A 57,671-nucleotide genomic window follows, 5' to 3' on the forward strand; every position below is an offset into this window, starting at 1 on the left:
GGCTGACCGCATGGCGGAATCGGTTAGCGATCACACCCCCTTCCTCCCATACGCTGGACCCGTGACCCCCGCAGATCTCACCTGTACCGTTCTGGGCGCCGTGCGCCGTGCGGTCGAGGAGGGTGCCCTCGGGGGAGCCGTGGCGGTGCCGGACCGGGTCAAGGTCGAGCGGCCCCGGCCCGGTGGCAGTGGGGACTACGCGACCAACGCCGCGCTACGGCTCGCCCGCGAGGCGCGGCTGCCGGCGCGTGAGGTCGCCGAGGTGCTCTCCGCGGAGCTGACGCGGCATCCGGGGATCGCCGGGGTCGAGATCACCGGACCCGGGTTTCTGAACATCACGCTGGCACGTGGCTCGCGGGACGCGCTCGTGCGCGACACCCTCACGAACATCCTGACGAGCGGCAGCGGTTACGGGCACGGCCGCGCCCTGAGCGGCCAGGTCATCGAGCTCCGCCACCGGGCCGAGGTCCGCGCCGCGGTCACCGCCGATGCCGTGCGCAGGCTGCTGGAGGCGCAGGGCGCCCTCGTACGCATCGACGCGTACGGCGACGAGGCGGCCGGCCCCGCACCCACCCCGACCCCCGCGGCCGGTCCCACCTCCACCGTCGCGTACGAGCCGAGCCCCGTCCCCGCCGGCGCCACCGCCCACGAACTGGACCGCCGGTTCGGGACCGACGCCACCCGCTGGGCGCTTCTGCGGGCCGCCGCGCACGACCGGCCTCGGCTCGACGACGGGCTCCTCGTACAGAAGGAGAGCAACCCCTTCTTCCTCGTGCGCTACGCCCACGCACGCAGCCGGGCGCTGGTCCGTGCCGCCACACGGCTCGGCATCACCGCCGGGTACGAGGAGGACGCCGCCGCCCTCGGCGACCACCCCGCCCTCCTCGACGTCCTCGGCGACCACCCCGCCGTCCTCGCCTCCGCTGCCCGGCTGCGCGCCCCCGACCGGGTCGCCCGCCATCTGGAGACCACGGCCGACGCCTTCCTCGGCTTCCAGCACACCGTGCTGCCCGTAGGCGACGAGAAACCCTCGGCCGCCCACCGCTCCCGGCTCGCCCTCGCCGAAGCCGCCGGGACGGTGCTGGCCGGTGGCCTGTCCCTGCTCGGCATCAGCGCACCCGAATACCTGTAGGTGAGAGAGACAGCATGAGCCGTTCCGCGCATCCCGCCGGGCCCCGTCACGGAGACGTCCTGCCCGAGGGCCACTACGCCGCCCCGCCCGCCGATCTGAACGTCCTGGACCCGAAGGTCTGGGCGCGCACCGTCACTCGGAACGGGGACGGGGCCGTCACCGTCGGCGGGCTGGACGTGGCCCGGCTCGCCGAGGAGTTCGGCACCCCCGCGTACGTACTGGACGAGGACGACTTCCGCGCCCGCTGCCGGGCCTGGGCCGACGCCTTCGGCAAGGACGCCGATGTCTTCTACGCCGGGAAGGCGTTCCTCAGCCGCGCCGTCGTGCGCTGGCTGAAGGAGGAGGGGCTCAATCTGGACGTGTGCTCCGGGGGCGAGCTCACCACCGCCCTCGACGCCGGAATGCCCGCAGAGCGGATCGCCTTCCACGGGAACAACAAGAGCGCGGAGGAGATCCACCGGGCGGTCGAGGCGGGTGTCGGGCGGATCGTCCTCGACTCCTTCCAGGAGATCGTCCGCGTCGCGCACATCGCCCAGTCGCTCGGCATGCGCCAGCGGGTGCAGATCCGGGTCACCGTCGGGGTCGAGGCGCACACCCACGAGTTCATCGCCACCGCGCACGAGGACCAGAAGTTCGGGCTCGCGCTGGCCGGCGGGCAGGCGGCCGAGGCCGTCCGCCGCGCCCTCCAGCTCGACGGCCTGGAGCTCATCGGTATCCACTCGCACATCGGCTCGCAGATCTTCGACACCTCCGGCTTCGAGGTGGCCGCCCACCGGGTCGTCGGTCTGCTCAAGGCGATCCGGGACGAGCACGGCGTCGAGCTGCCCGAGATCGACCTCGGCGGCGGCCTCGGTATCGCGTACACCTCCGACGACGACCCGCGCGAGCCGCACGAGATCGCCAAGGCGCTCAGCGAGATCGTCACCCGGGAGTGCGAGGCGGCCGGCCTGCGCACGCCGCGTATCTCCGTCGAGCCCGGGCGTGCGGTCGTCGGGCCCACCGCCTTCACCCTCTACGAGGTCGGCACGATCAAGCAGCTCGAAGGGCTGCGTACGTACGTCAGCGTCGACGGCGGCATGTCCGACAACATCCGCACCGCGCTGTACGACGCCGAGTACAGCGTCGCGCTCGTCTCGCGCACGAGCGACGCCGAACCGATGCTCGTCCGTGTCGTCGGCAAGCACTGCGAGAGCGGCGACATCGTCGTACGCGACGCCTTCCTGCCCGCCGACCTGGCGCCCGGCGACCTGATCGCGGTGCCCGCGACCGGCGCGTACTGCCGCTCGATGGCGAGCAACTACAACCACGCACTCCGCCCGCCCGTCGTCGCGGTCCGCGACGGCGAGGCCCGGGTGATCGTCCGGCGCGAGACGGAGGAAGATCTCCTGCGTCTCGATGTCGGCTAATGAAATAAACGTCTCAGGATCCGGACAAAGCGCAGAAACGGCCGTCCGGTGAGTGAGACTGGTTCGCACCCTGCATGAGAACGAAACGAGGTCGGATGATGCGTACGCGTCCGCTGAAGGTGGCGCTGCTGGGCTGTGGAGTGGTCGGCTCAGAGGTGGCGCGCATCATGACGACGCACGCCGACGACCTCGCCGCGCGGATCGGCGCCCCGGTGGAGCTCGCCGGGGTCGCCGTCCGCCGTCCCTCCAAGGTCCGCGAGGGCATCGACCGCTCGCTCGTCACCACCGACGCCAAAGGGCTCGTCTCGCGCGGCGACATCGACGTCGTGGTCGAGGTGATCGGCGGTATCGAGCCCGCCCGCACCCTGATCACCACCGCGTTCGAGAACGGCGCCTCCGTCGTCTCCGCCAACAAGGCCCTGCTCGCCGAGGACGGTGCGACGCTCTACGCCGCCGCCGAGAAACACGGCCGCGACCTCTACTACGAGGCCGCCGTCGCCGGCGCGATCCCGCTGATCAGGCCGCTGCGCGAGTCGCTCGCCGGCGACAAGGTCAACCGGGTCCTGGGCATCGTCAACGGCACCACCAACTTCATCCTCGACAAGATGGACACCTCCGGGGCCGGCTACTCCGAGGCGCTCGACGAGGCCACCGCCCTCGGGTACGCGGAGGCCGACCCGACCGCCGACGTCGAGGGCTTCGACGCCGCCGCCAAGGCCGCGATCCTCGCCGGGATCGCCTTCCACACCCGCGTCCGCCTCGACGACGTGTACCGCGAGGGCATGACCGAGGTCACCGCGGCCGACTTCGCCTCCGCCAGGCAGATGGGCTGCACCATCAAGCTGCTGGCGATCTGCGAGCGCGCCGCCGACGGCAGGTCCGTCACTGCCCGCGTCCACCCGGCGATGATCCCGCTCAGCCACCCGCTGGCCTCCGTCCGCGGGGCGTACAACGCGGTCTTCGTCGAGGCCGAGGCCGCCGGGCGGCTGATGTTCTACGGTCCCGGCGCCGGCGGTGCGCCGACCGCGTCCGCCGTGCTCGGCGACCTCGTCGCCGTCTGCCGCAACAAGCTCGCCGAGGCCACGGGACCGGGCGAGTCCGCGTACACGCAGCTGCCCGTCAGCCCCATGGGCGACGTCGTGACGCGGTACCACATCAGCCTCGACGTGGCCGACAAGCCGGGTGTGCTCGCCCAGGTCGCGACGGTCTTCGCCGAGCACGGCGTATCCATCGACACGGTGCGGCAGCAGGGCCGGCCGGACGGGGACGGCGAGGCGTCGCTCGTCGTCGTCACCCATCGCGCGCACGACGCCGCCCTCTCCGGGACGGTCGAGGCGCTGCGCAATCTCGACACCGTGCGTGGTGTCGCCAGCATCATGCGGGTTGAAGGAGAGTAACCACCCATGAGCACTCGCACACACCAGTGGCGCGGAATCATCGAGGAGTACCGGGACCGGCTTCCGGTGACCGACACGACGCCGGTCGTCACGCTCGGCGAGGGCGGTACGCCGCTCGTCCGTGCCCAGACCCTCTCCGAGGCCACGGGCTGTGAGGTGTTCCTCAAGGTCGAGGGTGCCAACCCGACCGGGTCCTTCAAGGACCGCGGCATGACCATGGCGATCACCAAGGCGAAGGAGGAGGGCGCCCAGGCGGTCATCTGCGCCTCCACCGGCAACACCTCCGCCTCGGCGGCGGCGTACGGCGGCCGGGCCGGAATGGTCTCCGCCGTGCTGATCCCGCAGGGCAAGATCGCGATGGGCAAGCTGGGGCAGGCGCTGGTGCACGGCGCGAAGATCCTCCAGGTCGACGGGAACTTCGACGACTGCCTGGTGCTGGCCCGCGGCCTCTCCGAGAACTACCCGGTGGCGCTGGTCAATTCGGTCAATCCCGTGCGCATCGAGGGCCAGAAGACGGCGGCGTTCGAGATCGTCGACGCGCTCGGCGACGCCCCCGACATCCATGTGCTGCCCGTCGGCAACGCCGGCAACATCACGGCGTACTGGAAGGGTTACAAGGAGTACGCCGCCGACTCGCTGGCCACGCACACCCCGCGCATGTGGGGTTTCCAGGCGTCCGGCTCGGCGCCCATCGTGCGCGGCGAGGTCGTCAAGGACCCGTCGACGATCGCGACCGCGATCCGGATCGGCAACCCGGCCTCCTGGGAGTTCGCGCTCGCGGCCCGGGACGAATCGGGCGGCTTCATCGACGAGGTGACCGACCGTCAGATCCTGCGTGCCTACAAGCTGCTGGCCACACGCGAGGGCGTCTTCGTCGAGCCGGCATCGGCCGCCTCGGTGGCCGGCCTGCTGAAGGCCGCCGAAGAGGGCAGGGTCGACCGCGGCCAGAAGATCGTCTGCACGGTCACCGGCAACGGCCTCAAGGACCCCGACTGGGCGGTCGCCGGAGCGCCCCAGCCGGTCACGGTCCCGGTGGACGCCGCCGCCGCCGCGGAGCGGCTGGGGCTGGCATAGGGGCTCGCGCCGGCACAGGCAGAGGCACAGGCACAGCACAGGCGCAGGCACGCGGCGCCGGACGCGTACGCGACCTCGTACGCGTCCCGGCCCCGCCGCGCACGCCGTACCGGGCCGTCGTACCCACCCGCAGTACCCACCCGCCGTACACGCCGGCGGCTACGTCTCCCACGGCCGACGCCTCGGATGGCCGATGCCTCCCATGACGGTACAAAGAGGCATGGCGGGAGTGCGACACGCATCATGCGCCCTCCATGCGCCCTATGTCGCCGCAGAACCTTCCTTCGATAAGCTGTACTGACCCGCCCCGCCGCAATCGCCGCGGTGCTGCCGCCGTTGCGGCCCCCGGGTCTTCCCGTATCCCCGCATCTCGTCCCGTATCCCGCACGGATCAGAACCAAGGAGTGTCGTCGAGCGATGGCCGGTCCCGCGTTCCGCGCCGCCGCCGTCCGGGTGCGCGTCCCCGCCACCAGCGCCAATCTCGGGCCGGGCTTCGATGCCCTCGGCCTCTCGCTGGGGCTGTACGACGACGTCGTCGTCCGGGTCGCGGACTCCGGGCTGCACATCGACATCGCCGGTGAGGGCGCCGACACGCTGCCCCGCGACGAGGGTCACCTGCTCGTACGCTCGCTGCGCACCGCCTTCGACCTGCTCGGCGGGCAGCCGCGCGGCCTCGAGGTCGTCTGCGCCAACCGCATTCCGCACGGGCGCGGCCTCGGCTCGTCCTCCGCCGCCATCTGCGCAGGCATCGTCGCCGCCCGCGCGGTGACGATAGGCGGCGACGCCCGGCTCGACGACGCGGCGCTGCTGGAGCTCGCCACCGAGATCGAGGGGCACCCTGACAATGTCGCCGCCTGTCTTCTCGGCGGCTTCACTCTTGCCTGGACCGAGTCCGGTGCGGCGCGCGCGATCAGGATGGACCCGTCCGATTCCATCGTTCCGGTGGTTTTCGTCCCCTCGAAGCCGGTGCTCACCGAGACCGCCCGCGGACTGCTTCCGCGCACGGTCCCGCACGTCGACGCCGCCGTCAACGCGGGCCGCGCGGCACTGCTCGTCGAGGCGCTGACCAGGCGCCCCGAGCTGCTGCTGCCGGCCACCGAGGACCGCCTCCACCAGGACTACCGAGCCCCGGCGATGCCGGAGAGCCTGGCCCTGGTCAACCGACTGCGCGCGGACGGCGTCCCCGCGGTCATCTCCGGCGCGGGCCCCACGGTGCTCGCGCTGGTCGAGGACGGTGCGGCCGACAAGGTCGCACGGCTGGCAGGCGAGGGCTGGGCGGCGAACAGGCTGACCCTCGACGCCACGGGGGCGAGCGTTCTGCCGCTCGGCTCGTAGCGACACGGGATTGCCGGTGATGGAGAGGGGGAATGTTTGTTGGAGCCGGTAGTGTTAACCTCAAGTACGCAGCCCACATTCTTGTGGTGCGGTGCTTTGTGTCCCCATCCGGGACCACCCATTCTTCCGGGAGCCTCCCCAACTGCCTGAGCAGCCTGCCTGAGCAGTTTCGAGCCCGCTCCGGAACCGGCACGAAACCCCTCGCTTCACCAGGAGAGGGCCGAGCAGGGGGAACTCGGGCCGGACCTTGCACGTACATCTCTTCCGCCGTATCCCGGCGGGACCACCGCCCCGGCACGGTTCGCAACCAAGGACCGCCGTCGGACAGCACAACCGGTCGCCGAGCCAGAAGGCCGACGTCCGCTCCAGGGAAGGACCCTTCGTGAGCGACACCACCGATCTGATGGGCGTGACTGCCGACAACAGTGTCGACACCGCCGCGCCCGCCGAAGGTGCTGCCACTGGCACCACCTCACGGCGCCGCCGCTCCGGCACCGGCCTCGAGGGCATGGTCCTGGCCGAGCTGCAGCAGGTCGCGTCCGGCCTCGGCATCAGGGGCACCGCGCGGATGCGCAAGAGCCAGCTGATCGAGGTCATCAAGGAGGCGCAGGCCGCTGGGGGCACCTCCCGGGCCGCAGGCTCCGGAGCCGCCCCGGCGAAGAGCGCCGACGCGGGCGAGGCCGAGACCAAGCCCAAGCGCCGCGCCACGGCCAAGACGCGGACGGGCGATGACAGCGCTGCGGCCGCCGAGCCGAAGGCCGAGAAGGCCGTCGCCCAGCAGCAGATCGACATTCCCGGCCAGCCGGCCAGCGACGACGCCCCCGCGGGCGAGCGCCGCCGGCGCCGGGCCACCGCGCCCGCCGGCAGCCCCGAGGGCGAGCAGGCAGCCGCCCAGGCGGAGCCGAAGGGCGACGTCAAGACCGACGTCCGCGTCGAGAGCCGCACCGAGGGGCAGCCCGAGGCCAGGGCCGAGGCCGCCACCGAGACCGCCGAGGGCCGTCGTGGCGACAGGCGCGACCGCGGGGACCGGGGCGACCGCGGTGACCGCGGCGACCGCCGTGACCGGCAGCGCGACCGTGACCGCCGCGGCGGCAAGGGCGACGACCAGCAGAGCGGCGGCCAGCGCCAGCAGCAGGGCGGCCAGCAGCAGCGCCAGGGCAGCGGCCCGCAGGACGACTTCGACGACGAGGGCGGCCGTCGCGGCCGTCGCGGCCGCTACCGCGACCGCCGTGGCCGCCGTGGCCGCGACGAGTTCGGCGCGGAGCCGCAGGTCGCCGACGACGACGTCCTGATCCCCGTCGCGGGCATCCTGGACATCCTCGACAACTACGCGTTCATCCGGACCTCCGGCTACCTGCCCGGTCCCAACGACGTGTACGTGTCGCTGGCCCAGGTCCGCAAGAACGGTCTGCGCAAGGGCGACCACGTCACCGGCGCGGTCCGCCAGCCCAAGGAGGGCGAGCGCCGCGAGAAGTTCAACGCGCTGGTCCGCCTGGACTCCGTCAACGGCATGGCGCCCGAATCCGGCCGCGGCCGCCCGGAGTTCAACAAGCTGACCCCGCTCTACCCGCAGGACCGGCTCCGTCTGGAGACCGACCCGGGCGTGCTGACCACGCGGATCATCGACCTCGTGTCGCCGATCGGCAAGGGCCAGCGCGGTCTGATCGTGGCCCCGCCGAAGACCGGCAAGACCATGATCATGCAGGCGGTCGCCAACGCGATCACCCACAACAACCCCGAGTGCCACCTGATGGTCGTCCTGGTCGACGAGCGTCCGGAAGAGGTCACCGACATGCAGCGGTCGGTCAAGGGCGAGGTCATCTCCTCGACCTTCGACCGCCCGGCCGAGGACCACACCACCGTCGCCGAGCTGGCCATCGAGCGCGCGAAGCGCCTCGTCGAGCTGGGTCACGACGTGGTCGTCCTGCTGGACTCGATCACCCGACTGGGCCGTGCGTACAACCTGGCGGCCCCGGCCTCCGGCCGCATCCTGTCCGGTGGTGTCGACTCGACCGCGCTCTACCCGCCGAAGCGGTTCTTCGGCGCCGCGCGCAACATCGAGGACGGGGGCTCGCTGACCATCCTGGCCACCGCGCTGGTCGACACCGGCTCGCGCATGGACGAGGTGATCTTCGAGGAGTTCAAGGGCACCGGCAACATGGAGCTCAAGCTCGACCGGAAGCTCGCCGACAAGCGCATCTTCCCCGCGGTGGACGTGGACGCGTCCGGCACCCGCAAGGAAGAGATCCTGCTCGGCAGCGACGAGCTCGCCATCGTCTGGAAGCTGCGCCGGGTGCTGCACGCGCTCGACTCGCAGCAGGCGATCGAGCTGCTGCTGGACAAGATGAAGCAGACGAAGTCGAACGCCGAGTTCCTGCTCCAGATCCAGAAGACGACGCCGATGCCGAACGGCGACTGACGCCGTAGCGAAGGCACTGTGAACCGCCCCTGTCACACCGGTGACGGGGGCGGTTTCGCGTTGTACGATCAGCGAGTTGCACGTGGGGGGGAACGTATTTTCTGAATACGCCCACTGAGTTGAGCGGAGTCATGCCCGGACACGGTCCGGCGGGCTCCGCTTTCGCGATCGGTCAGGAACCGATCCCCGTCGGGACCGGTCGGGACCGGTCGGATCCGTCAGTGGAGCTCTTCTCTCCCTCGAGCGCACCTACATCGATGGGAGAACTGAGTGACAGCTCACAGAAGGGTGCGAACGGCCCTTCCCGCGGCCGCCGCCGCGCTCGCGCTGGGCGGCGCGGTGCTGACGGCCGTACCGGCTCAGGCGGCGGAATCCCCGCTGCCGCAGCGGCAGGCCGGCCAGGAACGTCCGGCACCCGCTTCGCAGGCCGAACTCCAGGCCCGCGTCGACGGCGTGAAGGCCGTGTTCCAGAACGACGCCCAGCAGAACGGCGGTTCCGCGAAGTCCGGGAAGTCTGCGGAAGGCGCCACCGGCGACACCTCCACCGCGCCCGGCCGCACGGGCTCGGCCGACCCGAAGGTCATCGGCGGTGTCGACGCGTCGATCAGCGAGGCACCGTGGATGGTGCAGCTGTACTACTTCGACGACCACGGCAACACCGACCCGGTCGATGACGAGGGCTACTTCTGCGGAGGCACGCTGGTCGCCCCCGCCAAGGTCCTCACGGCCGCGCACTGCGTCTCCGGCCTGGACTGGACGAAGCACGGCACGGTCATCGGCGGCACCGAGAAGCTCTTCACCTCGGGTGAGGGTGCGGCGGTCGGTGTCTGGCGCCAGTGGCAGAACCCGGGGTACAGCGACGCCACGCTCAAGGGCGACGTCGCCGTGCTCACGCTCACCGACACGCTGTCGGACAAGCTACCGGTCAACAAGACCCTGCTGCCGACGCCGAGCACCAACACGGCGTCGTACGCGCCCGGTACGCCCGGCACCGTCTACGGGTGGGGGCGCACCAGCTCCACCAGCGACGACATCTCGCAGACGCTCAAGAAGGCGACCATTCCGGTCCAGTCGGATTCGGCGTGCACGTCCGTCTACGGCAGCGAGTTCGTCCCCGGCCAGATGCTGTGCGCGGGCAATCCGGCCAGCGGCCAGGACTCGGGCACCATCTCGCCGTGCAACGGCGACTCGGGCGGTCCGCTCGTCGTCAACGGGCGCATCGCGGGTGTCGTGTCATGGGGCGTGCAGGACTGCGTCGCCACCGGCGCCCGCAGTGTCTTCGCGAAGACCAGCACCTTCGCCGGTCTGATCAACCCGCGCATCGACGACGCCAACGTCAACTTCGACGACAAGGCCGACCTGTTCACCAGGGCGTCGACGGGCGAGGGCTTCGCCTACATGTCCCGTGGCACCTCGCTCGGCGACCGGGTGTCGCTGGGTGACTGGCGCGGGATCAACCTGGTCCGCCAGGCCGATCTGAACCGGGACTACTACCAGGACTTCGTCTTCCGCACCGACGGTGGCGAGCTGTGGTGGTGGGGGTACGACGCTGCCCAGGACGCCTACACCGACCACCGCATCGGCTCGGGCTGGGGCAGCTTCCGGAACATCGCCGTCACCGGTGACGTCACCGGCGACGGGTTCGCCGACATCACCGCGAACGACTCGGCGGGCACGCTCTGGCTGTGGACGGGTCTCGGCAACGGCACCTTCAACAGCAAGAAGAAGATCGGCGTCGGCTGGAGCACCTACCAGGTGTACGGCAAGGGCGACTACAGCGGTGACGGATGGCCGGACCTGCTGGCCCGGGACGCACAGGCGCGCCTGTGGGTCTACAAGGGCACGGGCAACGCGGGCTCCCCGTTCTCCGCTCGGGTCCAGGTCGGCCACGGCTGGAATTTCACCGCCTACGCCACGACCGGTGACCTGACCGGTGACGGCCGTGCGGACTTCATGGTCCGCGACTCGTCCGGCTACCTGTGGGCGTACAAGGGGACGGGCTCGGCATCGGCCCCGTTCGCGCTCGCGCAGCGGGTCAAGGTCGGTACCGGCTGGAAGTCGTACGGCCTCTTCGGCTGAGCCGGAGGGTCCGTCGGGAGATCCCGGTCACAGGAACGGCCCGTGCGGGCGGCTCGGGAACCGGGACGAAACCGCAGGTGAAGCAAGGTCTGCGCCCACCGTGTCAGTCACGGTGGGCGCAGCTCTTTTCTCAGCGACTTCTCAGGACCCTGTGCAACCCTTCATGCCTCTCCGCCGTCTCACCAGTGGCGTAACAAAACTTGACAGGGTGGGCAAACCGTGCCTGAAAACGACGGCCGGGGGGCAACAGGACCTACGAGGGCTTGAGGAGATATGGCCGACCAGACCAGCAACGGCAGTCGAATACGCGCGAACGGCAGGCGCCGCAAGCCTCCCACCGCGGGGCGTCGCGCCGTGGCGGCCGCCGCGTGGGGCGCGGCCGGTCTGGTGCTCGTCGGCGGGTCGGGTCTCGGCTACGTCTACTTCAAGCTCAACGGGAACATCCAGAGCGTCGACATCAACGCCCAGCTCGGCAAGGACCGGCCCGACGACGTCGACAACGGCTCGATGGACATCCTCGTCCTCGGCTCCGACTCCCGCTCCGGCGCCAACGGCAAGTACGGCGACGACGACGGCGGCGCTCGCTCCGACACCGCGATGATCATCCACGTGTACGAGGGCCACAAGAAGGCCGCGGTCGTCTCCGTGCCCCGCGACACCCTCATAGACCGGCCCCGGTGCGCGGACGGGGACGGCGGGACGGTCGACGGCGAGAGCCGCGCCATGTTCAACACGGCCTACGAGGTCGGCGGGCCCGCCTGCGCGGTCAAGACGGTCGAGAAGATGTCCGGCATCCGCATGGACCACTACGTCGAGGTCGATTTCACCGGCTTCAAGAAGCTCGTCGACGAGCTCGGCGGCGTCGATGTCACCACCACCGAGGCGATCAACGACTCCAAGAGCCACCTCGACCTGAAGCCCGGCACCCACACCCTCAGCGGTGAGCAGGCCCTCGGGCTCGTACGGACCCGCAAGTCCGTCGGCAACGGCAGCGACCTCGGCCGGATCCAGCTCCAGCAGGCATTCATCAAGGCCCTGATCGCGCAGGTCAGGGAGGTGGGCGTGTTCACCGACCCGAAGAAGCTGTACGACCTCGCCGACACCGCCACCAAGGCGATCACGACCGATTCCGAGCTCGACTCGGTCCAGGAGCTCGTCGGCTTCGCGAACGGCCTCAAGGATCTCGGCGCCGACGACGTGCAGATGGTCACGATGCCGGTGCAGTACGACAAGCGCGACCCCAACCGCGTCGTCCCGCTGGAGAAGCAGGGCAAGCAGGTCTGGACCGCCCTCAAGAACGACCGGCCGGTCCCCGCGTCCGCGACCGAGGACACCGCGGACGGCCAGGCCGAGGGCGTCGTCCGCTGATCCGGACCGTGCCGGACCGTGAGGCCCGGACCGTGCCGGACCGCGCGGGCTCGGCATCGCGGCAGGTCGCGGCAGGAGGGCCGTATCAGGAATACCGGGGGCCCGACCCCGGTTTTGGGAGATACGGCCGGTCCTGGCAGACTGGTACGTCGGCCCCGGTTCACGTGCGTGCATCCTGCGCGTGCGACCCGGTGCCCTCCCGAAACTAGGAGACACCTTGAAGCGCGACATCCACCCCACGTACGTCGAGACCCAGGTGAGCTGCACCTGCGGCGCGTCGTTCACCACCCGCAGCACGATCGAGGCCGGCACCATCCGTGCCGAGGTCTGCTCCGAGTGCCACCCGTTCTACACGGGCAAGCAGAAGATCCTCGACACCGGTGGCCGTGTGGCCCGCTTCGAGGCCCGCTTCGGCAAGGCTGCCGGCTCCGCCAAGAAGTAGCGAGCCACTGCGCCGGTCTTCGGCTGCCCCTGCGCGGGCGGCCGGGACCGGTGTTTTTGTCGCTGGGGGTCCGGGGGCCGCGCGGCGCCAGCCGCTGGTGTCGCAGTCCTCGGAAAGGCACAGCGCCGTCCCTGCCGTAGGTACAGAAGTACAGGAACCAGGAGCCCCCGATGTTCGAGGCGGTCGAGGAACTGATCGGCGAGCACGCCGATCTCGAGAAGAAGCTCGCGGACCCCGCGGTCCACGCGGACCAGGCGAACGCGCGCAAGCTCAACAAGCGGTACGCCGAGCTGACCCCGATCGTCGCCACGTACCGCTCCTGGAAGCAGACCGGGGACGACATCGGGACCGCCCGCGAGTTCGCGGCCGACGACCCCGACTTCGCCGCCGAGGTCAAGGAGCTGGAGAAGCAGCGCGAGGAGCTCACCGACAAGCTCCGGCTGCTGCTCGTGCCCCGCGACCCCAGCGACGACAAGGACGTCATCCTGGAGATCAAGGCCGGTGCGGGCGGGGACGAGTCCGCCCTGTTCGCCGGTGACCTGCTGCGGATGTACCTGCGCTACGCCGAGCGCGTCGGCTGGAAGACCGAGATCATCGACTCCACCGAGTCCGAGCTCGGCGGCTACAAGGACGTCCAGGTCGCGGTGAAGACCAAGGGCGGCAACGGCGCCACGGAGCCCGGGCAGGGCGTCTGGGCGCGGCTGAAGTACGAGGGCGGGGTGCACCGTGTGCAGCGGGTGCCGTCGACCGAGTCCCAGGGCCGGATCCACACCTCCGCCGCCGGTGTCCTCGTGACCCCGGAGGCCGAGGAGGTCGACGTCGAGATCCACGCCAACGATCTGCGCATCGACGTCTACCGCTCCTCGGGACCGGGCGGCCAGTCCGTCAACACGACCGACTCCGCGGTGCGCATCACGCACCTGCCCACCGGAGTCGTCGCCTCCTGCCAGAACGAGAAGAGCCAGCTCCAGAACAAGGAGCAGGCGATGCGTATCCTGCGCTCCAGGCTGCTCGCCGCGGCCCAGGAGGCCGCCGAGCAGGAGGCCGCGGACGCCCGCCGCAGCCAGGTCCGCACGGTCGACCGCTCCGAGAAGATCCGTACGTACAACTTCCCGGAAAACCGCATCTCGGACCACCGCGTCGGCTTCAAGGCGTACAACTTGGACCAGGTGCTCGACGGGGAGCTGGACGCGGTGATCCAGGCCTGCGTCGACGCCGACTCCGCCGCGAAGCTCGCCGCCGCGTAGGCCGCCCGGCCGCGTACCACGAACCGCCCTGCCCAGCCCGGAGGACCAGCGTGCAGTCGCTCCCCGGGGGACGACCCCCGTACCCCCGCTCCTTGCTGCTTGCCGAGGTGGCCCAGGCCACCCAGCGGCTGGCCGACGCCGGCGTGCCCTCACCCCGCTTCGACGCGGAGGAGCTCGCCGCCTTCGTCCACGGCGTCAAGCGCGGCGAACTGCATCTGGTCAAGGACGCGGACTTCGACGCCCGCTACTGGGAGGCGATCGCCCGCCGCGAGGCCCGCGAACCGCTCCAGCACATCACCGGGCGCGCCTTCTTCCGCTATCTGGAGCTCCAGGTCGGCCCCGGCGTCTTCGTGCCCCGCCCCGAGACCGAGTCGGTCGTCGGCTGGGCCATAGACGCGGTGCGGGCCATGGACGTCGTCGAGCCGCTCGTCGTCGATCTGTGCTCCGGCTCCGGGGCCATCGCCCTGGCCATCGCGCAGGAGGTCCCGCGCTCGCGCGTGCACGCCGTGGAGCTCTCCGACGACGCCATCGGCTGGACGCGCAAGAACGCCGAGGGGTCCAGGGTCAGCGTCCACCACGGAGACGCTCTCGCCGCACTCCCCGAGCTGGACGGCCAGGTCGACCTGGTCATCTCCAACCCGCCGTACATCCCGCTCACCGAGTGGGAGTACGTCGCCCCCGAGGCCCGTGACCACGACCCGCAGATGGCCCTCTTCTCCGGCGAGGACGGGCTCGACACCATCCGCGGCATCGAGCGCACCGCCCACCGTCTGCTGCGCCCCGGCGGCCTCGTCGTCGTCGAGCACGCCGACACCCAGGGCGGGCAGGTCCCGTGGATCTTCAACGAGGAGGCCGGCTGGGCTGACGCCGCCGACCACCCCGACCTGAACAAGCGGCCGCGGTTCGCGACCGCCCGTAAGGCAATGCCATGACGCCTCCGCACCTTCCGATGTACGGCGCCCCGGCCGGAGCGAGTGAGCCGAAGGGGCGCGACGCCGTCGAAAGGGAGAACGCGCACAGACTCCGAGGAACGAGGAGTCGAGCACGATCGACCGTCGACAGTGGCTTCGGCGCTCCGGAGGCGAACGAGTGACCAAAAAAGAGGAGGCCCGCTGATGGCTCGGCGATACGACTGCAACGACGCGACGGAACGCACCACCGGCCTGCGCGAAGCGGCGTCGGCCGTCCGCCGCGGCGAGCTCGTCGTGCTGCCCACCGACACCGTGTACGGCATCGGTGCCGACGCGTTCAGCTCGGAGGCCGTCACCGACCTGCTGGCGGCGAAGGGCCGCGGCCGCAACATGCCCACCCCCGTGCTCATCGGCTCCCCGAACACCCTGCACGGCCTGGTGACCGACTTCTCCGAGCAGGCGTGGGAGCTCGTCGACGCCTTCTGGCCGGGCGCGCTCACCCTGGTCGCGCGGCACCAGCCGTCGCTCCAGTGGGACCTCGGCGACACCCGCGGCACCGTCGCGATCCGGATGCCCCTGCACCCCGTCGCGATCGAGCTGCTGACGGACGTCGGCCCGATGGCCGTCTCGTCGGCGAACCTCACCGGGCACCCCGCACCCGAGGACTGCGACGCCGCGCAGGAGATGCTCGGCGACTCCGTCTCCGTGTACCTCGACGGCGGCCCGACGCCCGGCATCGTGCCGTCGTCGATCGTCGACGTGACGGGCAAGACGCCCGTCCTGCTGCGGGAGGGGGCGCTCTCCCCGGAAGAGCTCCGGAAGGTCGTACCCGACCTCGAGGTGGCCAATTGACAGCCCCTGAGGGGCGTGGCATAGGCGGTACGGAGCACAACGCCTTCCGCATCCTCCACGTCAGCACCGGCAACGTCTGCCGCTCGCCGATCACCGAGCGGCTGACGCGGCATGCCCTGAGCCACCGTCTGGGCGACTCGATCGCCGGCGGGCTGATCGTGGAGAGTGCGGGCACCTGGGGCCACGAGGGTGCCCCCATGGAGCCCAACGCCGAGACGGTCCTCACCGACTTCGGTGCGGACCCGAGCGGCTTCGTCGGGCGCGAGCTGCTCGACGAGCACGTCATCTGCGCGGACCTGGTCCTGACGGCGACCCGCGACCACCGGGCCCAGGTCATCTCGATGGGCCACTCGGCGGGCCTGCGCACCTTCACGCTGAAGGAGTTCACCCGCCTGGTGCGCGCGATAGACCCGGCGACGCTGCCGGACCCGCTCGACGACGGTGTCGTCGAGCGCGCCCGCGCGCTGGTACGGGCCGCGGCGGCGCTGCGCGGATGGCTGCTCGCGCCGAGCGCGGAGGCGGACGAGGTGTACGACCCGTACGGGGCCCCGATCACCTTCTTCCGCTCGATCGGCGAGGAGATCCACCAGGCGCTGGACCCGGTGGTCACCGCCCTGACGGGCGTACCCGCCCGCTCCTGAGCCGCACAGCCCCCGCAGAAGGGGCGCCGCGTGCCGGGCAGGGGCCGCACCCCCGGCCTACATTGGAGGGGCCCCAGAACCACGCGAGGCCCGGAGCCCACCATGCCGGTCAGCAGCGCAGCCACCACCGCACCTTCTGCCATCTCCGCAACTTCGACCTCGACCTCGGCCTCGACTTCGATCGCGGCCGCGGCGGCCGCGGACTTCGACGCTCTGCGCCGGCAGGACCCCGAGCTCGCCGAGGTGATCCTGGGCGAGACCGCCAGGCAGTCCGACAGCCTCCAGCTCATCGCCGCCGAGAACTTCACCTCGCCCGCCGTCCTCGCCGCCCTCGGCTCCCCGCTCGCCAACAAGTACGCCGAGGGCTACCCCGGCGCCCGCCACCACGGCGGCTGCGAGCTCGTGGACGCCGCCGAGCGGATCGCCGTCGACCGGGCCACCGCGCTCTTCGGCGCCGAGCACGCCAATGTGCAGCCGCACTCGGGCTCCTCCGCCGTCCTCGCGGCCTACGCGGCGCTGCTGCGGCCGGGCGACACCGTGCTCGCGATGGGCCTTGCCTTCGGCGGGCATCTCACCCACGGCTCCCCGGCGAACTTCTCCGGCCGCTGGTTCTCGTTCGTCCCGTACGGCGTCGACGCCGAGACCGGACTCCTCGACTACGACCAGATCCGCCGACTCGCCCGCGAAAATCGACCGAAAGCCATCGTCTGCGGCTCGATCTCATACCCACGCCACCCCGACTACGCCGCGTTCCGCGAGATCGCCGACGAAGTGGGCGCGTATCTCATCGCCGACGCCGCCCATCCGATCGGCCTGGTCGCCGGGGGAGTGGCGCCGAGCCCCGTCCCGTACGCCGACGTCGTCTGCGCCACCACCCACAAGGTGCTCCGCGGCCCGCGCGGCGGCATGCTCCTGTGCGGCAGCCATCTGGCCGAGCGCATCGACCGGGCGGTCTTCCCCTTCACCCAGGGCGGCGCCCAGATGCACACCATCGCCGCCAAGGCCGTCGCCTTCGGCGAGGCGTCGACGCCGGCCTACGCCTCCTACACCCACCTGGTCGTCGCCAACGCCAAGGTCCTCGCCGACGCACTGGCCGCGGAGGGCTTCGCGATCACCACCGGCGGCACCGACACCCATCTCATCACCGCGGACCCCGCTCCGCTGGGCGTGGACGGGCGCACGGCCCGCGGCCGGCTGAGCGCCGCCGGAATGGTCCTGGACACCTGCGCGCTGCCGTACGGGGACGGCCGCGGCATCCGGCTCGGCACCGCGGCCCTCACCACCCAGGGGATGGGCCAGGGCGAGATGGCCCGGATCGCGGTCCTCTTCAGTGCCGCGCTGCGGGCGGAGGGCGAGGAGATCCGACGCGTACGTGAAGAAGTACGGGAACTGGCCGGACGCTTTCCGCCGTATTAGTACCTGTATGGGGTGCGGATCAGGGGTAGGCGCCGGCGCATGGAACCGAGCAGACCCCTCCGTATGTCTCTGAGCACATGGCCAACAAAGCTAGGGTGTGGGGCTGAGATGGCCAGCGATTCCTGTGGGGCAGCCCGTGCGTGATTACCTGCTGACGCTCTGTGTCACGGCCGCGGTGACCTATCTGCTGACCGGTCCGGTGCGGAAGTTCGCCATTGCGACCGGGGCGATGCCGGAGATCCGTGCCCGCGACGTACACCGAGAACCGACTCCGCGGCTCGGTGGCATCGCCATGTTCTTCGGTCTGTGCGCGGGGCTGCTCGTCGCGGACCACCTGTCGAACCTGAACAGCGTCTTCGAGCTCTCCAACGAGCCGCGCGCGCTGCTCTCCGGTGCCGCCCTGATCTGGCTGATCGGCGTCCTGGACGACAAGTTCGAGATCGACGCCCTGATCAAGCTGGGCGCACAGATGATCGCCGCGGGTGTGATGGTGGTGCAGGGTCTGACGATCCTGTGGCTGCCGATCCCGGGCATCGGGACGGTCGCGCTCACCCAGTGGCAGGGCACGCTCCTGACCGTCGCCCTGGTGGTCATCACCATCAACGCGGTGAACTTCGTGGACGGACTCGACGGCCTCGCCGCCGGCATGGTCTGCATCGCCACCGCGGCGTTCTTCCTGTACGCGTACCGGATCTGGTTCAGCTACGGGATCGAAGCCGCGGCCCCCGCAACCCTCTTCGCCGCGATCCTGATGGGCATGTGCCTGGGCTTCCTGCCGCACAACATGCACCCGGCGCGGATCTTCATGGGCGACTCCGGCTCGATGCTCATCGGACTGGTGCTGGCCGCGTCCGCGATCTCGGTGACCGGCCAGGTCGACCCGGACGCGCTGAAGCTCTTCGAGGGCGGTACGCGCGAGGCCACGCACGCGGCGCTGCCGGTCTTCATCCCGCTGCTGCTGCCGCTGACGATCATCGCGATCCCGGTCGCCGACCTGCTGCTGGCGATCGTCCGCCGCACCTGGAGCGGCAAGTCGCCCTTCGCGGCCGACCGCGGCCACCTCCACCACCGGCTCCTGGAGATCGGCCACTCGCACAGCCGGGCCGTGCTGATCATGTACTTCTGGTCGGCGCTGTTCGCCTTCGGCGTCGTGCTCTACTCCGTTCACAGCGCGTCCATGTGGATCGTCTTCGCGATCGTGGTACTCAGCGCGGTCGGCCTGGTCCTGCTCCTGCTGCCCCGCTTCACCCCCCGCGCCCCGCGCTGGGCGGAAGCCTTCGTCCCGCCCCGCTACCGCCGCCGCCGTCCGCAGGCGCTGCCGGCCGCGCCGCCGTGCGAGGGCATGGCCGACGCGGACGCGGCCGAGGAAGCTCCGGAGGAGCGCGTTCCGGTACCCGCCGGAATCAACGGGGCAACCGCGATCGGCGCCCGTTCGCGCTTCACGGACCGGCGGAAGGCCGGAACGCCGAGTTGACGTATGCCGGTATGTGCCGCCATTACCAGACAACTAGGACATGGCGCGCTGCACACACGGGCGGGGTCACTCTCATGTGTGAGAGTTGGCACACTCCAGGGTAAAGACCTATTCAAATAGTTTGTGATACGGTTCACGAGAGCCGGAGACAGAGCCGAAAGACCGTAGAGCGACGGTCTCCTCGGCCCCGAGACCCACCTCGGACCGGATCTACGCTCGTCCATGACGACACCACTGCCCCCACCAGTAAGCGGAGCTGCCGCCATGCCGACGTCCAACGACGCCCGGATCCTCCTTCTCGCCGCCGTACCCACTGCTGCCGCCGGCGCCATCGCCACGGTCATCAGCGGTGTCGTCGCCGGCGGCAAGGGGGCGATCGGCGCCGCCGTCGGCACCCTGGTGGTCGTCCTCTTCATGGGGATCGGCATGGTGGTGCTCCAGCGCACCGCGAAGTCCATGCCGCAGCTGTTCCAGGCGATGGGGCTCATGCTCTACACCGCCCAGCTGCTGCTGCTCTTCATCTTCGTGGCCGCGTTCAAGAACACGACGCTGTTCGACCCGAAGGCGTTCGCCTTCACCCTCCTCGCCTCGGTCATCGTGTGGGTGGCAGCACAGGCTCGCGCCCACACCAAGGCGAAGATCTTCTACGTCGACCCCGCCTCCTCGAACACCGAAAAGTCCGAGAAGACGGGGTCGACGGCATGACGGGTAGGGCCGGGATAAATGCCCGTTCGGGATCCTGCTATCGTCCGGTGCCAACTGCGGCACTGCGGGCGCGGGCATCCGAGCTGACGCCTGTCCCAGCGCGAGGCTCGACGCCGAACCGCCGCCCCCTTATCCGTAAGACCACCAGTCCAGTGCCGACCCGCGGCTGCGTGCCGCGCCGACACAACGAGGTTGCCGTACCTATGCGCCACGCTGAAGGAGCCCGCGGTGAGTGCTGACCCGACGCAGGTGCTCGCCTTCGAGACCGACTGTCACATCTTCGATGGATGCGGCTTTCCGGCTCCGGGCCTGCATTCGTTCCTCTTCGAGCCGATCTTCGGTGACGCAGACAGCACCTTCGGCTATTTCAACAAGACGATGCTGCTCGCCCTCCTGGGCACCGTCATCATCGTCGCTTTCTTCTGGGCCGCCTTCCGCAAGCCGAAGGTCGTCCCCGGCAAGCTCCAGATGGTCGCCGAAGCCGGCTACGACTTCGTCCGCCGCGGTATCGTCTACGAGACCCTGGGCAAGAAGGAGGGCGAGAAGTACGTCCCCTTCATGGTGTCGCTGTTCTTCTTCGTCTGGATGCTGAACCTCTGGTCGATCATCCCGGTGGCCCAGTTCCCGGTGACCGCGATCATCGCGTACCCGGCTGCGCTCGCCGCGATCGTCTACGTCATCTGGATGTCGGTGACCTTCAAGCGTCACGGCTTCGTCGGCGGCTTCAAGAACCTCACGGGCTACGACAAGTCCCTCGGCCCGGTTCTGCCGATGGTCATGGTCATCGAGTTCTTCTCGAACGTCCTGGTCCGCCCGTTCACCCACGCGGTCCGACTCTTCGCGAACATGTTCGCCGGTCACACCCTGCTGCTGCTGTTCACCATCGCCAGCTGGTACCTGCTGAACGGCATCGGCATCGCCTACGCGGGCGTCTCGTTCGTGATGGTGCTCGTGATGACCCTCTTCGAGCTCTTCATCCAGGCAGTCCAGGCGTATGTGTTCGTCCTCCTGGCCTGCAGCTTCATCCAGGGCGCGCTCGCCGAGCACCACTGATCGCCCACCCAAGCCCCCAACCCGTCCGGTGGCCAACCCCCACCGGTCCGTGAAAGAGAAGGAAGAACTGGCATGTCCCAGACCCTTGCCGCTGTCTCTGGCTCCCTCGGCTCCATCGGTTACGGTCTCGCGGCCATCGGCCCGGGCGTCGGCGTCGGCATCATCTTCGGTAACGGCACCCAGGCTCTCGCCCGTCAGCCCGAGGCGGCCGGCATCATCCGCGCCAACCAGATCCTGGGCTTCGCCTTCTGTGAGGCGCTCGCGCTCATCGGTCTGGTCATGCCGTTCGTCTACGGCGTCTGATCTGCGCAGTCCGATCAGCCCACTAGGACGAAAGGCAATGATGTGAACCTCACGGTTCTCGCGGCTGAGGAAATTCAGAGCCCCCTCATTCCGCCGCTCCCCGAGCTCGTCATCGGCCTGATCGCCTTCGCCATCGTCTTCGGCTTCCTCGCCAAGAAGCTCCTCCCGAACATCAACAAGGTTCTGGAAGAGCGCCGCGAGGCCATCGAGGGCGGCATCGAGAAGGCCGAATCAGCCAAGGTCGAGGCCGAGAGCGTGCTCGAGCAGTACAAGGCTCAGCTCGCCGAGGCCCGTCACGAGGCCGCGCGTCTGCGCCAGGAGGCCACCGAGCAGGGCGCCGCGATCATCGCTGAGATGCGCGCGGAAGGCCAGCGGCAGCGCGAGGAGATCGTCGCCGCCGGTCACGCCCAGATCGAGACCGACCGCAAGTCCGCGGCGTCCGCGCTGCGCCAGGACGTGGGCAAGCTCGCCACCGACCTGGCCGGCAAGCTGGTCGGCGAGTCCCTCGAGGACCACGCCCGCCAGAGCCGCACCATCGACCGCTTCCTCGACGAGCTCGAGGAGAAGGCCGAGGCAGCCCGATGAAGGCGCTGCACGGAGCGAGCCGCGAGGCACTGGCTGCCGCACGCGAGCGTCTCGACGCGCTGACCGACAACACCTCGGTCGACGCGACGAAGCTCGCCGAGGAGCTGGCCGCCGTTACCGCGCTGCTCGACCGCGAGGTGTCGCTGCGTCGGGTCCTGACCGACCCGGCGCAGGCCGGCGAGGCCAAGGCCGAGCTGGCCGCGCGACTGCTGAGCGGTCAGGTGGGCGGCGAGACCGTCGACCTGGTCTCCGGCATGGTCCGTTCCCGCTGGTCGCAGTCGCGCGACCTGGTGGACGCGATCGAGGAGCTGGCGGCCACCGCCGACCTCACCGCGGCCCAGCAGGCCGGTGCGCTCGACGACGTCGAGGACGAGCTGTTCCGGTTCGGCCGGATCGTCGCCTCCAGCACCGAGCTGCGGGCCGCGCTGACCGACCGGACCGCGACCGCCTCCGCCAAGGGCGAGCTGCTGCGCAGCCTGCTCGGCGGCAAGGTCAACGCGGTCACCGAGCGTCTGGTCATCCGTCTGGTGACCGCGCCCCGGGGTCGTAGCCTGGAAGCGGGACTCGAGTCCCTGTCCAAGCTCGCCGCGGCGCGCCGGAACCGGATGGTCGCCGTCGTCACCACGGCGGTGCCGCTGAGTGACCAGCAGAAGCGGCGCCTCGCCGCCGTGCTGTCGAAGCTGTACGGCCACGACATGCACCTGAACCTGGACGTGGACCCCGAGGTCCTCGGCGGGATCACCGTGCAGATCGGCGACGAGGTCATCAACGGCACGATCGCGGACCGGATCGCCGAGGCGAACCGCCGCATCGCCGGCTGACAGGCCAGCAACTCAACAAGCATTGCTAGAGCGGCCCGGTTGGGCCGCAGAGGATTCACCTCCTACAGGGGGGAGTCCCCATCCCCCCAAAGTGAAACTTCGGGCCCAACAAGGAGAGCAGGGAACCCAGATGGCGGAGCTCACGATCCGGCCGGAGGAGATCCGGGACGCGCTGGAGAACTTCGTCCAGTCGTACAAGCCGGACGCGGCCTCGCGCGAGGAGGTCGGTACGGTCAGCCTTGCCGGCGACGGCATCGCGAAGGTCGAGGGTCTTCCCTCGGCCATGGCCAACGAGCTGCTGAAGTTCGAGGACGGCACCCTCGGCCTCGCCCTCAACCTCGAGGAGCGCGAGATCGGTGCCATCGTCCTTGGTGAGTTCAGCGGCATCGAGGAGGGCCAGTCGGTGCAGCGCACCGGCGAGGTGCTGTCCGTCGCCGTCGGCGAGGGCTACCTCGGCCGCGTCGTCGACCCCCTCGGCAACCCGATCGACGGCCTCGGCGAGATCGAGACCTCGGGCCGCCGCGCCCTTGAGCTGCAGGCCCCCACGGTCATGCAGCGCAAGTCGGTGCACGAGCCGATGGAGACGGGCTACAAGGCCGTCGACGCGATGACCCCGATCGGCCGTGGCCAGCGTCAGCTGATCATCGGTGACCGTCAGACCGGCAAGACCGCCCTGGCCGTCGACACGATCATCAACCAGCGCGACAACTGGCGCTCCGGCGACGTGAACAAGCAGGTCCGCTGCATCTACGTCGCCATCGGCCAGAAGGGCTCCACCATCGCGTCCGTGCGTGGCGCGCTGGAGGAGGCCGGCGCCCTGGAGTACACGACCATCGTCGCCGCCCCGGCGTCCGACCCGGCCGGCTTCAAGTACCTGGCGCCGTACACCGGTTCGGCCATCGGCCAGCACTGGATGTACGAGGGCAAGCACGTCCTGATCATCTTCGACGACCTGTCGAAGCAGGCCGACGCCTACCGTGCCGTGTCCCTGCTGCTGCGCCGCCCGCCGGGCCGTGAGGCGTACCCGGGTGACGTCTTCTACCTGCACTCCCGCCTCCTGGAGCGCTGCGCCAAGCTCTCCGACGACATGGGCAAGGGCTCGATGACGGGTCTCCCGATCGTCGAGACCAAGGCCAACGACGTCTCGGCGTTCATCCCGACCAACGTCATCTCCATCACCGACGGCCAGTGCTTCCTGGAGTCCGACCTGTTCAACGCCGGTCAGCGTCCGGCCCTGAACGTCGGTATCTCGGTCTCCCGAGTCGGTGGCTCCGCCCAGCACAAGGCCATGAAGCAGGTCTCCGGCCGTCTGCGCGTGGACCTCGCCCAGTACCGCGAGCTGGAGGCGTTCGCCGCCTTCGGTTCCGACCTGGACGCCGCGTCGAAGGCGTCGCTGGAGCGCGGTAAGCGCATGGTCGAGCTGCTGAAGCAGGCGCAGTACGCCCCGTACTCCACCGAGAACCAGGTCGTCTCCATCTGGGCCGGCACCAACGGCAAGATGGACGACGTCCCGGTCGAGGACATCCGCCGCTTCGAGGCCGAGCTGCTCGAGTTCCTGCACCGTGAGCAGAAGCCCCTGATGACCTCCATCGTCGAGGGCGGCAAGATGTCGGACGACACGCTCGGCAAGATCGCGGAGCAGATCGAGGTCTTCAAGAAGCAGTTCGAGACGTCGGACGGCAAGCTGCTGGGCGAGGACGCTCCGGCCGCCGTCAACGTCTCGAAGTGACGACGGAAGGGACCTGACTCATGGGAGCCCAGCTCCGGGTCTACAAGCGCAAAATCCGGTCCGTCACCGCGACTAAGAAGATCACCAAGGCGATGGAGATGATCTCCGCCTCGCGCATCGTCAAGGCGCAGCGCAAGGTGGCGGCCTCCACGCCGTACGCGACCGAGCTGACCCGTGCGGTCACCGCGGTGGCGACGGGATCGAGCACCAAGCACCCGCTGACGACGGAGGCCGAGAGCCCGAGCCGTGCCGCGGTCCTGCTCCTCACGAGCGACCGCGGTCTGGCCGGCGGCTACTCGTCCAACGCCATCAAGACGGCCACCCGGCTCACCGAGCGGCTCCGTGGCGAGGGCAAGGACGTCGACAGCTACATCGTCGGCCGCAAGGGCGTGGCCTACTACGGCTTCCGTGACCTCAAGGTCGAGGAGTCGTGGACCGGCTTCACCGACAACCCGTCGTACGCGGACGCCAAGGCGATCGCGGCGCCCCTGATCGAGGCCATCGAGCAGGAGACGGCCGAGGGCGGCGTGGACGAGCTCCACATCGTCTTCACCGAGTTCGTCTCGATGCTGACGCAGACGCCGGTCGACGGCCGGCTGCTGCCCCTCAGCCTCGGTGAGACGCAGCAGGAGACGGACGGCACGAAGGGCGAGATCCTTCCGCTGTTCGACTTCGAGCCGTCGGCGGAGGACGTCCTCGACGCCCTGCTGCCGCGGTACGTCGAGAGCCGGATCTACAACGCCCTGCTGCAGGCCGCCGCTTCCGAGCACGCGGCCCGCCGTCGGGCGATGAAGTCCGCCACCGACAACGCGGGTGACCTGATCCACACCTATTCCCGCCTTGCCAACGCGGCCCGCCAGGCCGAAATCACCCAGGAAATCAGCGAGATCGTCGGTGGCGCCAGCGCCCTGGCCGACGCGACCGCGGGGAGTGACAAGTAATGACGACCACTGTTGAGACGGCCGCCGCCACGGGCCGCGTCGCCCGGGTCATCGGCCCGGTCGTCGACGTGGAGTTCCCCGTCGACGCGATGCCGGAGATCTACAACGCGCTGCACGTCGAGGTGCCGGACCCGGCCCAGCCGGGTACCAACCGGACCCTGACCCTCGAGGTTGCCCAGCACCTCGGTGAGGGCCTGGTCCGCACCATCTCGATGCAGCCCACCGACGGTCTGGTCCGCCAGGCCACGGTGACCGACACGGGCGCGGGCATCACCGTCCCGGTCGGCGACTTCACCAAGGGCAAGGTGTTCAACACCCTCGGTGAGGTGCTGAACGAGCCGGAGGCCAACGGCCAGGAGACCGAGCGCTGGGCGATCCACCGCAAGGCCCCGAAGTTCGAGGACCTCGAGTCGAAGACCGAGATGTTCGAGACCGGCCTGAAGGTCGTCGACCTTCTCACCCCGTACGTCAAGGGTGGAAAGATCGGTCTGTTCGGTGGCGCGGGTGTGGGCAAGACCGTCCTCATCCAGGAAATGATCATGCGTGTGGCCAAGCTGCACGAGGGTGTTTCCGTGTTCGCCGGTGTCGGTGAGCGCACCCGTGAGGGCAACGACCTCATCGCGGAGATGGAAGAGTCCGGCGTTCTGGACAAGACCGCGCTGGTCTTCGGTCAGATGGACGAGCCCCCGGGCACCCGTCTGCGCGTCGCCCTGGCCGGTCTGACCATGGCGGAGTACTTCCGCGATGTGCAGAAGCAGGACGTGCTCTTCTTCATCGACAACATCTTCCGGTTCACCCAGGCCGGCTCCGAGGTGTCCACCCTGCTCGGCCGTATGCCGTCCGCGGTGGGTTACCAGCCGAACCTGGCCGACGAGATGGGTCTGCTGCAGGAGCGCATCACCTCGACGCGTGGTCACTCGATCACCTCGATGCAGGCGATCTACGTCCCCGCGGACGACCTGACCGACCCGGCCCCGGCCACCACCTTCGCCCACCTCGACGCGACGACGGTTCTGTCCCGTCCGATCTCCGAGAAGGGCATCTACCCCGCGGTGGACCCGCTGGACTCCACGTCCCGCATCCTGGACCCGCGCTACATCTCGCAGGACCACTACAACGCCGCCATGCGCGTCAAGGGCATCCTGCAGAAGTACAAGGACCTCCAGGACATCATCGCGATCCTCGGTATCGACGAGCTGGGCGAAGAGGACAAGCTCGTCGTCCACCGCGCGCGTCGTGTCGAGCGCTTCCTGTCCCAGAACACCCACGCGGCGAAGCAGTTCACCGGTGTGGACGGTTCGGACGTTCCGCTGGACGAGTCGATCGCCGCGTTCAACGCGATCTGCGACGGCGACTTCGACCACTTCCCGGAGCAGGCGTTCTTCATGTGCGGTGGTCTTGAGGACCTCAAGAAGAACGCCAAGGAGCTCGGCGTTTCCTGAGTCCCCTGACTCGTGAACGGGGGGGCGGGGCCCGCCCCGCCCCCCTTCGCACACCCTTCCGGCCGAGTGGCCGGGGTGGGGCCGGGCGTTTCGGCGTCCGGCGCCCTATGCACCATCTCCCGGGGACAACCCCCGGACCCCCGGCCGTGAGGCCGGGCGGGCCCCGGCGTTTCGGCGCCCGGCGTCCTATTAGACTTATGACCCAACACCCGGCTGAACCGCCGGGTGGTGACCCGAGGAGCCACCCTTGGCTGCTGAGCTGCACGTCGAGCTGGTCGCCGCCGACCGCCAGGTCTGGTCCGGCGAGGCCACCCTGGTCGTCGCGCGCACCACGTCCGGCGACATCGGCGTCATGCCCGGTCACCAGCCGCTGCTCGGTGTGCTGGAGTCGGGCCCGGTGACCATCCGTACGAGCGAGGGAACGGTCGTCGCCGCAGTGCACGGCGGCTTCATCTCGTTCGCCGACAACAAGCTGTCGCTGCTCGCGGAAATCGCCGAGCTGGCGGACGAGATCGACCAGCAGCGCGCCGAGCGTGCGCTGGAGCGCGCCAAGTCCGAGGACGACGCCGCCGCCGAGCGGCGCGCCGAGGTCCGGCTGCGCGCGGTCGCGGTGCACTGAGCGCACCGCGCCGATGGACCCTCTCAGCCGCGGCCAGGGCTGGAATTCTCCAGACCGGGTCGCGGCTGAGGCAATGCAGGTGCAGGTTGTATACCGCTACGGGACGAAGCGAGGAGGTCGGTGGAGATGTTCCTCGCTCTGCTTGTGAGCGGTCTGGTCGTCGCACTGGTGGTGATCGGGCTCTTCGTCTTCGGCCTGCGCCGCAGGCTGATCCAGCGTTCGGGCGGCACCTTCGACTGCAGCCTGCGCTGGAACGTACCGGAGCAGGACGACCACTCCGGTAAGGGCTGGGTCTACGGGGTCGCCCGCTACAGCGGTGACCGGATCGAGTGGTTTCGCGTCTTCTCGTACGCGCCCCGTCCGCGCCGTGTGCTGGAGCGCGCCGCCATCGAGGTGCTGGCCCGCCGGCTGCCCGAGGGCGAGGAGGAGCTGGCGCTGCTCTCCGACTCCGTCGTCCTGGGCTGTCTCCACCGGGGGACCCGGCTGGAGCTGGCGATGAGCGAGGACGCTCTCACCGGCTTTCTCGCATGGCTGGAGGCCGCGCCTCCCGGACAGCGAGTCAATGTTGCCTAAAAAAGAGGTGCCTCGTTGGGTGGGGGCGCCCCCGGACGGAGTCTGGGGGAGAGTCAACGTTGCCTGACCCCGGCGCGGGGGACGCGGACGCCGCCGGAATCGCCCTCCTGGGGCCGGGGGAGTGCCACGTCTGGTCCGCCGAGGCCCGCTGGGCGCCCGAGCTCCTCGATGTGCTCGACGAGCGCGAGCGGGAGCGCTGCGCGCAGTTCCGCCACGACGGCGCCCGGGCGCTCTATCTCACCGCGCATGTCCTGGCCCGCCGGACCGTGGGCGTACAGCTCGGCGTCGACCCGCGTGACGTCGTCTTCGTACCCGTGTGCAAGAACTGCCGGCGGCCGCAGGACCCGCCGCACGGCAAGCCGACCCTGCCCGGTACCCCCCTGGAGCTCTCCCTGTCGCACTCGGGAACCAGGGCGATGGTCGCGCTGACCACGGTGGGTCCGGTCGGTGTGGACATCGAGGAGATCGCCGCACGTGCCGGTCTGCCCCTCGATGTGCTCTCCGCGCCCGAGCGGGCCGAGCTGGACCGGCTGCCGGAGGCGGCGAGGCCCCCGGCCTTCATCCGTTACTGGGCCCGCAAGGAGGCCGTGCTCAAGGCCACCGGAGACGGGCTGATGGTCGACCCGGCCACGCTGACCGTGACCGGGCCCGACGCGCCCGCCGGGCTCGTCGAGTGGCGGGAACGCCCCGAGCCGCACCTTCCGGTGCGGCTCGAGGATCTTGCTGTGGGTGACGGCTACCGGGCAGCGGTCGCCGTCGTGGGGGACGGCGACCGCGTCCGGATGGTGCGGCAGTCGGACGTACGGGTCTGAGCAGACCCGCGAGCGCTGTCCGGGACCGCTATCCGAGACCGCTGTTGATGGCGCTGACGAGCTCACCGTTGGTGGTGTCGCCGCTGAACTCCCAGAAGAAGGCGCCTCCCAGGCTCTGGTTCTTCGCCCAGGTCATCTTTCCGGTGATGGTGGAGGGGGTGTCGTAGCTCCACCAGTTGCTGCCGCACTTGGCGTAGGCGGTGCCGGCGATGGTGCCGGTGGTGGGGCAGGAGGTCTTGAGGACCTTGTAGTCCTCGATGCCCTGCTCGTAGGTGCCGGGGGCCGGTCCGGTGGCGGAGCCGCCGGGCGTCGCCTGGGTCACGCCGGTCCAGCCGCGGCCGTAGAAGCCGATGCCGAGCAGCAGCTTCGCGGCGGGTACGCCCTGGGCCTTGAGCTTGGCGATGGCGTCGGCGGAGTTGAAGCCCGCCTGCGGGATGCCGGTGTACGAGGTCAGCGGCGAGTGCGGGGCGGTGGGGCCGTCCGCGTCGAAGGCGCCGAAGAAGTCGTACGTCATCACGTTGTACCAGTCGGAGTACTGCGCGGCTCCGGCGTAGTCGGTCTTCTCGATCTTGCCGCCGCTGCTGGCGTCGGCCGTGATGGCGGCGGTGACCAGGTTGTTGGCACCGAACTTGGTGCGCATGGCCTGCATCATGTTCTTGAATGCGGCCGGGCCGCTGGTGTCGCAGGACAGGCCGCAGGCGTTCGGGTACTCCCAGTCCAGGTCGATGCCGTCGAAGACATCGGCCCAGCGCGGGTCCTCGACCAGGTTGTAGCAGGAGTTGGCGAAGGCGGTCGGGTTCTGGACGGCCTGGGGGAAGCCGCCGGACCAGGTCCAGCCACCGAAGGACCACAGGATCTTGATGTGCGGGAACTGCTGCTTCAGCTTGCGCAGCTGGTTGAAGTTGCCGCGCAGCGGCTGGTCCCAGGTGTCCGCGACGCCGTCGACCGACTGGTCCGCCGTGTACGCCTTGTCGTAGTCGGCGTAGGCGTCACCGATGGTGCACTGGCCGTTCTGGACGTTGCCGAAGGCGTAGTTGATGTGCGTGATCTTCGCGGCGCTGCCGGAGGTCACCAGGTTCTTCACGTGGTAGTTGCGCTGGTAGACGCCCCAGTTGGTGAAGTAGCCCAGCTTGACCTTGCCGCCGGGGCCGGGGCCCGGGTCGCCGCCGGTGGTGCGGACGGCGCGGGCGCCGCTGACCGGGCCGGTCTGGTCGGCGGTGTCACGGGCCTGGACGGTGTACGAGTAGTCCGTGCCGGCGGTCAGCCCGGTGTTGGTGTACGTGAGACCGGTGACCGTGGCGATCTTCGCGCCGTCGCGGAAGACGTCGTAGTTCTTGATGCCGTTGTCGTCGGTGGCCGCGGTCCAGCTCAGCACCACCGAGGTGTTGGTGATGCCGCTCGCGGACGGGGTGCCGGGGGCGGTCGGCGGGTTGTCACCGGGGACGGTGCCGCCGTCGCAGGAGCCGCCGTTCACCTTGCAGTTGGAGGGGGAGCCGGGGCCCGCGCCGTTGAAGCCGAAGGAGATGGAGGCGCCGGGGGCGAGGGTGCCGTTCCAGCTCTTGTTCTTGGCGGTCCAGTGAGTGCCGGAGCCGGTGACGTCGGCGTCCCAGGCAGAGGTGACGGACGTGCCGGACGGGAAGTCCCATTCGACGGTCCAGGCGGAGATCGAGGTGGTGCCGGTGTTCTTCACCGTCCACTTGCCCTCGAAGCCGGTGCCCCAGTCCTGGACCTTGGTGTAGGTGGCGGTGGCGGAGGTTGCGGCCTCGGCGGGAGTGGCGAGGCCGACCATCGCGGCCAGGGGGAGGACCAGGGCGGTCAACGCCGCTATTGCTCTGGATCTGAATCGGCCTCTGGTGCGGGGGGTACTCGTGCTCAAGGGGTACTCCTCGAGGTGCGAACGGACAAAGGGATTCGGTCCGTGCTGAACACTCCGCGTGGCTCACCGCGAAGTGCCGGGTGTGCGGTGAGAGTAGGAAGGTCTGGACCAATCGTCAATAGGTCCAGACCAAAGTAGAACGCAGGTGCGCCCGTTGCCGGCTCAGATACCCAACTCCTGGGCCAGTACCGCCGCTTGGACCCTGCTCCGCAACCCCAGCTTCCCCAGCCGCCGGCTCACATGCGTCTTCACCGTGGCCTCGGCCATCTCCAGCCGCACCGCGATCTCCGCGTTCGACAGACCCCGCCCCAGGCAGGACAGCGCCTCCCGCTCCCGCCGTGTCAGCACGTCCAGCACCGCGAGATCGGCAGCACCCCGGGAGCGTACGGGTGCGGCGGCGAACTCCGTGATGAGCCGCCGCGTCACCGCCGGGGCGATCAGCCCCTCGCCGCGCGCCACCGTCCGTACCGCTTCGATCAGGTCCTTCGCATCCGTGTTCTTCAGCAGGAAGCCGGCGGCCCCGGCGCGCTGGGGGTACCCCCAGGCGTTCAGCTCTGGGGGAGCCCCGAAGACGTACTCGTCGAGGTCGAACGTGGTCAGGACGAGGACGTCGGCAAGGTCCTCGGCGACGACCTGCCGGGTCGCCGACACCCCGTCGAGCCGTGGCATCTGCACATCCATCAGCACCAGGTCCGGCCGCAACTCCCGGGCCAGGCGCACCGCTTCCTCGCCGTCCGCGGCCTCGCCCGCCACCTCGATGTCCGGGGCGCTGTCCAGGATCAGGACCAGCCCCGCCCTTACGGCGCTCTGGTCCTCCGCGACCACGACCCTGATCACGCCATTCACGCCACTCACACCGCTCATGCCGACGGCTCCTTGTCGTCCCTCAGTGGCAGTACCGCCCGCACCCGCCATATCCGCCCCGCCCGGCGGCCCCCTTGGACGCGCCCCCGGCCGGAGCTTCGAGCGCGCCCTCGACCGGGCCCGCGTCGAAGTCGCCGCCCAGCAGCGCCACCCGCTCCCGCATCCCCACGAGCCCGGCCCCGGAACCGGGCGCCCGCGGCCCCGGCCCGGTGCCGTACGCACTGGTCACCGTCACCGTCAGCGCGCGCCCGGGCACCCCCGCGAGGCGCACCGCGACCTCACCGGGGTCCGCGTGCTTCAGCGCGTTCGTCAGCGACTCCTGGACGATGCGGTACGCCGCGAGCTCCACCGGCGCCGGCAGCGGTGTGACCTTCCCGGTCGCATCGTCCAGGGTGAAACTCAGCCCGCTCGCCTCCCCGTTCGCCCGGGCCCGGGCGAACAGCGCGTCGAGGCCGGCGAGGGTGGGCGCGGCGGCGGGCGCGGCGTCACCGCCGCTGTCCCGCAGCAGCCCGATCAGCCGGCGCATCTCCGCCAGGCCCGCCACGCTGTTCTCACGGATGACGGTCAGCGCCCGCCGGGTGGTCGCCGGCTCGTCGAGGGAGAGCGCGGCCGTGGAGTGGATGGCGATCGCCGACAGATGGTTCGCGACCATGTCGTGCAGCTCCCGCGCCATCCGGGCCCGCTCGGCGGTCACCGCCTGCGCACGGTCCATCTCGGCCAGCAGGGCGGTCTGTTCGGCGCGCAGCCGGGCGGCGTCGGCGGCGTCGCGGTGGTTGCGTACGAGCGCGCCGGTCGCCGCGGGCCCGAACGACACCAGCCCGACGAGCACCCCGGCCAGCAGCGCGACGGGCTGGCGGAACCACACCAGGAAGCCGATCGTCGAGGCGACGGTGACCATCCCGGTCGTGTAGGGGATGCGGCGGGCCGCGGCCGGGGTCCCGTACACGACGGCCGCGTACACGAGGTCCGTGAACATCATCACCGTGGCGATGTTCCCGGGTGTGAACTGGTCCGCCACGATCGCGGCCGTGCCCACGATGAGCGCCGTCCGCGGGCGCGTGCGCCTGAGCAGTTCGAGCGCGGCCATGACGACGAGCGGCACGAGCGTCGCCCACGGCCCGGAGAACGGGCGGCCGCCCTCGGTGGTGTGCACCCCGAGCGACCACAGGACCAGACCGCCGGTGAGCCCGGCGGCAGCGATCTGGACGTCGTCGCGGTGCGGGCGGGGGAGGGTCACCACCCCATCAAACACGCGGCGGAGGGCCGCGACCTCCCCGTCCGGGCCGAACCGCGGCTACATCGAAGGATGCAGTCACGGCTCGTCACTGGCGACGACGCGTCGGTGCTCGGCGGCCGGGAGCTTTGAGACGTACGAAGGGAGAGCCGACGTGATCGTCACGCTGATCGTGATCTGTGAGATCGGATTCTGGGTACTGCTGGCCGCCGGGCTCGCCGTGCGCTACCTGCTCAGGATGCCGAGAGCCGGGCTGGCCATCCTGCTCCTGGAGCCGCTGCTGGAGGTCGTGCTGCTCGTCGTCACGGCCCTCGACCTCAAGAACGGCGCGGAACCGAGCTGGAAGCACGGCCTCGCCGCGCTCTACATCGGCTACACCGTCGGCCACGGCCACCGCACGATCACCTGGCTCGACGGCCACGCCGCGCACCGCATCGGCGGCGGGCCGCCCCCGGTGAAGCCGCCCCGCCACGGCATGGCCCGCGCCCGGCACGAGGGCCGGGTGTGGCTCGGAACGGCGGTGGCGGCCCTCGTCGCCACCGCACTGCTCCAGATCGCCGTCCGGTACGTGGACGACCCGTCGCGGACCGGCTCGCTGTACGACTGGATGTACGTCTCCTGGCGGGCGGCCGGGATCCACGGCCTGATCGCGCTCAGCTACGCGGTCTTCCCCAAGCGGGAGCCGGAACGGGAGGCGCGGTCGTCAGCGCTCCCCGCCCGGGACCCACAGCACGTCCCCGACCTCCTTGTTCGCCACCCTCGCGAGGATGAAGAGCAGATCGGAGAGCCGGTTGAGGTACGTCGCCGTCAGTGAGTTCATCGTCTCGCCGTGCACCTCGAGCGCCGCCCATGTCGAGCGCTCCGCCCGGCGCACGACCGTGCACGCCTGGTGCAGCAGTGCCGCGCCGGGCGTGCCGCCCGGGAGGATGAAGGAGCGGAGCTTGTCCAGGCTCTCCAGGAAGCGGTCGCAGTCCGCCTCCAGCTTGTCGACGTACGACTGCTCCACGCGCAGCGGCGGGGCCATTTTTTCCAGAAGCGCCGGGTTCTCCACGACGGGCGTGGACAGATCGGCGCCGACGTCGAAGAGGTCGTTCTGCACTCGGACGAGGACCTTCACGACCTCCTCGGGCAGCCGGCCCAGCGCGATGGCCGTGCCGATGACCGCGTTGGCCTCGTTGGCGTCCGCGTACGCCGAGATTCGCAGATCGGTCTTGGGCGTCCGGCTCATGTCGCCGAGTGCCGTCGTGCCCTTGTCGCCGGTGCGGGTGTAGATGCGCGTCAGATTGACCATGCGGCCAGCCTAGAACCGCTTCGCCGCGCTCACGCGCCCGCCTTCCGGAAGACACGGGTGCCCGCCGTCACACCGAGCACCGCGAAGCCGAGGGCGACGAGGGAGCCGTGCAGCATCGCCGTGCTCGCGTAGTCACCGACGTAACCGGCGCGCACCGCGTCCACGAGGTAGCGGAACGGCATGAGGTGCGACAGCGCGTCGAGCCAGCCCGGCGCCAGCGTCATCGGCAGCATCAGCCCGGACAGCAGCATCGCCGGCATCGTCACCGCGTTGACCGAGGACCTCTTCTTCGACCGCGAGTCCGGGGTCGTCGACCGGCTCTCGCGCTGGGTCCGTGCGCGGGACGCCGGCGAGTCGGCGGCCGTGGCCGTGCTGCGCGAGCTCCGTGCCGAGGTGGAGGCCGTCTCACCCCGAGGCGGGCTGATGGACGGGCACGTGCCCTTCATCCGCGTCATCCACGGCTCCCCCTCGCTCCAGTCCCGGGTGCTGACCCTCCGGCGCGAGATCGTCCTCCTCCTCACCCAGGTCCTGCGTGAGGAGACGGGCGCCGCACCCGACGATGTGATGCCATCCCTGATGGCCGGTCAGATCAACTGGGTGTACGACGCCGCCCGGCCGTCATCGGGCAGGCGATGACGGCCGGGCGGCGGCCCGCCGAGGTCTCCCGCGAGGTGCTCGCCCTCATCGACGAGATGGAGGACCTCCTCAGCGATCGGGTGCTCGGCTACGCGGTACGTCCGAGCTGACCGCCCGTAGCGATGTGATGTCTGTCGGCTGACACGTGACGCGTATCTCTTCGCCGCCACAGGGGGCGTCACGAGCGCTAACCTCCGGCAGAGGTCCGACAGGTAAACGTGCGTTAAGGGGTGTCGCAGTGGCCAGGAAGCTCGCCGTCATCGGGGCCGGACTCATGGGGTCCGGAATCGCGCAGGTCTCCGCCCAGGCGGGCTGGGACGTCGTCCTGCGCGACGTCACCGACGCGGCCCTGACGCGCGGCTCCGACGGGATCAAGGCGTCGTACGACCGGTTCGTCGCCAAGGGCCGGCTCGAAGCCGCCGACGCCGAGGCGGCGTTGGCGCGCATCACCACGACCACCGACCTCGACGCGGTGGCCGACGCGGACATCGTCGTCGAGGCCGTCTTCGAGAAGCTGGAGGTCAAGCACGAGATCTTCCGGACGCTCGACAAGCTCGTACGCGACGACGCGGTCCTCGCCTCCAACACCTCCGCCATCCCGATCACGAAGATCGCGGCCGTGACGGACCGTCCGGAGCGCGTCGTCGGCGCGCACTTCTTCTCGCCCGTCCCGATGATGCAGCTCTGCGAACTCGTCCGCGGCTACAAGACCAGCGACGAAACCCTCGCCACCGCCCGTGAGTTCGCCGAGTCCGTCGGCAAGACCTGCATCGTCGTCAACCGCGACGTCGCCGGCTTCGTCACCACCCGCCTGATCTCGGCGCTCGTCGTCGAGGCCGCCAAGCTGTACGAGTCGGGCGTGGCGACCGCCGAGGACATCGACATCGCCTGCAAGCTCGGCTTCGGCCACGCGATGGGTCCGCTCGCCACCGCCGACCTGACCGGCGTCGACATCCTGCTCCACGCGACCGGCAACATCTACACCGAGTCGCAGGACGAGAAGTTCGCCCCGCCGGAGCTGATGCGCCGGATGGTGGACGCCGGTGACATCGGGCGCAAGAGCGGGCAGGGCTTCTACACGTACTGATCCACAAGGCACCCCGCACGCGCCTGCGCACCATCACCCCACAGGGTGAATTCGGTATCGGTTCGCTTACGGACGGCAACTTCTCTGCTCGAACGGCAGTCAGTTGTTGCAAGAAAGAGGAGCGCACAGCAGGGCACCGCAGACAGCCTGAAGGACAAAAGCACTCTCGGGGAGCGCATATGCACATCAGGGGCGACCACGCCGAGCTGGTCGTCGGGGGCCGCCTCGACGTCCGCAGCGCGGCGGACGCCCGTACGGTCCTGCACTCGGCCGTCGACGACGGAGTCGGCGACCTGGTGCTCGACCTGACCGGTCTGGACTCCTGGGACGCCACCGGGCTCGGGGTCATCATGGGCGCGCACCGGAGAGCGGGCCGCTGCGGCCGGCGGCTCGTGCTGCGCGGCGTGCCGCCGCAGATGCAGCGCCTCCTGGTGGCCACCCGGCTGCACCGGATCCTGGCCATCGAGGGCGGGATCGCCGCGGAGTCGCTGCCGCGGGTCTGACCAGGCGATCGGCTTCCGGTGATCCGGTGTTCCGGTTCTCCTGGCGTTCCGGTTCTCCCGGCGTTCCGGGGTCCCTGTGATCCGGCGTCCCGGCGTCCCGGCGTTCCGGCGTCCTCGCGTTTCGGTCTCCCGGCGTTCCGGCTCGGCGTGCGATCCGGCGTCCCGGCGTTCCGGGCTCCCGGCTCGACGTGCAATACGGCCTCCGGCCTTCCGCTCCGGGCCCATGGGGTGATCCGGGTCATCGCGGCCATCCTGGCCATCACGGCCAACCGGCAGGACACGCAATCCTCACGAGACCGTGACGTCCTGGGCGCCCCGGCACCCCGGCTGTTCCCGGACGCCGGACGAAGGTCTAGGGTTCGGTCGCCTGCCGATTGACGGACCCATGCGGCAGGCACCGGACCAGAAGCGACAGCGGAGCGTGCAGACAGGCCGGGAGGGGCTTCCGCACGAGACGCCATCTGGGGGGCTTTGACCATGGACCCGATCAACCGGGGCCCGGAAGAGTACGGCCACGACATCGACCGCTTCGACGAAGGCGACGACACCGCGGCCGGTGTATCGCGCCCGCCACGCGACGCGCTGCCCGAGCTCGGGCAGAAGGCGGCCGCGCCCGCCCGCACGGTCCGCCTCGTCTCCGGGGACTTCCTGCTCACCGTCAACCCCGTCGACGGCAGCGAGATCGAGCCCTGCCCGCCGGGCGAGCGGCCCTCCCCGCCGGCCCGGCACACCGCCGAGCAGCGCGAGGAACTCCGGCGCGCCGCCCAGCCGCCCGCACCGGCCGGCCCCGCCGCCCCGCCGCTGCCCCTCCTGGAACGCGAGGAGGAGCGCGAGCGGCTGCTGCGCCTGCTCGGGCGCGGCCGCTCCGTCCGGCTCACCGGACCCGCCGGCTCCGGCAGGACCACCCTCCTCGACATCGTCGCCGCCGACTGCGCCGGCCTCGCCCCCGACGGCGTCGTACGCCTCTCCGGCCACCACCGCACCCCCACCGAGCTGCTGTACGAGCTCCTCGCCGCCGTCCACCGCGTGCCGCAGCACCGCCCCGACCGTGCGGGACTGCTCGAACTGGTCCGCGGCATAGGCGCCGTCGTCCTCGTCGACGACCTCGAATTCGGCGGCAGCGCGCTGGACGAACTGCTCGGTGCCACGCCCGAATGCGCCTTCCTGCTCGCCGCCACACCCGACGTCGTGGCGCCCTCGCCCGACTCCCACCTCGAAGAGGTCTTCCTCCAGGGCCTCGGCCGCAGCGCCACGCTGGAGCTCCTGGAGCGCGCCGTGGAACGGCCGCTCACCGACGAGGAGTCGAACTGGGCGGGCGACCTGTGGTTCGAGTCCGAGGGACTGCCGCTGCGCTTCGTCCAGGCGGGAGCGCTGCTGCGGCAGCGTGACGCCCTGCGCATCCCCGACCCCGACCCGGTGGACGAGGACGACGAGAACGTCTTCGCCGACGGCCACGACGCGCCGCTGCCGACCCTGGGGGAGGGCGCGGCGCCCGCCGCACTGCTCGCCTCCCGGCTCAGCGAATCGGCCCGCGAGGCCCTGCGGTTCGCCGTCGCCCTCGGCGGAGAGATGCCGCACCAGGCCCATCTGCCGGCGCTCGTCGGCGACACCCACGCGGACGCCGCGCTCGGCGAGCTGACGAGCTGCGGGCTGCTCACGCCCGTCGGCTCGCGCTACCGGCTCGCCTCGGGCGTCGCCACCCAGCTGGAGGCCGAGGGATACGGCGAGGACGCCGTCGCCCGTGCCCGGACCGCCGCCCAGCACTACGCCTGGTGGACCGGCCACCCCTCGGTCGCCGCCGAACGGGCCGCCGCCGAGGCGGACGCGGTGCTCGCGGCGATGACCGCGCTGGTGCCGGGCAGCGAGGCGGGGCACCCGAGCGCGGCCGTACTGCTCGCGCGCAGCGCCGCGCCCGCCTTCGCGGCGGGGCTGCACTGGGGGGCCTGGGAGCGGGTCCTGCGGACCGGGCAGGAAGCGGCCCGTATCGCGGGCGAAGTGGCCGAGGAGGCGTACTTCCACCACGAACTCGGCGTCCTCGCGCTGTGCGCGGGCAACCTGGACCGGGCGCGGGCCGAGCTCGAAGCCTCCATCGCGCTGCGCGGCGCGCTCGCCGACAAGGGCGGAACGGTCGCGGGCCGGCGCGCCCTCGCCCTCGTCACCGACCGCGAGAGCACCGCCGTGGCGGCGGAGGCGGTCCCGGTCGCGTCGACCCCGCCCGCGGGCGTACCGGCGGCCGTGGCGCCGCCGACGGAGCCCTTGGTCACCCGCCAGGACACCCCGCCCCCCGCGGCGCTCCTGGACCGCCTCCGCCGCACGGTCCTCACCGGCACCCGCCGCAACGTGGCGGCCGCCGGCGCGGGCGCGCTGCTCGTCGCGGTCCTCGGCACGGTGGTCACCCTGGGCGCGACGGCGGGCAACGACGAGCCGGCGGACCAGGTCACGAACGAGCAGTCGGCGACGGAGAACGACGGCGACAGCGGCGACGGCCTCACGGCGGAGCAGCCCTCCGAGTCCCCGACACGCAGCCCGTCGCCTACGAAGAGCGCCCCGGACGACCCGTCCGCGCCCGCCTCCGCCGAGCCGGGCGAGAGCGGCTCGGCGGGCGATCCCTCGACGCCGGGAGGGGCCCCGTCGACCACGGGCGGCATCGGGTCGAGCTCGTCGAGCTCCACGACAGGGAGCCCGTCGACCACGGGCGGGACGACCGGCAGCTCGACAACCGGAGGCCCGACCGGCGGAACGGGGTCCGGAGGCCCGACCGGCGGTACCGACACCGGCGGTACCGACACCGGGGGCACGGACACCGGTGGCACGACGAGCGACCCGACCGGCGGCACGGACACCGGCGGTACGGACGCGGGCGGTACGGACACGGGCGGTACGACGGGGAACCCGACCGGTGGTTCAGACGCGGGCGGTACGACGGGTGACCCGACCGGTGGTTCGGACGCTGGCGGTACCGAAGCCGGCGGCACGACCTCGGGCAGTGTCTCTCCGAGCAGTTCATAGAGCTGACGAGGGCGTCGCCTTCGCCCAGGCGCGGGCGGCGGCACGACGGGCTGACTCGCGGGTCGCCCGCCGGGCCCCGGAGCCGGTCCTGCGTCCGCGGGCCGGAGGGTGGTGTCACGAACGATCGGCGGCAGTCGCACGGTGGGCCCGGCGCCGGGGCGGTACGACGGGCGACCCGAGCGGTGGTTTCGGACGCCGGCGGCACGACCTCGGGCGGTGTCTCTCCGAGCGGCTCGTGGAGCGGACGAGCGCGTCGCACCAAGCCCAGGCGCGGCCGTCGGCCCGAGCTTGTCGTCCGGGTGCGGCGCGCCGGGGCAGGGCCCCGCCCCGCACCGGCACCCCGCATACCCGCGTCGCGCACGGGCTCCGTCAGAACAGGCGGAGCTTGTCGTCCTCAAGGCCGCGCAGGGCGTCGTAGTCCAGGACGACGCAGCCGATGCCGCGGTCCGTCGCCAGGACGCGCGCCTGGGGCTTGATCTCCTGCGCCGCGAACACGCCGCGCACCGGCGCCAGATGGGGGTCGCGGTTCAGCAGGTCCAGGTAGCGCGTGAGCTGTTCGACGCCGTCGATCTCACCGCGGCGCTTGATCTCGACCGCGACCGTCGCGCCGTCGGCGTCCCGGCACAGGATGTCCACGGGGCCGATCGCCGTGGGGTATTCGCGGCGGATCAGGCTGTAGCCCTCGCCGAGTGTCTCGATCCGGTCCGCCAGCAGCTCCTGGAGGTGCGCTTCCACGCCGTCCTTGATGAGGCCCGGGTCGACGCCCAGTTCGTGGGACGAGTCGTGGAGGACTTCCTCCATCGTGATGATCAGTTTCTCGCCCGCCTTGTTCACCACGGTCCAGACATTGTCGTCGCCCTCTTTCAGCGTGCAGGGCGGCGACATCCAGTTCAGTGGTTTGTAGGCCCGGTCATCCGCGTGGATGGAGACACTGCCGTCGGCCTTGACGAGGATGAGCCGGGGCGCGGAGGGCAGGTGGGCTGTGAGCCGGCCCGCGTAATCCACGGAACAGCGGGCGATGACGAGACGCATGGTCGGCAACGCTACTCGACGGACCGGCCTCCGCGCGATTCACGTCCGTTCACGTCCGTCCCACCCCTCACACCCGACCCACCTCCGGTTCGCACCCGCCGTCGGCCGTGGCCGAGACCCATCGGCCCGCCCCTCTTGTCCGCAATCGTTATTGGCCGGTTGTGTTCCCGTTCTCCTGGTGCCGACCAGGCAGCGCGCCTAACGTGGAAGCGGGAGGTCGTCGGCCGTGCACTCTGTGTTGCCGTGATCGGCCGTGCTCAGTCATGCGCAGGCGTCCTCCTTCCCTGCCCGTAAGGCCCCGGCTTCCGGGGTCGCGAGAGGAGAACCCATGTCGCTCGACGTCTCACCGGCGCTGTTGGAACAGGCCGAGCGAGGCGAGGTCGACGAAGCTGCATTCGTCGACTGCGTCCGGACCTCCCTGCCCTATGCATGGGAGATGGTCAGTTCTCTGGTGGCTCAGCTGAAGGTCGACGGCGGCGAGTTCGCCGACAACCAGACGCCGCCGCCGGACGAGAAGGCACGTGGTCAGCTGTTGCGCGCACTCGCAAGTGATGCCATCCGGGGCGCCCTGCAGCGGCACTTCGGCGTACGACTCGCATTCCAGAACTGCCACCGCGTCGCGGTGTTCCCGCTGGACTCCTCGGTGGACGAGCGGCTCGCCCGCTTCACCTCCGTACGTGCCCAGCTGCTCAACCAGTCGCCCGAACTGCGCGACTGCTGATGTCTTCTGCTGCCGCTCCGCACCACCGGAACCATCCCTTGAACCACGGATGCCGGGGCGGCAGCGTTCGCCGGGGCGACGGGCCGGCGCGGGGAGTGCGGGTCGTACGAGCAGTGCGGCCCGCACGCTCAGCGGAGCTGCGGCAGCACCTCCGCGCCCAGCCGCCGGACGTTCTCCTCGGTCGCGGCGAGGTCGCCGGAGCCCTCGACGAGCAGTGCGAAGCGCGTGATGCCCGTACGCTCCGAGGTCGCCGCGAGCCGGTCGGCGGCGAGCCGCGGCGGGCCCACCGGATGCAGCCCGCACAGCAGTTCCGTGTACGCCACGGGATCGCGCATCGAGCGGTGCCTGCCGTCGACCGTCACATGGGCGTCGAGCCCTTTTTTCAGCCACCCCGGCATCGCCTTCAGCAGCGTCTCCTCGGCCTCCGGGCGCCCGTCCGCGATCTGCGCCACCCCGGCCGACACATGCCCGGCGCGATCGACCTCGTCCGGCGAACGGCCGGCCGCGAGCGCGTGGCGCCGCCACAGCGCGACCATCTCCGCCTTGTCCTCGTCACCGCAGTGCATCCCGAGCAGCATCGGCAGCCCGCGCTCCGCCGCGAGCCGGACGCTCGCGGGAGAGGTGCACGCCACGATCACCTCGGGGCCCTCGTCGCCGCCGTCGAGCAGCAGCTCGTCCGGCCTCGGGACGACGGGGACCTCACGGAAGGCGAACCGCTCGCCCTCGGCGGAGACCCGGGGGTCGCGCAGCCAGCGCAGCAGCAGGTCCAGCGACTCGGGAAAGCCCTTCTCGTACGAGGCGAGACCGGAACCGAAGACCTCCAGATCGACCCATGGCCCGCCGCGGCCCACTCCGAGCGAGAACCGTCCGCCGGACGTGAGGTGCAGCAGGGCCGTCTGCTCGCCCAGCGCCACCGGATGGGCGGTCGGCAGCACGCTCACCGCCGTGCCGACCCGGATCCGCTCGGTGCGGCCGAGCAGCAGGGCCGCGAGCGTCACGGCCGACGGGCACACCCCGTACGGTACGAAGTGGTGCTCGGCAAGCCAGACCGAGTCGAGCCCGGCGGCCTCCGCGGCCTCCGCGGACCGCACCGCCCGGTGCAGTGCCTCTCCTTGGCCCTGACCCGGGAACTGGGCGGCCAGTACAAAAGCTCCAACGCGCATCGCCTATTGCCTCCTTGCGGCCGACGCGGCACTCCCCCCACACAGGCAACAACGTCTGACACGTGCCAAAGGCACGGGCGCACGTGAAGTTGTTGCGATTTTCCGGTAACTGGCCCATGCGGGTACCGCAGTCGCCTACCGTGCGGGACGTCTACCCCTCATCGCGGCCCGTAGGCTGGAAGGGAACTGTCCGGTCTGCCCCGTGAGGTGTCACGTGTCCCCGCGCCGCAACCGCCCCCGAGGCGGCGAGAAGCCGACCGACCGTGCCGGCGAGGCGGCGGACCGCTACGGCGGCGCACAGCGGACCGAGAGCTGGCACGACGAGGAGTGGTCCGTGCGCCATGTCGCCGGAGCGAGCGCCGCGGGAAAGCGGTACCGCTGCCCCGGCTGCGACCAGGAGATCCCGTCCGGGACGCCGCACGTGGTGGCGTGGCCCGAGCACGGCGGCGTGGACGACCGCCGCCACTGGCACAAGGCGTGCTGGAACGCGAAGGACCGCCGCACCTCCCGGGTGCAGCGGTCCCGTAACGCCCCGCGGTACTGATCGACGCATCCGCCGCGCACCCGCGGCTTCGGCGACTGCCCTCAGGCGTCGCGCCTCTCCAGCGTGAGGTACGCGCCGCCGAGCGCGACCGCGGCCACGACCAGCATGATCAGTAGCGGCTCCCAGCCCGCCGGGCCGCTCCCGCCGGCCGCGGACTCCCCGTAGAGCGCGATCAGCTGGCTCGGGATCGCGTACTCCAGCAGCGTCTGCTGGAGGTCCGCCAGCGACGGCGAGAACATGAACATGGCGGACACCAGCGGCAGCAGCATCAGCCCGATCATGACGGTGATCGCGCCCGCCGAGTGGCGGATCATCGCCCCGACGGCGAGAGCCAGCAGCCCGAGCAGCGCCATGAACAGGCCGACGCCGACCGTCGCACGCAGCCACTCCGAGCCGGAGGCCGACGAGGTGTTCACGACCGCCATCTGGAACGCGGCGACGAGCGTGGCGGTCACTGTGGTGATCGTGAAGACCAGCAGGAAGAAGACGATCGCCTTGGCGGTCAGCACCCTGGTCCGGTCGGGGCACGCCGTGAGCGTCGTACGGATCATGCCCGTGCCGTACTCGGAGGCGATCGTCAGCACGCCGAGGGTGATGACGCAGATCGAGCCGAGCAGGACACCGAAGAAGCCGAGGGTGAGGCCCGAGTTGCCCTCGGTGTCGACGCCCGAGTTCGCCACGAGCAGGGCGACGCTCGAACCGATGCCGACCATCAGCACGATCATGATGCCGAGCGTCCACATCGTGGAGCGGACGGAGCGGATCTTGGTCCATTCCGAGGCGAGCGCGTCACCGAGGTGGGCCCTGCGCACCGGGATCGGCGAGGCGTAGGCGGCGCCCGGCTGCTGGTAGGGGGCGGGGGCGGTCATCGGGCGTCCTCGTGCTCGGTGGGTTCGGCGGCGGGCGGCGCAGTGGCCTGCGCGGGCCCGGCGGCAGGTGCGGAGGGTGCGGCAGGCGCCGGCGCCGGCGTGGGAGTGGCGGGCGCCGCAGCCGGAGGAACGGCGGGCGCGGCCGGGGAGACCGGGGGCTCGGTCGCGTACGGGTTCTGTCCGGGCGGAGGCGGCGCGTACCAGCCCTGCGTCGGCACGTCCGGGATCACGACGGGCTGCGCCGACGGGTCGCCGGGCCAGCCGCCGCTCGGCTGCTGCTGCATCAGACCGGCCTTCTGGTCGGCCGTCGAGCGGTAGTCCACGGCGCTCTGCGTCATCCGCATGTACGCCTCCTCCAGCGATGCCTGGTGCGGCGACAGCTCCCAGAGCCGTACGTCGGCCCCGTGCGCCAGGTCGCTGATGGCGGGCAGCGCGAGACCGGTGACCCGCAGCGCCCCGTCCTGCTCCGGCATGACCTGCCCGCCGGCCTCGGTGAGGACGGCCGTCAGCTTCTCCCGCTGCTGCGGCTCGGTCTCCGGCGTACGCACCCGGGCGAACCCGGCCGAGTTGGCCGCGATGAAGTCCCTGACACTCATGTCCGCGAGCAGCTGACCGCGGCCGATCACGATCAGATGGTCGGCGGTGAGCGCCATCTCGCTCATCAGATGGGAGGAGACGAAGACCGTGCGGCCCTCGGCCGCCAGCGACTTCATCAGATTGCGCACCCAGAGGATGCCCTCGGGGTCGAGACCGTTGACGGGCTCGTCGAAGAGCAGCACCTGGGGGTCGCCCAGCAGCGCCGCGGCGATGCCGAGCCGCTGCCCCATGCCCAGCGAGAAGCCGCTGGAACGGCGCTTGGCCACATCCTGGAGGCCGACCACACCGAGCACCTCGTCGACCCGGCGGGCCGGGATGCCCGAGAGCTGCGCGAGCGACAGCAGGTGGTTGCGCGCGCTCCGCCCGCCGTGCACGGCCTTGGCGTCGAGCAGCGCACCGACATGGCGGGGCGCGTTCGGCAGCTGCCGGAAGGGGTGGCCGCCGATGGTGACATGGCCGGATGTCGGCCGGTCGAGACCGAGGATCATCCGCATGGTCGTCGACTTGCCGGAGCCGTTGGGTCCGAGAAATCCGGTCACGGCGCCCGGCCGCACCTGGAAAGAAAGGTTGTACACGGCCGTTTTGGCGCCGTAGCGCTTGGTCAGGCCGACTGCCTCGATCATTCTCCAGCCCCATCGACAGGTCAGGTCGTCGGGGCACCGACCGCACCGGGCCCGCACGCCCCCGTAAGAGTTAGGAGGATATCCAGCCCTTGACGGTTCCGGCCAAGGCGCGGAGATCCGTCACGCGTCCCGCTTCTTGATGACCGCGAACCCGCCGAGCAGCGCTGCCACCACCCACAGCACCATGATGCCGAGGCCGCCCCAGGGGCCGTACGGCGTCGGCTGGCTGTTCATCGCGTCCGGCACCACCTGCATGATCTTGGAGCCGGCCTGGTCCGGGAAGTACCGGGCGACGTCCCGCGCGCCCGGCACCGCCGCGAGGATCTGCGAGACCAGGAAGAAGAACGGCATCAGGATGCCGAGCGACAGCATCGAGCTGCGCAGCATCGCCGCGACGCCCATCGAGAAGATCGCGATCAGGCCCATGTAGAGCCCGCCGCCGACCACCGCGCGCAGGACGTTCTCCTCGCCGATCGTCGTACGGTGCTCGCCGAGCAGCGCCTGGCCGAGGAAGAACGTGAGGAAGCTCGTCACCATCCCGACCGCCAGCGCGAGCACCCCCGCGACGGCGATCTTGCTGAAGAGGAAGGTGGCGCGCTGCGGGACGGCCGCGAGGGACGTGCGGATCATTCCGGAGCTGTATTCCGTGCCGACCACCAGGACGCCGAACACCACCATCGCCAGCTGCCCCAGGACCATTCCGGAGAAGCTGATGAGCGTAGGATCGAAGGTGGCCCGTTCGAGCTCCGGCAGATCGTCGAAGGTCGCGGCCATCACCGCGCAGAGCGCCGCGCTCAGGGCGACAGTCACGGCGAACGCGCTGACCAGCGTCCAGGTGGTGGACGCGACCGTACGGATCTTGGTCCACTCGGACTGGAGAACGGCGGGTACCGAGGCCATCGTCAGGCTCCCTCGTTGCGCGGGGCCCACTTCGGGGCGGTCGTTCCGGTTTCGGTGCTGTGCGCGTGGTACTCGACCGCGCCCGCCGTCATCTGCATGAACGCCTCCTCCAGGGAGGCGCGCTGGGCGCTCAGCTCATGCAGCACGATCCGGTGCTGCGCCGCCAGCTCGCCGATCTGCTCGGTGGTGGCGCCGTCGATCTCCAGCGTGCCGTTGCCCGACTCGATCGCGGCCAGGCCCTGCTCGTGGAGCACATCGCGCAGCCGTTCCTGCTGCGGGGAGCGGAGCCGCACATAACTGCGGGAGTTCTGGTGGATGAAATCGGCCATCGATGTGTCCGCGAGGAGCTTGCCCTGGCCGATCACGATCAAGTGTTCGGCGGTGAGGGCCATTTCGCTCATCAGATGGGAGGAGACGAAGATCGTCCGCCCCTCGGACGCGAGGAGTTTCATCAGATTGCGGATCCAGTGAATTCCCTCGGGGTCGAGACCGTTGACCGGCTCGTCGAAGAGCAGCACGCGCGGGTCGCCGAGCAGGGCGGAGGCGATTCCCAGCCGCTGCCCCATACCGAGGGAGAAGCCCTTGGACTTCTTCCTGGCCACGGGGGTGAGCCCGACGAGGTCGAGCACTTCGGAGACCCGCTTCGCCGGGATCCGGTTCGCCTGCGCGAGGCAGAGCAGATTGTTGTACGCGCTCCGGCCGCCGTGCATCGCCTTCGCGTCCAGCAGCGCGCCGATGTACGTGAGCGGGTCCTGGAGCTCCCGGTAGTGCTTGCCGTCGATACGGACGGAGCCGCTGGTGGGGTTGTCCAGGTCCAGCATCATGCGCATGGTCGTCGACTTGCCCGCGCCGTTCGGCCCGAGGAAGCCGGTCACCATGCCCGGGCGGACCTGGAACGAGAGATGGTCGACCGCGACCTTGGCGCCGAAGCGCTTGGTGAGGCCCTCGAGCTCGATCATGCGTTCACGCTACGGGTGGGGGGTGGCCTCCGCCACCGGTTTGGGTAACCGGGGGCTGACACCCCTGTGCCGCCACGGTGGCCCCGTTCGGGTGCGGTGGCCCCGGGCCGGGTGCGCGGGCGAGTGCGGATGTCTCGGGACGCCGAGACGGCAAACGCCCGCGCCCGGTGCCGAGGTGCGGCGCCGGACGCGGGCGGGGGCCCGTTCCTACGAGCGGATCAGCGCGTCTGCTGGGCCGGGACGCCCCGCGAGATCGGCTCGTCGTCGGCCGGCGTGCCCGCCGCGGCCACGGCCGCGCCCGTCAGCGTCGCCAGCATCTCGCGGACGTTCGTCAGCTGCGCGTTGATCGAGTCGCGGCGGTTCGTCAGCGCCGCCAGCTCGCGCTCGGATTCCGAACGGATCCGGTCCGCCTTCGCGTTCGCGTCCGCGACGATGTCCTCGGCCTGGCGCTGCGCGGTCTCCACCGTCTGGCGGGCGCGGCGCTCCGCGTCCGTGCGGAGCTTCTCCGCCTCCAGGCGGAGCTGCTCGGCGCGGTGCTCGATCTCCGCGAGCCGCTTCTCGGCCTTGGCCTGGCGGGACGCGAGGTCGCGCTCGGACTGCTCGCGACGCTTCGCCAGGTTCGTCTCGAAGTCGGCCGCGGCCTGGGCGGCCTTGGCGCGGGTCTCCTCGAAGAGGGCGTCCGCCTCCTCGCGCTTGGACTGCGCGTCCTTCTGCGCGTCGGAGCGCAGCGTGTTCGCCTCGCCCTGGGCCTTCTCGACGATCCGGACGCCGTCGTCCTCGGCCTTCTGCTTGCGCTCGGCCGCGAACGCCTCCGCGTCGTTGCGCACCTGCTGGGCGGCCGACTCGGCGAGCTCACGGTGCTGTTCGGCGGCGCGACGGGCCTCCTCGCGCAGGTCCTTCGCCTCCTCCTCCGCGAGGCGGAGGATCTTCTCGACACGCGCACCGAGTCCCGCGTACGACGGCTCGGCGTCGTTGACCTGGGCCTGGGCATTCTGCGTCTCGAGGTGGAGCTCCTCGATGCGCTTTTCCAGAGAGGTGATCCGTGCGAGAGCACTGTCACGATCGGCGACGAGTTTGGTAATGCGGTCATCCACCTGACCGCGGTCGTACCCACGCCGCACGAGCTCGAAGCCGAAGGGGGAGGAAGTGTCGCTCATGGGGTTCCTGTCGAATGAGACCGGTGAGGTGTTAGGGGGAATCCTAGGCGCCGAGGCGGCGTGTCATCGAGCTGATGCCCGTTTGATATGGAGAATGTCCAGCCTTTTGAGTGGCTAGCTCTCGGATGACTTGCCACTCGAACGTGTAACACCTGCTGCCGCACCCGCCTTGACCGCGGCGCCCCCGGCGGAGCCGCTGTTGGACGCGGGCTTGCCGCCGCCCGGCGCCTCGAACGACTCCAGCGCCTCCAGGACGTCCTGGACCCGGGAGATCTCGGCCTGGATGTCCTCGCGCCTGCGCACCAGGACCTCCAGCTCCCGCTTGCCGTCCGTGATCATGCGGTCGGCCTCGCGGTCCGCCTCCGCCTTGACCGCCTCGGCCTCCCGGACCAGCTCGGCCTTCTTCTGACCGGCCTCCTTGAGGAGCGCCTCGGCCTTCTTCACCGCCGCGATACGGACCTTGCCGGCCTCCGAATTGGCCTCCGAGAGCAGCTCCTTGGCCTTGGCCTCGGCCTCCTCGCGCTGCTCGGTCGCGGCCTTGACCAGCTGGTCGCAGCGCTCCCCGGCGGCCTTCATCTGCTCGGCGGACTCCCGCCGGGCCCGCTCGTGCAGCTCCTCGATCCCGGCCTCGGTCCGGGCGCGCAGCTCCTCCGCGCGCTCCCTGACGGCGGTCGCGTCGCTGCGCGCACCGACCAGCAGCTCGTTCGCGTCCGTACGGGCCTTCTCCACCTGCGCGTTGCCCTCGACGGTCGCCTCGGCGACCAGCCGCTCGGCCTCCTTGCGCGCGGCACCCACCATCGTGTCGGCCTGCTCCTCGGCCTCGGTGGTGGCGCGCAGCGCCTCCTCCTGGGCCTTGGCCATCAGCTGGTCGGCCTGCCCGGCCGCGTCCGCGCGCCGCTTGGCGGCGTCCTGACGGGCCGTGTCGAGCAGGCGGTCCGCCTCGTCGCGCGCCTCGGAGCGCAGCTGCTCGGCCGCGCTCTCGGCGTCCGTGCGCAGCCGCTCGGCCTCGGACCTGATGCGCTCCGCGGCCTGCTGGGCGGAGCCCACGGTCTCGGCCGCCTCGGCGCGCAGCCGCTCGGCCTCCGCCGCGGCCTCGCCGATGAGCTGGTCCGCCTGGTCGGCCGCGTCGGCACGGCGCCTGTCGGCCGCCTTGCGGGCCTCGTCCAGCACCTGCTCGCCATCGGCGCGGGCGGCCGCCCGCAGCCCCTCGGCCTGGACTTCGCCGTCGGCCTTGACCTGCTCGGCCTCGGTCCGCAGCCGCGCCGCGTCCTGCTCCGACTCGGAGAGCAGCTCCGCCGCCTCGGTGGTGAGCCGGTCGGCTTGTGCCGCGGCCTCGGAGCGGATGCGGTTGGCGTCGTCGCGGGCCTCGGCCCGGGTGCGGGACGCGTCCTGCTCGGCGGTCGCGACCACGTCCGACGCTTCCGTGCGCATCCGCTGCGCGTACTCCGCGGCATCCGCGCGCAGCCGCTCCGAATCCGCGATCGCCTCGTTCATGGTCCGCTCGGCGAGCGACGTGGCGGCCTCGGACTCCTCGTCGGCGCGCGCCCGGATCCGGTTGGCGTCCTCGGTGGCCCGCTCCCGCTCCGCGTACGCGTCGGCACGGACCCGGTCCGCCTCCTCCTGCGCCTCGGTCCTCGTCCGCTCCGCCGCGTGCTCCGCGGCGTTGCGCAGCCCGGCGATCTCCTGCTCGGCCTGCTCCTGGAGGCCGGAGACGGAGTCCCGTACCTGCTGGGCGGTCTGCTCGGCGGCCGACACCATCTCGGTGGCCCGCCGGTCCGCCTCCTCGACCAGGCGCTGCGCCTCGGTCTGCGCCTCCTCGACCCGCTTGCGGGCGGAGGCCAGCAGCTCCTCGCTCTGCTCGCGGGCCCGCTCGCGCTCCTGGTCCGCCTCCGTGCGGGCGCCGGCGAGGATCTCCTCGGCCTCGCGGCGGCGCCGGTTGGCCTCCTCCTGCGCGGCGGCCAGCGCCTCGGTGGCCTCCTGGCCGACCCGCTCGGCGGCGGCCGTGGCCTCCCCGCGGACCCGGTCCGCGGTCTCCTGGGCCTCCGTCTTCAGCCGCTCCGCCTCGGCGGCGGCCTCACTGCGCAGGCGTACGGCGACGGCCTCGCCCTCGGCGCGCGACGACGAGGCGTCCGCCGCGGCCTCGTCGCGCAGCCGCTCGGCCTCCTGCTCGGCCTGCGCCTGGAGCGCCCGGATCCGCTCGGCCGACTCGGACCGCAGCCGCTCGGTCTCCTCGGCGGTCTCCCGGCGCAGCCGCTCGGCCTCCGTGCGGGCGTCGGACAGCGCCTGCTCGGCCGCCTCGCTGCGGGTCTGCGCCTCGGTGTGCAGCCGGGTGAGCTCCTCGTCGGCCTCCCGGCGGCGGGCGACGGCGGCGCGCGCCGCCTCCTCGCGCATCTCGGCCGAGGCCCGCTCGGCGGCGGCCTTCGCCTCGTCCGCCTGCTCCTCGGCCTCGGCGCGCAGCCGGTCCGCCTCGGCGCGGGTGCGCTCCAGCGTCTCCTCGGCCTGGCGGCGCAGGGTCGTGGCGCGCTCGATCGCCTCCGTACGGACCCGCTCGCTCTCGGCGGTGGCGCCGGAACGCACCTCGTCGGCGTCGACCTTCGCCTTGGTCAGCAGCTCTTCGGCGGAGCTGGCCGCCTCCTCGATCTGCTGGACGGCCTCGCGGCGCGCCTCGCTGCGGATCCGCTCGCCCTCGGCGACCGCTTCCGCGCGCAGCTGCTCGGCCTCGCCGCGCAGCCTGCGCGCCTCTTCCTGGAGCTCGACCGTCTTGGCCCGGTACTCCTTGGTGTCGTCCTTGGCGGCGCCCTTGAGCTCCTCGGCCGTGTCGTGGGCCTCGGCACGGAGCCGGTCCGCCTCGGTCTCGGCCTCGCGGCGGATCCGCTCGGCCTCCTCGGTGGCCTTTCGCGTGGTCGCCTTGGCCTCATCGGAGGCCTTGTTGAGGACCTCCTCCGCGGTACGGGCGGCCTTCGCGAGCTGTGCCGCGGAGTCCTCGGCGGCGACCGTGCGGGCCTTGTCAGCGGCCTCCGCGACCAGCTTCTCGCCCTCGGCGCGGGCGTCCGCGAGCGCCTGCTCCGCCTCGGCCCTGAGCCCCTCGGCCTCCTGGGTGGCCTCGGTGACGAGACGGGCGACCTCCGACTTGGCGGTACGGGTGCGCTGCTCGTTCGCCGCCTCGGCGCTCGCGAGCGCCTTGCCCGCGGCCTCCTTGGCCTCCGTGACGACCTTCTCGGCCTCGGTACGGGCCGTGCGGAGCTTCTCCTCCGCCTCCTGGAGGCGCTGTTCGGCGGTGCGGCTGAGCTCGGCCGCCTGCTGGCGGGCCTGGTCGGACTCGGCGGTGGTCGCCGAACGCAGCTGCTCGGCGTGGCTCGTGGCCTCCTGCGCCTGCGAGGACGCGGCGTTCAGCAGCCGCTCGGCGTCCCTGCGGGCACGCAGCAGGATCGCTTCGGCCTCGGAGCGGGCGGCCTCGGCCTCGGAGCCGAGCCGCTGCCGGGTCTCCTCGGCGACGCGGACGGCCTCGGAGCGGGCGGCGGTCAGGGCCTGCTCGGCCTCGGCGCGGGACTCGTCGAGCAGCCGGCGCGCCTGGGACTCCGTACGGGCCCGGAGCTGCTCGGCCCACGCCACGTTCTCGTTGACGTGCGCCTCGACGGTCTGGCGCCGCTCGGCCAGCTCCTGGTCGAGGCGCTGGCGGCGCTGGTTGGCCTCGGTGTGCAGCTCGGCCTGGAGGCGGGCCTGGTGCTCGGCGTGCTCCTGGAGGATGCGCTGCGTCTGCGCACGGGCCTCGCGCAGCTCGCGCTCGGCGTCGGAGCGCAGCTGGTCCGCCTGGATCTGGGCGTTGCGAAGCAGCTGTTCGGCCTGGTAGCCGATGTCCGCGTTGTCGTACGCGGGACGGGACGCCAGGGCGCGGCGCGCCTCGTGGAGCTTGGCGCGCAACACCTCGACCTGGTATCCGAGGTCCTCGGCGTGCTGGACGGCCTTCTCCCGCTCGGTCTTCAGCCGGTCCATCTCGGCTTCGAACCGCGAGAGGTGGTCGTCGTCAGCTCGGTGGCTCTCCTGGCGTTCGTAGCCCCGCACTGCGCGGTCCCATCCGTCCCCTGGTCGCAACTCTCAACAGTCGAGCACCGTCCGACGTCGAACGGCCCCCCGGGGAATGGTGTCAGATCACAGACGGGGACGTGGCGCGGCCCCGTTCCGGCCCCGGCCCGGAGCCGCCCACTCTACCGGGCCGGGAATCCGGAGGTCAGTGCTCCGCGGAGGACCGGTCCGCGGACGTCACGAGTTCGGTGAGCACCCCGTGGCAGTCCTTGGGGTGCAGGAACGTGATCCGGGAACCCATCGAGCCGATGCGCGGCTCGTCGTACAGCACCCGCACGCCCTTGTCGCGGACGGCCTGCGCGTCCCCGTCGACATCGGCCGTGCCGAAGGCGATGTGGTGCACGCCCTCACCGTTCTTCGCCAGCCACTTGCCGACCGCGGAGTCCTCCCGGGTGGGCTCCAGGAGCTGGAGGTAGGAGGCGCCGCCGTCCGAGGTCCCGTTGATCCTGAGCATGGCCTCGCGGACGCCCTGCTCCTCGTTGACCTCGGTGTGGAACACCTCGAAGCCGTACGTGGCCCGGTAGAACTCGACGGTCGTGTCGAGGTCGAAGCAGGCGATCCCGATGTGGTCGATTCGCGTCAGCATGGCTCCAGTGCAGCGCTCGGTCGATGGTTACGCAACGTGCGCGCCGTCACACCGGCTGCCCGGTGACCCGAACGCGTACCGCTCAGTACAGTTCAAGTAAACCCTCGTTCACTCCTCAGCCGCCGCGCTGGAAGGGGATCCCCTCTCATGTCTGGAACGAACAGCACCACCTCCGTGATCGTCGCCGGTGCCCGTACGCCCATGGGGCGGTTGCTCGGCTCCCTGAAGTCGTTCTCGGGCGCCGATCTGGGCGGCTTCGCGATCAAGGCCGCGCTGGACCGGGCCGGGATCGGCGGCGACCAGGTGCAGTACGTGATCATGGGCCAGGTGCTCCAGGCCGGCGCGGGGCAGATCCCCGCCCGCCAGGCCGCGGTCAAGGCCGGCATCCCCATGAGCGTCCCCGCGCTCACCATCAACAAGGTGTGCCTCTCCGGTCTCGACGCGATCGCGCTGGCCGACCAGCTGATCCGTGCGGGTGAGTTCGACGTGGTCGTCGCCGGCGGCCAGGAGTCCATGACCAACGCCCCGCACCTGCTGCCGAAGTCCCGCGAGGGCTTCAAGTACGGCGCGATCGAGATGCTCGACGCGATGGCCCACGACGGCCTCACCGACTCCTTCGAGGGCATCGCCATGGGCGAGTCGACCGAGAAGCACAACACCCGGCTCGGCATCGCACGGCCGGCGCAGGACGAGATCGCCGCGCTGTCCCACCAGCGCGCGGCGGCCGCACAGAAGAACGGTGTCTTCGAGGCCGAGATCACGCCCGTCGAGATCCCGCAGCGCAAGGGCGAGCCGGTCGTCTTCAGCAAGGACGAGGGCATCCGCGCCGAGACGACGGTCGAGTCCCTCGGCAAGCTGCGCCCGGCGTTCGCCAAGGACGGCACGATCACGGCCGGCACCTCCTCGCAGATCTCCGACGGCGCGGCCGCGGTCGTCGTGATGAGCAAGGCGAAGGCGCAGGAGCTCGGCCTGGAGTGGATCGCCGAGATCGGCGCGCACGGCAATGTCGCGGGCCCGGACAACTCGCTCCAGTCCCAGCCGTCCAACGCGATCGCCCACGCCCTCAAGAAGGAGGGCCTGGAGGTCGCCGACCTCGACCTCATCGAGATCAACGAGGCGTTCGCCGCGGTCTCCGTGCAGTCAATGAAGGACCTCGGGGTATCCCCGGAAAAGGTGAACGTCAACGGTGGCGCGATTGCCCTGGGGCACCCGATCGGCATGTCCGGCGCGCGTATCGTCCTGCACCTGGCGCTGGAACTGAAGCGGCGCGGCGGCGGGGTCGGCGCGGCCGCGCTGTGCGGCGGCGGCGGGCAGGGCGACGCGCTGGTCGTGCGCGTACCGGCCGCCAAGTAGGCCGTTCGGCGAAGGTCGGGGCAAGAGGCAAGAGGTAAGGAGCAGCGTGATGGTGGACGTCCCCCAGCTGGTCGCCCAGGCGAGGGAGGGCCGGCCGCGCGCCGTGGCCCGGCTGATCTCACTCGTCGAGGGGGCGTCCCCGCAGCTCCGCGAGGTCATGGCGGAGCTGGCGCCGCTGACCGGCGGGGCGTACGTGGTGGGCCTGACCGGCTCGCCGGGGGTCGGCAAGTCGACGTCCACCTCCGCGCTGGTGACGGCGTACCGGCGGGCCGGGAAGCGGGTCGGCGTGCTCGCCGTCGACCCCTCCTCACCCTTCTCGGGCGGGGCGCTGCTCGGCGACCGCGTCCGGATGTCGGAGCACGCGTCCGACCCCGGTGTCTACATCCGCTCGATGGCCACCCGCGGCCATCTGGGCGGCCTCGCCTGGGCCGCGCCGCAGGCGATCCGGGTCCTGGACGCGGCGGGCTGCGACGTGGTGCTCGTGGAGACGGTCGGCGTCGGCCAGTCGGAGGTCGAGATCGCGTCGCAGGCGGACACGTCGGTGGTGCTGCTCGCGCCCGGTATGGGGGACGGCATCCAGGCGGCCAAGGCGGGGATCCTGGAGATCGGCGACGTCTACGTCGTCAACAAGGCCGACCGCGACGGGGCGGACGCGACCGCCCGCGAGCTCAACCACATGCTGGGCCTCGGTGAGTCCCGCGCGCCGGGGGACTGGCGGCCGCCGATCGTGAAGACCGTCGCGGCGCGGAGCGAGGGGATCGACGAGGTCGTCGAGGCGCTGGAGAAGCACCGCGCGTGGATGGAGGAGCACGGGGTCCTGGCCGAGCGCCGGACGCGCCGTGCGGCGCACGAGGTGGAGACGATCGCGGTCACCCGGCTGCGCGAGCGGATCGGCGATCTGCACGGCGACCGGCGGCTGGACGCGCTGGCGGGGCGCATCGTCGCGGGGGAGCTGGACCCGTACGCGGCGGCGGACGAACTGGTGGCGGGCCTGACGGTGGCGTCCGCCGAATCGGAGTAGCAGGACGCGCCCCGTGCCTCGGGGTGACCGGGCGACCGGGGTGACCGGGGTGTCCGTCCTCAAGCGGACCCCCGGGGCTCCCCGAGGCACGGGGCACGCGCCGTCAGAGCTTGCCGCGCCGCCCGCGCAGGTGGTCCGCGACCGGGGTCAGGGACGCCCGCAGGTCCGCGAGTGCCTCCGGGGTCAGCATGTCGATGAAGTGCTGGCGCACGGACTCGACGTGGTGCGGTGCCACCTTCTGCATCGTCTCCGTGCCGTGGTCCGTGAGCACGGCGTACAGCCCCCGCCGGTCCGACTCGCAGTGCTCGCGGCGGACCAGGCCCGCGTTCTCCATGCGCGTGATCTGGTGGGAGAGCCGGCTCTTGGACTGGAGCGTGGCCGCCGCCAGATCACTCATGCGCATGCGCCGGTCCGCGGACTCCGAGAGATTGACGAGGATCTCGTAGTCGTTCATGGTCAGGCCGAACGGTTGCAGGTCCTTCTCCATCTGGTACGTCAACAGCCTGTTGACATCCAGATAGGTGCGCCAGGCGCACTGCTCCGTGTCGCTCAGCCAGCGCGTGGCAGTCTCGGTCTCCATATATGGATGCTACCCTAAAAAGTTGAAATCCGGACGAAGCCTGGGAGTGTGACGCCCGGCGCCCGGATCCCCCACCCAAGGGCGCAGACGTTCGACGTCACACTCCGCAGACTACCGCTCACAGCCCGAAGCGACGCTGGAGGTCCCCAAGCTGGCCGGGAAGGCGCGGAGAGGACCCGTGCTGACCCGGAGCCGCATGGCCGGCGTGGCCGGCGCCGGGCACCCCGTCCCCGTACGGCACCGCACCCGTCGCCTGCTCGGGCAGGAGAGTCTCCGTCGACTGGAGCAGCACCGTCCCCGCGCCCACGAACTCGAACTGGTGCTCCTCGCCCGACGCCCCGCCGATCCCCGCCAGCTGCCGCAGCCCGCCCATGACCCCGCTCATATAGCCGTGGTCGTAGTGGTGGCACGGCGAAGGGCAGTCCGCCCAGCCCACCAGCGCCTGCGGGTCCACCCGGATCGGGGGCTCCATGAAGACGACCGGGCCGTTCGACGCCGCCACGAACTTGCCCGTGCCGATCAGGGTCAGAAATCCCGGCACGATCGACTGCTTGAGCGCCAGGGTCGGCTGGTACGCGAGCAGGTTCCCGGACCGGATCGTCAGATTGCCGTCCTCCAGGTCGAAGGAGTTCACGTCGAACGCCCGGTCCGCGAGCAGCATCTTGCCGCTGCCCTCGGCCACCACCCAGTCGCTCGCGTGCAGCGGCGAGTGGAAGCTCGTACGCATCAGGCCGTCGAAGCGGCCGTGGCCGATCCCGTTGAAGTCGACGCGCCCGTAGTAGGCGATCATCTTGCCCTTCTGCAGGAACCACTGGGAGCCCTTGAGCTCCACGCAGAAGGTGTAGGCGTTGACGTTGTCGTCGCTCGGCAGCGTCATCGGGTCAAAGATCACCGGCGTGCTCACAGCTTCTCCTCCGACGCCTGGACGTACACCGCACCACTGCCGCTCAGCTCCAGCTGGAACGCCTCGCCCGAGCCGCGCCCCACCATGTCGCGCCAACCCAGCGCCGTGGAGAGCTTGTTCCGCACGTCGCCGTGGTGCGCGACGTACGCCTGAGGGTCGACGTGCACCGGCCGGCCCGGAGTGATCGGCAGTTCGATCACTCCGCCGTGCGCCATGACCGCGACCGCGCCGTGCCCCTTCAGGGTCGTGGTGAACAGCCCCTGACCGGTGACCTGGCCGCGCACCATGCCCATGACCCCGCCCTGGGAGCCCATGAACATCGTGCCCTGCTGCAGCGTGCCGTCGAAGGCGAGCAGCCGGTCGGCCTCGACGTACAGGGTGTCGCCGGTGAGGCCGATGACCTGGATGTGATGGCCGCCGTGGCCGAACATCACCGTGCCGCTGCCCTCGACCGTCATCAGCGGGGTCGCCTCGTCGGCCACCCGCCGGCCGATCATCGACATCAGGCCGCCCTGGCCGCCCGCCATGTTCGGGGTGAAGGACACCTCGCCCTTGTACGCGAGCATCGCGCCGCGCTGGCTGTACATCTTCTGGCCGGGGACGACCGTCGCCTCGACCATCTTCGAGTTGATCTCACGGAAGGGCATGTCACACGTCCCCTGCGATCGTGTTGCGCTCGCTCGGCTGGACGTACACGAGCCCGTCGCCCTCGAAGCGGAGCTGGAACGCCTCGCCGCCGCCCTCGCCCATGAACGTCCGGAAGGTGACCCCGGACTGGAAGTGCTGCTGGACGTTGCCCTGGTGGGCGATGTACGCGCCGGGGTCGACGGAGAGGGGGTACTGCGGCGTCACGCGCAGCACGACCGCCGGGCCGTCGGACATGATCGCGGCCTGGCCGGTGCCCTCGACGGTCGTCGTGAACAGGCCGTTGCCGGTCGCGCCGCCGCGCAGGCCGGTGAAGCTGGTGCCGGTGCGCAGCCCGCCGTCCGTGCAGAGCAGATTGCTCGACTCGACGTACAGCTTGTCGCCGTGCAGCGAGACGAGGTTGATCTCGGACGCGCGGTCGGCGAAATAGCAGGTGCCCTGGCCCTTCACCTCCATCATCGTCATCTGCTCACCGGTGAGGCGGCGCGTCACCATGCCGCGGATGCCCTCACCCCCGCCGGAGAGTTTCTTGAAGGCCATCTGGCCGTCGTACGCGACCATGGAGCCGTTCTTCGCCTTGACGGCGTCCCCGGTCATGTCGACGGCGAGCACCTTGCTGCCTTGAAGTCGGAACATTGCCACGGGGTGAAGGTACTGG

At 70.9% G+C, this 57,671-nt stretch carries 51 protein-coding genes and 3 pseudogenes (1 of these 54 running past the window's edge); 36 read left to right on the forward strand and 18 right to left on the reverse strand.

Features of this window, described 5'->3' with window-relative positions; all coding sequences use genetic code 11:
• The 27 genes from KK483_RS24810 to KK483_RS24940 all read left to right on the forward strand — a co-directional run.
• Positions 1-6, forward strand: the 3' end of a protein-coding gene (locus tag KK483_RS24810) for a response regulator (protein ID WP_262007439.1). Its footprint begins 534 nt before the window's first position; only the last 6 of its 540 coding nucleotides appear in the window; its start codon lies beyond the left edge, outside the window; the stop codon is at positions 4-6.
• A gap of 55 nt (positions 7-61) precedes the next feature.
• Positions 62-1,132, forward strand: coding sequence for an ArgS-related anticodon-binding protein NrtL (gene nrtL / locus KK483_RS24815; RefSeq protein ID WP_262007440.1), 1,071 nt, complete (start codon positions 62-64; stop codon positions 1,130-1,132).
• A 14-nt stretch (positions 1,133-1,146) separates the two neighbouring features.
• Positions 1,147-2,538 carry a diaminopimelate decarboxylase gene (lysA, locus tag KK483_RS24820; RefSeq protein WP_262007441.1) on the forward strand — a complete coding sequence of 464 codons (1,392 nt, stop codon included), beginning with the start codon at positions 1,147-1,149 and terminating at the stop codon, positions 2,536-2,538.
• A 95-nt stretch (positions 2,539-2,633) separates the two neighbouring features.
• Positions 2,634-3,935: a homoserine dehydrogenase gene (locus KK483_RS24825; protein WP_262007442.1), complete on the forward strand. Its 1,302-nt coding sequence runs from the start codon at positions 2,634-2,636 to the stop codon at positions 3,933-3,935.
• Between the two features lie 6 nt (positions 3,936-3,941).
• Positions 3,942-5,009 (forward strand): threonine synthase, encoded by a 1,068-nt coding sequence (thrC, locus tag KK483_RS24830; protein WP_262007443.1) that lies wholly within the window; start codon positions 3,942-3,944, stop codon positions 5,007-5,009.
• 417 nt (positions 5,010-5,426) lie between these two features.
• The gene (thrB, locus tag KK483_RS24835; RefSeq protein WP_262007444.1) at positions 5,427-6,344 is read left to right on the forward strand and encodes a homoserine kinase; all 918 of its coding nucleotides are present in this window, start codon (positions 5,427-5,429) and stop codon (positions 6,342-6,344) included.
• Between the two features lie 382 nt (positions 6,345-6,726).
• Positions 6,727-8,763: a transcription termination factor Rho gene (gene rho / locus KK483_RS24840; protein ID WP_262007445.1), complete on the forward strand. Its 2,037-nt coding sequence runs from the start codon at positions 6,727-6,729 to the stop codon at positions 8,761-8,763.
• A gap of 270 nt (positions 8,764-9,033) precedes the next feature.
• Entirely contained in the window at positions 9,034-10,842 is a 1,809-nt protein-coding gene (locus KK483_RS24845) for a trypsin-like serine protease (RefSeq protein WP_262007446.1), read from the forward strand.
• A gap of 273 nt (positions 10,843-11,115) precedes the next feature.
• Complete coding sequence (locus tag KK483_RS24850) at positions 11,116-12,210, forward strand: LCP family protein (protein WP_262007447.1); 1,095 nt, start codon at positions 11,116-11,118, stop codon at positions 12,208-12,210.
• Positions 12,211-12,427: 217 nt separating this feature from the next.
• Positions 12,428-12,652, forward strand: coding sequence for a 50S ribosomal protein L31 (gene rpmE, locus KK483_RS24855; RefSeq protein WP_262007448.1), 225 nt, complete (start codon positions 12,428-12,430; stop codon positions 12,650-12,652).
• Between the two features lie 170 nt (positions 12,653-12,822).
• Positions 12,823-13,899, forward strand: a complete 1,077-nt coding sequence (gene prfA, locus KK483_RS24860; RefSeq protein WP_262007449.1) for a peptide chain release factor 1 — start codon at positions 12,823-12,825, stop codon at positions 13,897-13,899.
• Between the two features lie 50 nt (positions 13,900-13,949).
• On the forward strand, positions 13,950-14,831 hold the full coding sequence (prmC, locus tag KK483_RS24865; RefSeq protein WP_262007450.1) for a peptide chain release factor N(5)-glutamine methyltransferase: 882 nt from the start codon (positions 13,950-13,952) through the stop codon (positions 14,829-14,831).
• 183 nt (positions 14,832-15,014) lie between these two features.
• Entirely contained in the window at positions 15,015-15,662 is a 648-nt protein-coding gene (locus KK483_RS24870) for an L-threonylcarbamoyladenylate synthase (protein ID WP_262007451.1), read from the forward strand.
• Positions 15,659-16,303, forward strand: coding sequence for a protein-tyrosine-phosphatase (locus KK483_RS24875; RefSeq protein WP_262007452.1), 645 nt, complete (start codon positions 15,659-15,661; stop codon positions 16,301-16,303). The genes KK483_RS24870 and KK483_RS24875 overlap by 4 nt, the downstream gene beginning before the upstream one ends.
• Before the next feature lie 102 nt (positions 16,304-16,405).
• A complete protein-coding gene (glyA, locus tag KK483_RS24880) occupies positions 16,406-17,719 on the forward strand; it encodes a serine hydroxymethyltransferase (RefSeq protein ID WP_262007453.1) in 1,314 nt (437 codons plus the stop codon).
• A gap of 136 nt (positions 17,720-17,855) precedes the next feature.
• Complete coding sequence (locus KK483_RS24885) at positions 17,856-19,193, forward strand: MraY family glycosyltransferase (RefSeq protein WP_262007454.1); 1,338 nt, start codon at positions 17,856-17,858, stop codon at positions 19,191-19,193.
• A 264-nt stretch (positions 19,194-19,457) separates the two neighbouring features.
• Positions 19,458-19,898 carry a hypothetical protein gene (locus tag KK483_RS24890; protein ID WP_262007455.1) on the forward strand — a complete coding sequence of 147 codons (441 nt, stop codon included), beginning with the start codon at positions 19,458-19,460 and terminating at the stop codon, positions 19,896-19,898.
• A 213-nt stretch (positions 19,899-20,111) separates the two neighbouring features.
• On the forward strand, positions 20,112-20,951 hold the full coding sequence (gene atpB, locus KK483_RS24895) for a F0F1 ATP synthase subunit A (protein WP_262009680.1): 840 nt from the start codon (positions 20,112-20,114) through the stop codon (positions 20,949-20,951).
• 72 nt (positions 20,952-21,023) lie between these two features.
• Positions 21,024-21,254 carry a F0F1 ATP synthase subunit C gene (locus KK483_RS24900; RefSeq protein WP_262007456.1) on the forward strand — a complete coding sequence of 77 codons (231 nt, stop codon included), beginning with the start codon at positions 21,024-21,026 and terminating at the stop codon, positions 21,252-21,254.
• A gap of 42 nt (positions 21,255-21,296) precedes the next feature.
• Entirely contained in the window at positions 21,297-21,839 is a 543-nt protein-coding gene (locus KK483_RS24905; RefSeq protein ID WP_262007457.1) for a F0F1 ATP synthase subunit B, read from the forward strand.
• 5 nt (positions 21,840-21,844) lie between these two features.
• Positions 21,845-22,660, forward strand: a complete 816-nt coding sequence (locus KK483_RS24910; RefSeq protein WP_262009681.1) for a F0F1 ATP synthase subunit delta — start codon at positions 21,845-21,847, stop codon at positions 22,658-22,660.
• 130 nt (positions 22,661-22,790) lie between these two features.
• Positions 22,791-24,389 carry a F0F1 ATP synthase subunit alpha gene (atpA, locus tag KK483_RS24915; RefSeq protein WP_262007458.1) on the forward strand — a complete coding sequence of 533 codons (1,599 nt, stop codon included), beginning with the start codon at positions 22,791-22,793 and terminating at the stop codon, positions 24,387-24,389.
• Positions 24,390-24,409: 20 nt separating this feature from the next.
• Positions 24,410-25,330, forward strand: coding sequence for a F0F1 ATP synthase subunit gamma (locus tag KK483_RS24920; RefSeq protein ID WP_262007459.1), 921 nt, complete (start codon positions 24,410-24,412; stop codon positions 25,328-25,330).
• Positions 25,330-26,772, forward strand: coding sequence for a F0F1 ATP synthase subunit beta (gene atpD, locus KK483_RS24925; RefSeq protein ID WP_242329893.1), 1,443 nt, complete (start codon positions 25,330-25,332; stop codon positions 26,770-26,772). The genes KK483_RS24920 and atpD overlap by 1 nt, the downstream gene beginning before the upstream one ends.
• Positions 26,773-27,019: 247 nt before the next feature.
• Entirely contained in the window at positions 27,020-27,391 is a 372-nt protein-coding gene (locus KK483_RS24930; protein WP_262007460.1) for a F0F1 ATP synthase subunit epsilon, read from the forward strand.
• Positions 27,392-27,517: 126 nt separating this feature from the next.
• Complete coding sequence (locus KK483_RS24935; RefSeq protein ID WP_262007461.1) at positions 27,518-27,964, forward strand: DUF2550 domain-containing protein; 447 nt, start codon at positions 27,518-27,520, stop codon at positions 27,962-27,964.
• A 59-nt stretch (positions 27,965-28,023) separates the two neighbouring features.
• Positions 28,024-28,776, forward strand: a complete 753-nt coding sequence (locus KK483_RS24940) for a 4'-phosphopantetheinyl transferase superfamily protein (protein WP_262007462.1) — start codon at positions 28,024-28,026, stop codon at positions 28,774-28,776.
• A 28-nt stretch (positions 28,777-28,804) separates the two neighbouring features.
• Here KK483_RS24940 and KK483_RS24945 read toward each other — a convergent pair whose 3' ends face one another.
• From KK483_RS24945 to KK483_RS24955, 3 genes and pseudogenes are all read right to left on the reverse strand, one after another.
• Positions 28,805-30,652, reverse strand: a complete 1,848-nt coding sequence (locus tag KK483_RS24945) for a glycoside hydrolase family 18 chitinase (RefSeq protein WP_399014813.1) — start codon at positions 30,650-30,652, stop codon at positions 28,805-28,807.
• 162 nt (positions 30,653-30,814) lie between these two features.
• Positions 30,815-31,516: a response regulator transcription factor gene (locus KK483_RS24950; RefSeq protein ID WP_262007463.1), complete on the reverse strand. Its 702-nt coding sequence runs from the start codon at positions 31,514-31,516 to the stop codon at positions 30,815-30,817.
• Positions 31,513-32,756: pseudogene (locus KK483_RS24955) on the reverse strand (sensor histidine kinase). The gene KK483_RS24950 and the pseudogene KK483_RS24955 overlap by 4 nt, the downstream one beginning before the upstream one ends.
• A 148-nt stretch (positions 32,757-32,904) precedes the next feature.
• Here KK483_RS24955 and KK483_RS24960 point away from each other — a divergent pair.
• Entirely contained in the window at positions 32,905-33,564 is a 660-nt protein-coding gene (locus KK483_RS24960) for a hypothetical protein (protein WP_262007464.1), read from the forward strand.
• Here the strand turns inward: KK483_RS24960 and KK483_RS24965 are convergent.
• Together KK483_RS24965 and KK483_RS24970 are read right to left on the reverse strand one after the other, a co-directional pair.
• Positions 33,454-34,041: a cob(I)yrinic acid a,c-diamide adenosyltransferase gene (locus KK483_RS24965; RefSeq protein WP_262007465.1), complete on the reverse strand. Its 588-nt coding sequence runs from the start codon at positions 34,039-34,041 to the stop codon at positions 33,454-33,456. The two genes, KK483_RS24960 and KK483_RS24965, sit on opposite strands and share 111 nt — an antisense overlap.
• A 29-nt stretch (positions 34,042-34,070) precedes the next feature.
• Positions 34,071-34,319: pseudogene (locus KK483_RS24970) on the reverse strand (ABC transporter permease); the annotation flags it as partial.
• On the opposite strand from KK483_RS24970, the pseudogene KK483_RS24975 reads away from it, so the two are divergent.
• The 4 genes and pseudogenes from KK483_RS24975 to KK483_RS24990 all read left to right on the forward strand — a co-directional run.
• Positions 34,318-34,787: pseudogene (locus KK483_RS24975) on the forward strand (TetR/AcrR family transcriptional regulator); the annotation flags it as partial. The pseudogenes KK483_RS24970 and KK483_RS24975 sit on opposite strands and share 2 nt — an antisense overlap.
• A 128-nt stretch (positions 34,788-34,915) precedes the next feature.
• A complete protein-coding gene (locus KK483_RS24980) occupies positions 34,916-35,764 on the forward strand; it encodes a 3-hydroxyacyl-CoA dehydrogenase family protein (protein WP_262007466.1) in 849 nt (282 codons plus the stop codon).
• A gap of 179 nt (positions 35,765-35,943) precedes the next feature.
• A complete protein-coding gene (locus KK483_RS24985) occupies positions 35,944-36,267 on the forward strand; it encodes an STAS domain-containing protein (RefSeq protein ID WP_114624143.1) in 324 nt (107 codons plus the stop codon).
• Between the two features lie 477 nt (positions 36,268-36,744).
• Entirely contained in the window at positions 36,745-39,276 is a 2,532-nt protein-coding gene (locus tag KK483_RS24990) for an ATP-binding protein (RefSeq protein ID WP_262007467.1), read from the forward strand.
• 369 nt (positions 39,277-39,645) lie between these two features.
• Here KK483_RS24990 and nucS read toward each other — a convergent pair whose 3' ends face one another.
• Entirely contained in the window at positions 39,646-40,308 is a 663-nt protein-coding gene (gene nucS / locus KK483_RS24995; protein WP_262007468.1) for an endonuclease NucS, read from the reverse strand.
• 328 nt (positions 40,309-40,636) lie between these two features.
• Between nucS and KK483_RS25000 the strand changes: the two genes are divergently transcribed.
• Positions 40,637-41,029, forward strand: a complete 393-nt coding sequence (locus tag KK483_RS25000; protein ID WP_262007469.1) for an SCO5389 family protein — start codon at positions 40,637-40,639, stop codon at positions 41,027-41,029.
• A 128-nt stretch (positions 41,030-41,157) separates the two neighbouring features.
• On the opposite strand, the gene KK483_RS25005 is transcribed toward KK483_RS25000, so the two are convergent.
• Positions 41,158-42,192, reverse strand: coding sequence for an LLM class flavin-dependent oxidoreductase (locus KK483_RS25005; RefSeq protein WP_262007470.1), 1,035 nt, complete (start codon positions 42,190-42,192; stop codon positions 41,158-41,160).
• A gap of 214 nt (positions 42,193-42,406) precedes the next feature.
• On the opposite strand from KK483_RS25005, the gene KK483_RS25010 reads away from it, so the two are divergent.
• Complete coding sequence (locus tag KK483_RS25010; RefSeq protein ID WP_262007471.1) at positions 42,407-42,736, forward strand: ATP/GTP-binding protein; 330 nt, start codon at positions 42,407-42,409, stop codon at positions 42,734-42,736.
• Positions 42,737-42,777: 41 nt separating this feature from the next.
• Here the strand turns inward: KK483_RS25010 and KK483_RS25015 are convergent, their stop codons facing one another.
• The 7 genes from KK483_RS25015 to mce form a co-directional block, all read right to left on the reverse strand.
• Entirely contained in the window at positions 42,778-43,605 is an 828-nt protein-coding gene (locus tag KK483_RS25015; RefSeq protein WP_262007472.1) for an ABC transporter permease subunit, read from the reverse strand.
• On the reverse strand, positions 43,602-44,825 hold the full coding sequence (locus tag KK483_RS25020; protein WP_262007473.1) for an ABC transporter ATP-binding protein: 1,224 nt from the start codon (positions 44,823-44,825) through the stop codon (positions 43,602-43,604). The genes KK483_RS25015 and KK483_RS25020 overlap by 4 nt, the downstream gene beginning before the upstream one ends.
• 120 nt (positions 44,826-44,945) lie before the next feature.
• The gene (locus KK483_RS25025) at positions 44,946-45,725 is read right to left on the reverse strand and encodes an ABC transporter permease (protein WP_262007474.1); all 780 of its coding nucleotides are present in this window, start codon (positions 45,723-45,725) and stop codon (positions 44,946-44,948) included.
• A gap of 2 nt (positions 45,726-45,727) precedes the next feature.
• Entirely contained in the window at positions 45,728-46,684 is a 957-nt protein-coding gene (locus KK483_RS25030) for an ABC transporter ATP-binding protein (protein WP_262007475.1), read from the reverse strand.
• A gap of 218 nt (positions 46,685-46,902) precedes the next feature.
• Positions 46,903-47,841: a cellulose-binding protein gene (locus KK483_RS25035; protein ID WP_262007476.1), complete on the reverse strand. Its 939-nt coding sequence runs from the start codon at positions 47,839-47,841 to the stop codon at positions 46,903-46,905.
• 114 nt (positions 47,842-47,955) lie between these two features.
• The gene (gene scy, locus KK483_RS25040; protein ID WP_262007477.1) at positions 47,956-51,903 is read right to left on the reverse strand and encodes a polarized growth protein Scy; all 3,948 of its coding nucleotides are present in this window, start codon (positions 51,901-51,903) and stop codon (positions 47,956-47,958) included.
• Between the two features lie 166 nt (positions 51,904-52,069).
• Entirely contained in the window at positions 52,070-52,510 is a 441-nt protein-coding gene (gene mce / locus KK483_RS25045) for a methylmalonyl-CoA epimerase (protein ID WP_262007478.1), read from the reverse strand.
• A 147-nt stretch (positions 52,511-52,657) separates the two neighbouring features.
• Here mce and KK483_RS25050 point away from each other — a divergent pair, with 147 nt between their 5' ends.
• The gene (locus tag KK483_RS25050) at positions 52,658-53,863 is read left to right on the forward strand and encodes an acetyl-CoA C-acetyltransferase (protein ID WP_262007479.1); all 1,206 of its coding nucleotides are present in this window, start codon (positions 52,658-52,660) and stop codon (positions 53,861-53,863) included.
• Between the two features lie 49 nt (positions 53,864-53,912).
• Positions 53,913-54,884, forward strand: a complete 972-nt coding sequence (gene meaB, locus KK483_RS25055; RefSeq protein ID WP_262007480.1) for a methylmalonyl Co-A mutase-associated GTPase MeaB — start codon at positions 53,913-53,915, stop codon at positions 54,882-54,884.
• A gap of 103 nt (positions 54,885-54,987) precedes the next feature.
• Here the strand turns inward: meaB and KK483_RS25060 are convergent, their stop codons facing one another.
• From KK483_RS25060 to KK483_RS25075, 4 genes are all read right to left on the reverse strand, one after another.
• Positions 54,988-55,464 (reverse strand): MarR family winged helix-turn-helix transcriptional regulator, encoded by a 477-nt coding sequence (locus KK483_RS25060; RefSeq protein ID WP_262007481.1) that lies wholly within the window; start codon positions 55,462-55,464, stop codon positions 54,988-54,990.
• Positions 55,465-55,582: 118 nt separating this feature from the next.
• A complete protein-coding gene (locus tag KK483_RS25065) occupies positions 55,583-56,368 on the reverse strand; it encodes an AIM24 family protein (protein ID WP_262007482.1) in 786 nt (261 codons plus the stop codon).
• Positions 56,365-57,015: an AIM24 family protein gene (locus KK483_RS25070; RefSeq protein ID WP_262007483.1), complete on the reverse strand. Its 651-nt coding sequence runs from the start codon at positions 57,013-57,015 to the stop codon at positions 56,365-56,367. The genes KK483_RS25065 and KK483_RS25070 overlap by 4 nt, the downstream gene beginning before the upstream one ends.
• Before the next feature lies 1 nt (position 57,016).
• On the reverse strand, positions 57,017-57,649 hold the full coding sequence (locus KK483_RS25075; protein WP_262009683.1) for an AIM24 family protein: 633 nt from the start codon (positions 57,647-57,649) through the stop codon (positions 57,017-57,019).
• Positions 57,650-57,671: the final 22 nt, after the last annotated feature.

The sequence above is a fragment of the Streptomyces sp. FIT100 genome (assembly GCF_024584805.1).
Taxonomy (GTDB): Bacteria; Actinomycetota; Actinomycetes; order Streptomycetales; family Streptomycetaceae; genus Streptomyces.

Coding starts and splice junctions, on each gene's coding strand:
- KK483_RS25005 (WP_262007470.1), bottom strand. CDS start 42,192: ATGCGCGTTGGAGCTTTTGTACTGGCCGCCCAGTTCCCGGGTCAGGGC.
- atpD (WP_242329893.1), top strand. CDS start 25,330: ATGACGACCACTGTTGAGACGGCCGCCGCCACGGGCCGCGTCGCCCGG.
- KK483_RS25000 (WP_262007469.1), top strand. CDS start 40,637: ATGTCGCTCGACGTCTCACCGGCGCTGTTGGAACAGGCCGAGCGAGGC.
- KK483_RS24850 (WP_262007447.1), top strand. CDS start 11,116: ATGGCCGACCAGACCAGCAACGGCAGTCGAATACGCGCGAACGGCAGG.
- KK483_RS25075 (WP_262009683.1), bottom strand. CDS start 57,649: ATGTTCCGACTTCAAGGCAGCAAGGTGCTCGCCGTCGACATGACCGGG.
- KK483_RS25025 (WP_262007474.1), bottom strand. CDS start 45,725: ATGGCCTCGGTACCCGCCGTTCTCCAGTCCGAGTGGACCAAGATCCGT.
- KK483_RS25020 (WP_262007473.1), bottom strand. CDS start 44,825: ATGATCGAGGCAGTCGGCCTGACCAAGCGCTACGGCGCCAAAACGGCC.
- KK483_RS24890 (WP_262007455.1), top strand. CDS start 19,458: ATGCCGACGTCCAACGACGCCCGGATCCTCCTTCTCGCCGCCGTACCC.
- glyA (WP_262007453.1), top strand. CDS start 16,406: ATGCCGGTCAGCAGCGCAGCCACCACCGCACCTTCTGCCATCTCCGCA.
- KK483_RS24870 (WP_262007451.1), top strand. CDS start 15,015: ATGGCTCGGCGATACGACTGCAACGACGCGACGGAACGCACCACCGGC.
- KK483_RS24985 (WP_114624143.1), top strand. CDS start 35,944: ATGCACATCAGGGGCGACCACGCCGAGCTGGTCGTCGGGGGCCGCCTC.
- nucS (WP_262007468.1), bottom strand. CDS start 40,308: ATGCGTCTCGTCATCGCCCGCTGTTCCGTGGATTACGCGGGCCGGCTC.
- KK483_RS25070 (WP_262007483.1), bottom strand. CDS start 57,015: ATGCCCTTCCGTGAGATCAACTCGAAGATGGTCGAGGCGACGGTCGTC.
- atpA (WP_262007458.1), top strand. CDS start 22,791: ATGGCGGAGCTCACGATCCGGCCGGAGGAGATCCGGGACGCGCTGGAG.
- KK483_RS24950 (WP_262007463.1), bottom strand. CDS start 31,516: ATGAGCGGTGTGAGTGGCGTGAATGGCGTGATCAGGGTCGTGGTCGCG.
- KK483_RS24900 (WP_262007456.1), top strand. CDS start 21,024: ATGTCCCAGACCCTTGCCGCTGTCTCTGGCTCCCTCGGCTCCATCGGT.
- prfA (WP_262007449.1), top strand. CDS start 12,823: ATGTTCGAGGCGGTCGAGGAACTGATCGGCGAGCACGCCGATCTCGAG.
- KK483_RS25015 (WP_262007472.1), bottom strand. CDS start 43,605: ATGACCGCCCCCGCCCCCTACCAGCAGCCGGGCGCCGCCTACGCCTCG.
- mce (WP_262007478.1), bottom strand. CDS start 52,510: ATGCTGACGCGAATCGACCACATCGGGATCGCCTGCTTCGACCTCGAC.
- meaB (WP_262007480.1), top strand. CDS start 53,913: ATGGTGGACGTCCCCCAGCTGGTCGCCCAGGCGAGGGAGGGCCGGCCG.
- KK483_RS25030 (WP_262007475.1), bottom strand. CDS start 46,684: ATGATCGAGCTCGAGGGCCTCACCAAGCGCTTCGGCGCCAAGGTCGCG.
- KK483_RS25035 (WP_262007476.1), bottom strand. CDS start 47,841: ATGAGCGACACTTCCTCCCCCTTCGGCTTCGAGCTCGTGCGGCGTGGG.
- KK483_RS25050 (WP_262007479.1), top strand. CDS start 52,658: ATGTCTGGAACGAACAGCACCACCTCCGTGATCGTCGCCGGTGCCCGT.
- thrC (WP_262007443.1), top strand. CDS start 3,942: ATGAGCACTCGCACACACCAGTGGCGCGGAATCATCGAGGAGTACCGG.
- KK483_RS24965 (WP_262007465.1), bottom strand. CDS start 34,041: ATGGTCAATCTGACGCGCATCTACACCCGCACCGGCGACAAGGGCACG.
- KK483_RS24825 (WP_262007442.1), top strand. CDS start 2,634: ATGATGCGTACGCGTCCGCTGAAGGTGGCGCTGCTGGGCTGTGGAGTG.
- lysA (WP_262007441.1), top strand. CDS start 1,147: ATGAGCCGTTCCGCGCATCCCGCCGGGCCCCGTCACGGAGACGTCCTG.
- KK483_RS24920 (WP_262007459.1), top strand. CDS start 24,410: ATGGGAGCCCAGCTCCGGGTCTACAAGCGCAAAATCCGGTCCGTCACC.
- KK483_RS25060 (WP_262007481.1), bottom strand. CDS start 55,464: ATGGAGACCGAGACTGCCACGCGCTGGCTGAGCGACACGGAGCAGTGC.
- KK483_RS24990 (WP_262007467.1), top strand. CDS start 36,745: ATGGACCCGATCAACCGGGGCCCGGAAGAGTACGGCCACGACATCGAC.
- KK483_RS24935 (WP_262007461.1), top strand. CDS start 27,518: ATGTTCCTCGCTCTGCTTGTGAGCGGTCTGGTCGTCGCACTGGTGGTG.
- thrB (WP_262007444.1), top strand. CDS start 5,427: ATGGCCGGTCCCGCGTTCCGCGCCGCCGCCGTCCGGGTGCGCGTCCCC.